Below are 57,671 nucleotides of genomic sequence, written 5' to 3' on the forward strand. Positions count from 1 at the left end.
GACGACGATCCGGTCCGCGCCCTGTTGCTGGATCACCGGTTCGGAGACGCCCAGTTCGTTTACGCGGTTATGCAGCGTCTGCATGTTCTGCTTGACGGCGTCGTCCTGCACCGTGCGGCGCGTTTCATCCGAGAAGGTACCGACGACCTGGGCGCCGTTGCCGCCGGCGTCCACGATCTTCCATTGCAGATCCGAGCCGCTCGCCACCAGTGCATCACGCGCCTGCGCCGCGACCTGCGGGTTGGCGAAATTGATGGTCAGCGTGTCGTTCACACGGTTGATGCCGCCATCGCGGATGTTCTTGCCACGCAGCAGCGTGCGTGCGTCCGAAGCGTCCGATTCCAACCGTTTTTGCAGCGCGCCGGCCATGTCCACCTGCAACAGGAAGTGCACGCCGCCGCGCAAGTCCAGCCCCAGGTACATCGGTCGCGCCATCAACGCCGTGAGCCAATGCGGCGACGCGCTTTGCAGGCTCAATGCAACGATATAGGTCGGGTTCGACGGATCGTCGTTCAACGCGTGCTGCAGCAGGTCCTTCGTACGCAGTTGCGTGTCGCCGTCGTGCAAGCGGACGTGGATGCTGGCATTGGTCGCGCTGTTCTCGAACGAGACGTCGGCGGCATTGATGTGATTGGCTTGCAGCGTCTGTTCGACGCGCGCCATCACCGATGCGTCCACCTTGACGGTCGCCTTCAAGCTTTGGATCTGGACCGCGGGGGTCTCCCCAAAGAGATTCGGCAACGTATACAAGAGGCCGATGGCGACCGCCACCAGCATCGCGATGTACTTCCAGAGGGGGTAACGATTCATGGCAGGCTGACGAAGAATGGCGCGGCGTTCCATTCGGGGATCGAACGGGCGCTCGCGGAGCCCAAGGCTCGTCGGGGCGGTCGCGCACTCAGGCGCAGACCCGCCCCCTCAAAACAGCAATGCCGCCCGAAGGCGGCGCGGACAAAACGTGCCACGAAATGTGCCTCGGCAAGTTTTGTCTCGCCCAAGCGCCGCCGCGCATGCGTCACGCGGCAGGGCGGGCACGGCGTTACAGTGACTTGATCGTGCCCTTCGGCAGCACGGTCGTGATCGCGCCCTTCTGCACGGTGATCTCGACGTCTTCAGCGATCTGAATGCCGACATAGGCTTCGCCGACCTTGCTGATCTTGCCAACCAGGCCGCCGCTGGTGACGACTTCGTCACCCTTGTCGACGGCGGCCAGCATGTTCCGATGTTCCTTTTGGCGCTTCATCTGCGGACGAATCATGATGAAGTACAGCACAACGAACATCAGGATCAGTGGCAGGAAACTCATCAGGCTGGATTCGCCGCCAGCGCCTTGTAGATTAAACACGTTACAGTCTCCGCGTGTGTCTGAAGCGATCTAAAAAAGAAAAGCAAAGAAAACAAAAGCCAAAAAGAGCGGCGTATTCTAGCACCCTCGCGACCCGCCGCCGTACGGCCAAACCCGGGGAACGTGTCCAATTCCTGGAAAGCGTGGCGTGAGGACCGAAATCACGTGGCTTGGCGACGTGGTGCCGGATCGTCGAATGCGGTGCCTGGCGCGGTTTTGCGCACGCATCGGCACCGTGTCCATGTCAGGTCACGCCACGTGCACGGTCCGTCTGGAAGCGCTTTACGAATGCGTCGAATTGCCGCGCATCAATCGCGTCCCGGATCTCCTGCATTAATGCCAAGTAGTAATGCAGGTTGTGGATCGTGTTCAATTGCGCCCCGAGAATCTCGCCTGTCCGGTGCAGGTGGTGCAGATAGCCCCGCGTGAAGTTCTTGCAGGTGTAGCAACCGCAGGTCTCGTCCAGGGGCCGCAGGTCGTTCTTGAACGAGGCGTTCTTGATCTTCAAGTCGCCAAAGCGCGTGAACAACCACCCGTTGCGGGCATTACGGGTGGGCATCACGCAGTCGAACATGTCGATGCCGTTGGCCACACCGTTGACCAGATCTTCCGGCGTGCCCACGCCCATGAGGTAATGCGGCTTGTCGGCCGGCAGCTTCGGCCCCGTGTACGCCAGGATGCGCATCATGTCCGCCTTCGGCTCGCCCACGGACAACCCGCCGATCGCCAGTCCGTCGAACGGGATGTCGCGCAGCCGCTCCAGCGATTCGTCACGCAGGTCCTCGAACATGCCGCCCTGGACGATGCCGAACAGGGCGTTCGGATTGCCCTCGCGATCGAACTCGTCGCGCGAGCGCCGAGCCCAGCGCGCCGACATGCGCATTGATTCCGCCGCCAGTTCTTGCGAGGTAGGAACACCGTTGACTTGATAAGGCGTGCATTCGTCGAATTGCATGACGATGTCCGAGTTCAGCACCCGCTGGATCTGCATCGAGATTTCCGGTGACAGGAACAGCTTGTCGCCGTTGATGGGCGAGGCAAAGCGCACGCCGTCCTCGCTGATCTTGCGCAGATCACCCAGGCTGAACACCTGAAAGCCCCCGGAATCGGTCAGGATCGGCTTGTTCCACCCCATGAAGCCATGCAGTCCGCCGTGTTGCGCAATCGTATCCAGGCCCGGGCGCAGCCAGAGGTGAAAGGTATTGCCCAGCACGATTTGCGCGTTGATTTCGTGCAGGTCGCGTGGGGTCATCGCCTTGACGGTGCCGTAGGTGCCCACCGGCATGAAAATCGGCGTCTCGATGACGCCATGGTTCACGGTGATACGGCCACGACGGGCATGACCATCGTGGCCGAGCAGTTCAAACTTGAGCATCGGAAGGAGCCTCGGGCGTGCGGGTCAGGAACATGGCATCGCCATAGCTGAAGAAACGATATTGCGCGGCAATCGCGTGGCGATAGGCGGCGCGGATCGGCGCCATGCCGGCAAAGGCCGATACGAGCATCATCAAGGTCGATTTCGGTAAATGGAAATTCGTGATCAGGCAATCAACGATCCGGAATGGGTAACCGGGCGTGATGAAGATGTCGGTTTCCGCGCGATGCGCGCGCAGTTGCGGCGCGGTTGAAGACCGGTCATCGACCGCGACATTGGCGGGCGTGCCCAGGTCCGATGCCCCTGTCGCCGTGGCCTGATCGCGCGCGGCGGATTCGAGCGCACGCATCGACGTCGTGCCTACAGCGATGACGCGGCCGCCGGCGGCGCGGGTCGTGGAAATCGCGTCGGCCAGCGCTGCTGGAATTTCGTATGATTCGCTGTGCATGACATGGTCGGCGATGTTTTCCGTCCGCACCGGCTGGAATGTGCCCGCCCCCACGTGGAGCGTCAACGTGCCGCGCTGGATGCCGGCGGCATCCAGCGCGGCAAGCAGGGCTTCGTCGAAATGCAGCCCCGCGGTGGGTGCCGCGACCGCACCCGGATGGGCCGCATAGACCGTCTGGTAGCGGGTCTCATCGCTTGCGTCCGGCGTGTGCTGGATGTACGGTGGCAGCGGCAAGCGGCCGTACTGCTCGATCAGGTCCAGGCAGGGGCCTGGAAACGTCAGCGTGTAGAAGGGCCCCACGCGCTCGCCGACGATGACATCGAATGCATCGGCCAGCCGCAACGTGGTGCCGGCGCGAGGCGATTTGCTGGCGCGAATCTGGGCAAGGGCGGTTGTGCCGCCAGCGCCGACCGGTCGCGTGCCGGGCGGGTCTTCGATCAGACGCTCGACCAGTACCTCGACGTGACCGCCGCTGGCCTTCGTTCCGAAAAAACGGGCTTTCAGGACCTTGGTGTCGTTGAACACCAGCAGGTCGCCGGGACGCAGGAAGGAGACAAGATCGGCGAAATGGTGGTCGGTCAGATGGGGGGATGTGCTGCCCGGAGCCGGTGGGCCGACGTGCAGCAGGCGGCTGGCGCTGCGTTCGGGCAGTGCATATTGCGCGATAAGCGCCTCGGGCAGATTAAAATCGAAATCGGAGAGCGTGTACATAAAGGAACGCATGCTTGACGGACATGCTGTAATCGCGCGCAAACGCGGCACCGGGAGCACGGCAGAGCGGTTCCGGGATGCCCTGCGGATCCTTACGAGCCGGGAATTCCGGCATCCGGACACGGAGGGCATGCGGGCCAGGGTGGCCCGGGCGAATGCGCAAAAGTCGTTATTGTACTGGTGAAGTGTACTTATGCCCGCGGAGAAAAAGGTTCCTGCGAAAAAAGCCGCCGGCAGCGACGCGGCCGCCAAGCTGAACAAGCTCGGTTTGGCGCGCGACATCGATCTCGTCCTGCACCTGCCGATGCGCTATGAGGATGAGACCCGGATCACGCCATTCGCGCAGTTGTTGCCTGGCATGCTTGCGCAGGTCGAGGTGCGCGTCGTGGATTCGGAAGTGTCCTATCGGCCCCGGAAGCAACTCGTCGTACGGGTGGAGGATGCCGCGGCGATGGGGGCCACGCGCGGCACGGCTCCCCTTGAGGATACGCCGGGCGCGGATGTCGAGCGTCCCGTCGGGCACGACATGTCGGGGCGCCGTTTTGGCGAACCATTGAGCTTGCGCTTCCTGCATTTCTACGGTTCGCAATTGCGCCATTTCGCGCCCGGTACGCTGCTGCGGGTTCGCGGGGAAGTGCGCGGCGGTTTTCTCGGTCTTGAAATGGTGCATCCGACCTATCGCGCGGTGGAGCCGGACACGCCGCTGCCGACTGCATTGACACCGGTCTATCCGTCGACGGCCGGGGTCAGCCAGGCCTATCTGCGCAAGGCAATCGATAATGCGATGGCACGCACGCCCTTGCACGAAGTGATTCCGGCAAACGTGATGCCGACACACGAGATTGCCAGGGCCGGGCGGTTTGGTGACGGCGCGCGCGGCTTGCCCACCTTGGCCGATGCGGTACGGGCATTGCATCATCCGGCGAAGGATGTCGATGCGCAGGCCCTGATCGATCGCACGCATCCCGCATGGGTCCGGATCAAATTCGATGAATTGCTGGCTCAGCAATTGTCGCTGGCGCGGGCGCGTGCCGAGCGGCGCGCGCAGGCGGCGCCAGCCATGCCGGTGCCGCAACCATTGCAACAGGGCGAAGTGTCCCCCGCGACGAGGACGGCGGGACCGGCGCCTGGCGCACGTGCGGGTGTTGATGCCAACGCTCATGCCGGGTCGTTGACCGAACGCCTGCTGCGGGCCTTGCCGTTTCAACTGACGGAGGCGCAGCGCAAGGTGTGTGCGGAGATCTCGGGTGACCTGGCGGTCCGTTATCCGATGCAACGATTGCTGCAGGGCGATGTGGGGAGTGGCAAGACGGTCGTGGCGGCGTTGGCGGCCACGCAGGCGATCGATGCGGGCTATCAGGTTGCCTTGATGGCGCCGACGGAAATCCTGGCTGAGCAGCACGCGCGAAAACTGCGTGGCTGGCTCGAGCCCTTGGGCGTGCATGTCGGATGGCTCGCGGGCAGTCTCGGGGCGAAGGCGAAGCGGACGGCCATCGAGGCCGCGGCTTCCGGCATGGCGCAATTGACCATCGGCACCCATGCCATCATCCAGGACACCGTCACGTTCGCGCGGTTGGGTCTGGTCATCGTCGATGAGCAGCATCGCTTCGGGGTCGGGCAGCGCCTCGCGCTACGTCAGAAGGCGCGCCATGCGGGCACCATTGCGCATCGTGATGCGCGCATCGGCATGGACGCGGGCGCGCGTGACACCGCGGCGGGCCCGGATACGCCGATCGCCCGCCCGCCGGTACTTGCGCCGCTGGCGGAGGGGGTGCAGCCGCACCAACTGATGATGAGCGCCACGCCCATCCCGAGGACGCTGGCGATGACGTATTACGCCGATCTGGACGTGTCGACGATTGACGCTCTCCCGCCCGGCCGTACGCCGATCATCACGAAAACGATCTCGGACCTGCGCCGCGCCGAGGTGGTGGAGCGGGTGCGCCAGGCGGCGTTGCGTGGTGCGCAGATCTATTGGGTCTGCCCACTGATCGAGGAAAGCGAAGCGCTGCAATTGCAGACTGCGGTGGACACGCATGGCGCACTGGCCGCCGCCATGCCGGAGCTGCGCATCGGTTTGATCCACGGCAAGCTGTCCGCGGCGGAGAAACAGACGGTGATGGACGATTTCGCCGCCGCCCGTACGCAGGTATTGGTGGCGACTACGGTGATCGAAGTCGGCGTGGATGTTCCGAATGCATCGTTGATGGTGATAGAGCACGCCGAGCGGTTTGGCCTGGCGCAGTTGCACCAGTTGCGTGGCCGCGTGGGCCGGGGCAGTACCGCGTCCGCGTGTGTCCTGATGTACGCGCAACCGCTCGGGCAGATTGCCAAATCACGGCTGCAAACCATGCGCGACACCACGGACGGCTTTGAGATCGCACGTCGGGACCTGGAAATTCGTGGTCCGGGAGAGTTCCTTGGCGCGCGTCAATCCGGTGCCGCCATGCTGCGCTTCGCCGACCTGGAAGTCGACCGCTGGCTGGTCGAGCCGGCGCATGCGCTGGCACAGCAGCTACTGGCGACGCATCCCGATGCGGCTCAGGCGCATCTGGACCGCTGGCTGGGCACAAGGGCACAATTTCTGAAGGCATAAAGACTGCCACGACAAGAATGTCGTGCCGGCGCGGGTTGGCGGATGAGGACAACGCGTGTATAAACCACAGTGAGAGAAAAAATCTATCGCGTTCCCTTTTTCGATTGTCATGACGCTTACTGAACTGAAATATATCGTCGCAGTAGCGCGCGAACGTCACTTTGGCCGTGCCGCAGAGGCCTGCTTTGTCAGCCAACCGACGCTGTCGGTGGCGATCAAGAAGCTAGAGGACGAGCTCGAAGTGCAGATTTTCGAGCGCGGCACCAACGAAGTCAGCGTAACGCCAGTGGGCAACCAGATTGTCGCACAGGCGCAACGGGTGCTGGAGCAGACACTGGCGATCAAGGAGATTGCCAAACAGGGGCAGGACCCGCTGGCCGGTCCGCTGCGCCTTGGCGTGATCTATACGATTGGCCCGTATCTGTTGCCGGCGCTCGTCAAGAACATGATCGAGCTGGTGCCGCAGATGCCGCTGATGCTGCAAGAGAACTACACGTTGAAGCTGCTCGAATTGCTGAAGCAGGGTGAACTTGACGTGGCCATCATGGCATTGCCGTTTCCTGAAACGGGGCTGATGGTGCGCCCGCTCTACGATGAGCCATTCGTGGTTGCCGTGCCGCGTGGTCATGATTGGGAACGACGTCCGGCGATCGTCGCCGACGATCTGAAGAAAGAGACGATGTTGTTGCTTGGCAATGGCCATTGCTTCCGTGACCAGGTGCTGGGCGTATGCCCTGAACTGATGCGCTTCTCGCAGAACGCCGACGGCATTCAGAAGACATTCGAGGGTTCATCGCTGGAAACGATTCGGCATATGGTGGCGAGCGGCGTCGGAATCACGGTGCTGCCGCGCACATCGGTCCCCCAGATCTCCGAGCTGGATCGCACGACAGATAGCGGGCTGTTGTCCTACGTGCCGTTCACGGCACCCGCACCGGACCGTCGCGTCGTCCTGGCGTGGCGCAAGAGCTTCACGCGCAACGAGGCGATCGAAGCCGTATGCCAGGCAGTCCTGGCCTGCGAGCTACAGGGCGTGGAAAAACTCGACCTGCCCGCGGTCGCGCAGTAAGCCGATCACGCCACCATCCTGTGTGGCCATCGCGTGGCGCTGTGCGGACGTCTGGCCTGCACGGTCGAGAAGGGCGCGCGACATCTGATTTCCACCGGCCGATTGCAGATGGCACGTCCTCGGCCACAGAACTTGCCAACCCGCGCGTATTTCCAAAGAGCGGTGCGTATTAAATAAATGTCCGACCGGTGCTGCTGTCAGACTATCTGATAGATAAAAATAATCAATTTCAACTTTTCGATAGTTTAATGTAAATTCGTTTTCATGGCGTCACCCCGGGCGCCGCGTTGATAGATATTGCATGTAAGGAGACGAAATACCATGAGCACGAATCGCACTTCCAACGCCTCGACGACCCCTGCCGTTCGCCCGCAACATCGAAATCGCACGCCGATGTCGACGTTGACCCGCCTGTTTGCCCATTTCGCCCGCGCGCACTGAGTGCGCTTCATCGCGGTCACCCACGCCGGCATTGCCCCGCGCGGCACGATGACGGATGGCCGCGTGCTTGAGCAACAGACGAAATGAAGCAATCCTTGTGATTTTTAAAAGCTATCGAAATAATATACTCGATTAATTTTATTAATTATGTAAGCCGTTGTACACTGCGTTCAAGGGTGTCGAGGACGTTCTTGATAAGGGTTCTCGTCGCAAGTGAATGCGCGGGTGTCATGACGAGTGCGCGAGCGGAAAAGGCGCTTGGTATGCTATCTGCGCGCCTGCGCAAGACGCGCAGGATGGAAAAGGTTCCGATAAACTTGAGCGGACAATAACAGGAGTGCTGCAATGGGCAAGAAAGAGAAAAGCGTGGCGGTCAATATCGGCATTGGTGATGACGACCGCAAGAAGCTGGCGGAAGGCTTGAGCCGGTTGCTGGCCGATACGTATACGCTGTACCTGAAGACGCATTACTTCCACTGGAACGTAACGGGTCCGCAGTTCAACTCGCTGCACACGATGTTCGAGACGCAGTACACGGAGTTGGCTGTCGCTTCCGACGACATCGCGGAGCGTATCCGGGCATTGGGATATTTCGCGCCGGGCAGCTACAAGGAGTTCGCGAAGCTGACGACGATCGCGGAAACGGACGGCGTGCCGGACGCGAGCACGATGATCAAGGAACTGGTCGAAGGCCAGGAAGCCGTGGTGCGCACCGCGCGCGCCATCTTCCCGATCTGCGATGCCGCCAGTGATGAGCCGACCGCCGACCTGCTGACGCAACGCATGCAGACGCACGAAAAGACCGCGTGGATGCTACGCTCCCTGCTGGCGTAAAAAGCCGCGTCACGTGATCGGACTTGCCGTGACGCCGCGGACTTGACGCGTGAACCGGTCCACGCATGCTGCTCGTGCGAAGGTGGACCGTTGATTTTGGCGGGCCATCGTTTTCCCTTGATTTACCAGGGGGGGACGATGGCCCGCGCTACGTTTACCGTGCATGCCGCATCGAGGGTGCGCCATCGACGGCCTGTTCAAGTGAAGCGTGTATCATGCATTCACCCCAGCGAGGATGCATGATGCCGCACGTTTCACCTTCCCCTTCGTCCCCTCCGCCCGCAGGTTCGCCTGACGGCCCGATCGCGCGATTGCGCGCGCGGCTGCCGCTGTATCTGCGTCTGATCAGGATGGACAAGCCGATTGGCAGCTTGTTGTTGCTGTGGCCCACGCTGAACGCATTGTGGATTGCATCCGATGGGCATCCGAAGCCGGGTATGGTGGCGATTTTCATTATCGGCACGATCCTGATGCGTTCCGCGGGCTGCGCGATCAACGACTATGCGGACCGCGATTTCGACAAGCACGTGAAACGCACCGCGAATCGCCCATTGACGTCGGGACGTATCCGCGCGTGGGAAGCGTTGGCATTGGCTGCGGGGCTTGCCGTGCTGTCGTTCCTGCTGATCCTGCCACTGAATGGGCTGACGAAGTGGCTCTCTCTCGTGGCTGTCTTCGTGGCCGGAACCTATCCCTTCTTCAAGCGCTTCTTCGCGATTCCGCAAGCCTATCTCGGGATTGCGTTCGGCTTCGGCATTCCGATGGCCTTCGCCGCCGTGCAAGATCACGTGCCACTGCTGGCGTGGGTGATGCTCGCCGCCAACGTTTTCTGGGCGGTCGCTTATGACACCGAGTATGCGATGGTCGATCGCGACGATGATGTGAAGATCGGCATGCGCACCTCTGCCATTACGTTCGGTCGCTATGATGTGGCAGCCGTGATGGCGTGCTATCTGGTGTTCCTCGCCACCTATTCGGGCATTGGCGCCGCGCTGGGCTTTTCGCTGCCGTACATGGTCGGCCTGGTGTTGGCCGCGGCGTGCGTGATCCACCACCACCGATTGATCCGGGATCGCGATCGCGACGGCTGCTTCAAGGCGTTCCTGCACAATAATTGGCTCGGCGCCGCGCTCTTCGCGGGTATCGTCGCGCAATACCTGCTGCGCGGCATCGGCTGACGAAAATTATTTTCACCTATTGCCATTCGCTTTTGGTTCGCCTAGCATCCGATCAGCGGTAATCGGGTATTTGGCTTTCTGGAGAGGATGCGATGCGTGAAAATAATTTTCAGTCACGAGCGCCGGTGTCGGCGTGGAAGGCGGACACGCATCCCATGCTCGATCGTTTCGGCAAGGGCCTCGGGGTGGAGATCGCCGCCGCCAGCGTCGCCGACGTCGCGCAAGCCGGCTGGCAGATTCTGCGCGAAGACGTCAGCCTGCCGGTTGCGGTGCTGCGCGAGGCACGCATCACGCACAACCTGCAATGGATGCAGGCGTTTATCGACCGCTACAGCGTCAAACTTGCTCCCCACGGAAAGACGACCATGAGCCCGGCGTTGTTCCAGCGTCAGTTGGCGCATGGCGCGTGGGGCATCACGCTCGCGACGGCGGCGCAGACGCGTGCTGCCTTCGGGCATGGCGTGCGTCGCGTGCTGCTGGCGAATCAGTTGATCGGTCGCGCGAACATGGCCATCATCGCCGCTCTGCAGCAAGCCGATCCCGCTTTCGAGTTCTGTTGTTGTGTCGATTCCGTTGAGAACGTCGAGGCCTTGGGTGCTTATTTCACGGCAGCCGGCCAGCGTTTGCGCGTGCTACTCGAATATGGCGTGCCGGGTGGACGCACCGGCGTGCGCGATGTGGCGCAGGAAGAAGCCGTGCGCATGGCAGTGCGTCGCTGGCCAGCGCTGGCGTTAGTCGGTGTCGAGTTGTACGAAGGCGTGCTGAATGAAGAGGGCGCGATCCGTGATTTCCTGCGACGGGTTTGCGCCCGGGTTCAGGCGATTGCCGATGCCGGTGATTTCGCGACGGGTGAAGCAACGTTTCAGCATGAAGGGACGTCGATGGCGCCGATCCTGTCCGGCGCTGGTTCCGCATGGTATGACGTGGTCGCCGAGGAGTTCACTGCCGGCGCCGCCACGATGGAACTGGTGCTGCGTCCGGGCTGCTACCTCACCCATGACGTCGGCATCTACCGACGCGCCAACGAGCGTATCCAGGCGGACAACCCGATAGCGCGCGAGATGCAGCGCAGCTTGCTGCCAGCGCTGCAATTGTGGGCGCATGTGCAGTCTGTGCCCGAATCGGGCAAGGCCATCGTTGCGCTGGGCAAACGTGATGCGGCGTTCGACGCCGGTTTTCCAGAGGTATCGCTGCATTACCGGCCGTCATCGCTGGCAAATGCGGCCGATGCGGTGGGCGAGCGACCGCCCGTGGCGGCGCCCGCCGACTGGAAGATCACCGCGATGATGGACCAGCATGCTTTCCTGACGGTGCCGCCCGGCGCCGATATCCAGCCAGGAGACATGCTGTGCTTCGATATCTCCCATCCCTGCTTGACGTTCGACAAATGGAAGCAGCTCTTGCTCGTCGATGAAGACTACAAAGTGACCGGCGCGGTAACGACGTTTTTCTAGGCGATGGCGGTCTGACGCGGAGACGCTGCGCCGCGCGCGCCGACCGCGCCGATGACCACGCCTGTCATCCAACCGATAGCGCCAGTCGCCTCACCCGCCTCTCGTGCCGCATTCTCTTCGTCCGATGGATCTCGTTTATCAGATCAGCGCATTGCGTGCGCGTTTCAGCGCGACCGAGCACCGTATCGCCGACGCCTGCTTGAAAGATCTGACCTTCGCCGCCTCGGCGACGATCGATCAGCTGGCGGCGCGGGCCGGCGTCAGCCGCTCGGCGCTATCGCGGTTCGCGAAAACCATGGGTTGCCAGGACATCCGCGATTTGCGAATGCAATTGGCGCAGGCCCAGACCGTAGGCGCGCGCTTTAACGCGCGTGCTGCCGCGCATGCCAAGGAAGACGGCACGCGTTCCGGTGTATTTGGCGCCGTGGTAGCCGACATCGAGACGATTCTGCATGGGCAGTTGCGACAATTCGATTCACCGATGTTCGAGGCGGCCGTCGCATTGCTCGACCATGCACGGACGGTGCACAGCTATGGGATGGGCGGGGCATCGACGGTGATGGCGGACGAGTGCCAGCATCGGCTCGTCCGGCTCGGCAAAGCGGTGGCGGCATACCACGACCCGGTACTGATGCGGATGGCGAGCGCGGTTGCCGGGCCTGATCATCTGATCATCGCGTTGTCGCTGACGGGCCTGACCCCCGAGTTGCTGGACGCGATTCGCATTGCACAGGGCTATGGCGCGAAAGTACTGGCCATCACGATGCCGGATTCGCCGTTGGCGCACCTTGCGGATGTGACCTTGCCGTTGCGCGTGGACGAAACGGATTTCATCTACAAGCCGACTGCCGCGCGCTACGGCATGTTGCTGGCGATCGACATCCTGATGACGCAATTTGCCTTGCTGCACGCGGAGGCGAACCAGGAACGGCTGCGTCGCGTGAAGCTGGTGTTGGATAGCTACCGGGACGACGGCCGGCATGACAGGTTGCCGCTCGGTGATTGAATGGACAGGAGGCAATGATGACGGACCGTCACGAAGCGGCCAGAACGATGGGGAACGACAATGCCATGCGGCGTGTGCGTTCGGCCGAGGAAAAGCCGGCATATGACACGATCATCCACGACGTTGAAGTGGAAGATGGCAGTGGTGGACCGTCATATCGTGCTGATATTGGTCTAAGCGACGGCCGCATCATCGATATCATGGCGCCGGGCGATATGCTGCGACTGAAAGCCGTCGCGCGACACGACGACATCGACGGTCGCGGGTTGGTACTGGCACCGGGCTTCATCGACGCCCATACGCACGACGACACGATGGCGATCCGTTCACCGGACATGCTGCCGAAGGTATCGCAGGGCATCACGACGGTGATCGTCGGCAATTGTGGCATCAGCGCGTCACCCGTGCGCTTACGCGACCCGGCGGCGCCGGTGCCTGATCCGATGAATCTGCTCGGCACGCCGGACGCGTTCCGTTATCCGACGTTCACGGCGTATCGCGTGGCAGTGGATGCCGCGCAGCCCGCGGTCAACGTGGCGGCGCTGATCGGTCATACGGCCTTGCGCAGCAACCATCTCGACCGCCTCGACCGCGCCGCCACCGATGACGAAGTGGCAGCCATGCGCGCCGAGCTCGATGCCGCACTCGCCGATGGTGCGTTGGGATTGAGTACCGGCCTTGCCTACGGTAATGCGTTTGCGGCCACGCCGGAAGAAGTGCAAGGGCTTGCCGGGGTGCTGGCCGACCATGCCGCGGTGTACACGACGCACCTGCGCAGTGAGTTCGCCCCTATCCTGGAGGCGCTCGATGAAGCCTACGCCGTAGGTCGTCAGGCGCGCGTGCCCGTGATCGTCTCGCATCTGAAATGCGCCGGCGCCGGCAATTGGGGCCGCAGCGCCGAGGTGCTGGACAGCGTTGCCGGTGCCGCGCGCTATCAGCCGGTAGGCTGCGACTGCTATCCCTACGCGGCCAGTTCGTCGACGCTGGATATAAAGCAGGTGACCAGCGACTTTCCGATCAAGATCACCTGGTCGACACCGCATCCGGAACAAGCGGGACGGCACCTGGCGGATATCGCCGCCGATTGGCGATTGTCGCTAGAAGATGCGGCACGTCGGTTGCAGCCTGCCGGGGCGGTCTACTACAACATGGACGAGAACGATGTGCAGCGGATCATGCGGCATCCGTTGACGATGTTCGGATCGGACGGCCTCCCGGAGGATCCGCGCCCGCATCCACGCCTGTGGGGCGCCTTTCCGCGGATTCTGGGTCATTACAGTCGCGATCTCGCGTTGATGCCGCGGAGCATGGCGGTACACAAGATGACGGGCTTGCCGGCCGCGCGCTTCGGCCTGACCGAGCGCGGCGAGATTCGTTCCGGGTATTGGGCTGACCTGACCTTGTTCGATCCGGAGACGATCATCGATGTGGCGACGTTCGACGATCCGGTTCAGGCGGCGGCGGGCATTGTCGCGGTCTGGGTGAACGGAACCCTCACTTATCGGGACGGACAGCTCACGGGCGAGCGCAGCGGGCGCTTCGTCGCGCGGGGTCCGATGACAATGGGATCGACATCGCCGCTCGATGAAGGGTGAGGCACGACGCATGCCGATGCCTGTTGGATAAAACAAGGGCGGTGGGACGGTTGAAAGCATTTGCTTACTTTACTGATGCAGGAGAATCAACGATGACGGATATCAAGCGCTATGGCGTGGAGGGCGGCAAGGGCACGGGAGGACAAAACCTGCCGTTTGCGCGCGCGACGCAGGCGGACGGCTGGCTGTGGGTGTCGGGCCAGACGCCGATGGTCAATGGCGAGGTTGTCGAGGGCGGTATCGTCACGCAATCGCACCAGGCCATCCGCAACTTGCTGTCTATTCTGGAAGAGGCCGGCTATGGTCCGGAGCATGTAATGCGGTGTGGTGTCTGGCTTGACGATGCCCGGGACTTCATGTCGTTCAATCGCGTGTTCGCGGAATATTTCGGCGCGAATCCACCGGCCCGCGCGTGTGTGCAATCGAGCATGGTGATCGACTGCAAGGTCGAAGTCGACTGCGTTGCCTATAAGAGATCCTGACAATACGCCGCCGTAGCCTGCAATTTCAATACAATACACGTCCGATTCTAAAGGGGAAGTCATGACACCCGTTCATGGTGGAATGCTGCTGGTCTATGCGCTGGTGGCGGTGATCGCACTGATCGTGCTGATCGCCAAGTTCAAGCTGAATCCATTCATCACGCTGATGGTGGTGTCGGTCCTTCTGGCGTTGGTCGTCGGCATGCCGATCCCGACGATCGTCAAGTCTTTTGAGACAGGTGTGGGTGGCGCTTTGGGCCACATTGCCATCGTCGTCGGGCTGGGCACGATGCTTGGCAAGATGATGGCCGAGTCCGGTGGGGCGGAACGTATCGCCCGCACGATGATTAATACGTTCGGCGAAAAGAATGTCGAATGGGCGATGATGTGCATCGGCTTTCTCGTCGGTCTGCCGGTGTTCTTCGAGGTGGGTTTCGTGCTGTTGGTGCCGATCGCGTTCAACGTCGCGCGCCGTACCGGCGTGTCGATGATCAAGGTCGGTCTGCCGATGATCGCAGGTCTGTCCGTCGTGCATGGTCTGGTCCCGCCTCACCCGGCGGCCTTGCTGGCGGTCAGCGCCTATAACGCCGATATCGGTCGAACGATCCTGTTCGCGCTGATCGTCGGTATTCCCACCGCGATCTGCGCTGGCCCGCTCTGGGCGAAATTCATCGCGCCGCATATCACGCTGCCGGAGCACAATCCGATCGCCGAGCAGTTCACGGCGAAGGAGGACGGCAGCACACGGCAACTGCCGAGCTTCGGCTTGACGCTGGTGACGGTGTTGCTGCCCGTGGTCTTGATGCTAGTCGGCAGTTGGGCCGACCTGTTCACGACGCCGAAATCAACGGCGAACGACCTGCTACGCCTGATCGGTAACCCCGACATGGCACTTCTGTTGGCGGTGTTGCTGAGCTTCTACACGTTCGGCAAGGCACGCGGCTTTACGCGTGAAATGATTCTGAAATGGTCGAACGACTGCCTGGCGCCCACCGCGAGCATCACGCTGGTGGTAGGTGCGGGTGCCGGTTTTGGCCGCATCTTGATGGATAGCGGCGTGTCGAAGGCGATCGTCGACGTGGCCACGGGCGCACATGTACCGCTGTTGGTGCTTGCATGGCTGGTGGCGGCGCTGATCCGTCTTGCGACGGGGTCCGCCACGGTGGCGATGACGACCGCTGCGGGCATCATTGCGCCGATCGCGGCAGTGGCTACCGGCACTCGTCCGGAACTGTTGGTGCTGGCGACCGGGGCAGGTTCGTTGATCCTGTCGCATGTCAACGACGGTGGGTTTTGGCTGATCAAGGAATATCTGAACATGACCGTGGCGCAGACGTTTAAGACCTGGTCCGTGCTGGAGACGATCATCTCCGTGGTGGCACTCGCGCTGACCTTGGGTCTGTCGGTTGTGATGTGATCCATCAGGCCGTGCCGGCGGGCGCGGCGCGAAGGCGGGTAGGTTTCAACCGTGCGGCATCCACGGCATCGCTATTGGGGGTGATCCCCGGTGCCGCCTTGGTCGAGCCCGTCATGGGGCCATGCCACGCGGCGCAATGACGCGTCATTGCATGGCACGGGTAACCAGCGTGCCTTGAAGAACGCTTCCGCCTCTGGAAAATCGTACGTATCGATGATCGGATGACCGTGGCGTTTCGCCAACGCCTCGAACGCGACGAAATCGCGCAACGGCACGCCGAAGACATCGTAAGGCAGCTTATGCAGCAACGTGGCGATCAGTCTGCGTTCGGCGGGATCTTCGCAATCGAGCAGATGGATATGCGCCGAGGTGACCGGTTCCGCGTCGAGATGCATCTCGTCCATTTCACGTAGCGCGTCACCTGAATAATGATCAATAGCGCGGTCGAGATAGCAAAAATTTTCCGCATTGGAGGCGCCGCGAATACCGTCCGCGCGAATTGCGTAGAGGCGGGGGATATCGTGCCCGGTGACGTTGACGATGCCGCGCGTGAACACGTACCGTGCGCCGCGTAACGATGCGCTGCCGATCAAGGGATCATAGGCGCCATCTTGTCCGGCTTCTTTCGCGCCGCGGGTAGGGTCGCCGGAATAAAGCATTGGATCGACGCCGAGGAAACATCGGGATCGTCCGAAGCCCGTGCGCAAAAGGACCTCGGCGGGTCGAATGTCGACACGGTACATGACAAAAAAATTTTCGCGTCCTAACAAGCCTGTCGCACAGCGTGTCAACGTTTCCGGTAACGCGATATCGTCATGCTCGGCCCGAAGCGCATCCAATGCTAAAGCCCTCGCGGCAACGATGTCGCCATCATGGGCATTGCTGGAAAATAAGTCGGTTTCCCACCCAAAGGTCGCTGGGCAAGGCGGTTGCGGCACGATGGATGGTGGCGCGCGCAGGCGAGACAAATCGAATGCTTCTCTCTCGGCTACGTTGAACGTGCGAAGGTCGAGATAGTCGGCCAGAGGGCCAGGTCTGGCCTTTCTTTCCGTGGTCGCCATCGGCTCCGATGAAGCGGTCGGTTTCTGGAAACGCTTCAGGAATCGACGCATCGCGCGCCTGGCATCAGCACTGGCCGGGCATCCCGTTTGTTCCACCTTGTTTGCCATCTGTCGTGACCGGCGTTCCCCCCACGCTCTGACGATCTCGAATCGGTTGCGCCTGGCGTAGTCGATGTCCTCGATATCGGTGCTCTCTTCCGCGCCATCCGCATGCGCCATGCCGACTGTGTTTTCGACCCATGAGGCGGTTCGCGCTTGCGCGTCATTCGACCGGGCTGCATCGTAAGGCTTGGCCGCCGTGAACGACGTATTGGTGGATGGTCGCCGGCGAATGGTTGATTCGCTGCAAATACGAGAATGCAACAAAGGCCCTCAGCTTGATAAGAAGCATCTTCCGCGCTTCAAGTCATGTTAATGCGGCGCGCGCGTGCCGACGACCTAACCGATGGATGTAGTGCCGTAGGCGCGATGTCCGAAGATCGCAGAGCCAATGCGCACCAAGGTGCTTCCTTCAAAAATGGCGGCTTCCAGATCAGCGGACATGCCGATGGACAGCGTGTCGAGGTCGATCCCTGCACCGCGTGCTTGATCGCGCAAAGTATGTAACGCACGATGTGGCGTCCGCTGCGCCTCCATGTCTGTCGATGAAGACGTGTCATTGCCAAGTGCGGCGGGAATGGCCATCAATCCACGCAGGCGCAGTCGAGGAAGCTTTGCAACCTCGCGCAACAGCGCCAACGTGTCCGATGGCGCCACACCATGCTTGCGCGCTTCGTGGCTGATATTGACCTGCACGCAGACATTCAGCGGCGGCAGATGCGCCGGCCGCTGCTCGGACAGCCGGTTTGCGATTTTCAGGCGGTCCACCGTATGAACCCAGTCGAACGCCTCGGCGACCGCGCGTGTTTTGTTGCTTTGCAACGGACCGATGAAATGCCATTCCAGCGATGCACGCAGATCACGCAGCGCTGCGATCTTTTCAAGCGCTTCCTGCACGTAGTTCTCGCCAAAGGCACGCTGGCCAAGATCATGCAACTGACGGACATCTTCCGCGGGAAACGTTTTCGAGACGGCGAGCAGGCCGACGCTGTTCGGTGGACGATGCGCAAGCCGCTCGGTCTCCGCGATACGGGCGCGCACCGCGTCGAGTTGCTGCCGCAGGCGTGTGCCGTCATTGGCGAGAGGCGTGGTGGACGATAGCATGGGGCGTTCTGGGAAACATGGAACAAGAGTCGTCAAGGTATCACTTTTGGCGAGCGCAGCGGTCGACGACGTTCAAATCGCCGCCCGCGATCTGCAAGGAACGCGCATGTTGCTCGAGGATGCGGCGTCCGCCACGTCGCTCCGCTTGTCAGTGGCCCAGCCAGCCGGAAAGCAGGGGCAGCAGAAAGGGGACGACAATAGCGGTGAAGAGGCCGTTGATACCCATGCCGAGGCCGGAGAATGCGCCCATCTCGGCGCTGGTTTGAAAGGCGCGTGCGGTGCCGATGCCATGCGCCGCCACGCCGATCGCGAAGCCGCCGGCCTCATGCTCTCGCACTCGCACTAGGCGCAGGATCGTCGGTCCCAGGGCGGCGCCGATGATGCCCGTGGCAATCACCAACACGGCGGTCAGCGACGGCAGGCCACCGATCTTTTCGGAAATCGCCATGGCAATCGGTGTCGTGACGGACTTCGGTGCCAGCGACGCCACGGTCTGCCAGGGCAAATCCAGGCAACGCGCCACGAACACGGCGGAGAGAATGGCGGTCAGCGAACCCGCCACGAGGCCGCCCAACAAGGGCAGTAAGGTGCGTCGCAGTTTCACCGATTGCCGAAACAAGGGCACGGCAAGCGCGACCGTTGCGGGGCCAAGTAGGAAATGGATCGTCCACGCGCCGTGGAAATACGTCGCGTACGACGTATGCGTCAGGGACAGCACGAGGACAATCAGGACAATTGACATCAGCACGGGATTGGCCAGGGGGTGCGAGCCGGTGCGCCGCGACACGGCCAGTGCGATCAGGTACACGCCAATGGTCAAGATCAATGCAAACAACGGCGATGCCGACAGCGTGATCCAGATGGCGGGCAGCGTGGTCGTCGTGGTCATTGCTCCACCTGTCCGCCTTTGGGCTTGTCACCCCTACCGTCACGCATCAGCGCACTGGTCACCAGCGCCGTTACGGCAATGGCAAGGACCGTGCTGACAAGCAGGGTGACAGCGAGGGCAGGCAGCTCGTCGCCCATACGGGCGCCAAAAGTCATCACGCCCGCGCCGGCCGGCACGAACAACAGCGATAGGTGCTTGAGCAGCGTATCCGCCGCAGGTTCCACGGACTTCGCCACGCTCGGACGCCACAACAGGAAAAGGAACAACAGGATCATGCCGATGACCGAACCCGGGATCGGCAGATGTAGCAGCAAGGCAAGCGCCTCGCCTAGCAATTGAAAGCCCAGCAGGGCCGTGAAGGCAGCAAGCATGAGAACGCGGGTAGCAATGAAAGTCAGCGGCGCCGCGCGACGCAACCCTGCGCGGCATCGTATCTGGTGGAGAACGGTGTCAGACGGATAACGCGGGCACCGTCGGTCCCTCGAAAGCGAAGATCTTGCCTGGGTTCATCAGGTTTTTCGGATCAAGCGCCTGCTTGATGGCGCGCATGACGCCGATGACATCCTCGCCATGCTCCTCCACCAGGAAGCCCATCTTGTGCAGGCCGATGCCGTGTTCGCCGGTGCAGGTGCCGTCCATCGCGATGGCGCGGCGTACCAGACGCTGGTTCAGCGCTTCGCCTTTTTCAAATTCGCCTTCGGTGTTCGGGTCCACCAGGATCAGGACGTGGAAGTTGCCGTCACCCACATGACCAACGATCGGACACAAGAGCCCGGACTCGGCCAGATCCGCCGCGGTCTCGTTGACACAGTCGGCCAGACGCGAAATCGGCACGCAGACATCAGTTGTGATGGCCTTGCAACCGGGGCGCAATTGCAGGAAGGCGAACAGTGCGTTGTGTCGCGCGGTCCACAGCTTGTTGCGCTCTTCAGGCCTTGTCGCCCACTGAAAATCGGATGCACCATGCCCGTCGGCGAGTTCGCGCACCGCCGCGATCTGTTCGTCGATCGCCGATTGCGAACCCTGGAACTCGAAGAACAGCGTGGGCGCCTCGGTCATCGACAGCTTTGAATAGTCGTTAAGCGCGCGGATCGCCAGCGGGTCGATGAATTCGACTCGCGAGATCGGAACGCCAATCTGGATCGTCTCGATTACCGTCCGCACTGCCTCGTTCATCGTCGGGAAGGTGCAGATTGCCACCGACAGATGTTCCGGTTGCGGGTATAGCCGGACCGTGACCTCGGTGATGATGCCCAGTGTTCCCTCGGAACCGACGAACAGGCGTGTCAGGTCGTAGCCCGCCGACGACTTGCGCGCGCGCGTACCGGTCTTGATGACGCGGCCGTCGGCCAGCACCACGGTCAGGTCCAGTACATTTTCACGCATCGAGCCGTAGCGGACCGCGTTCGTGCCCGACGCACGCGTGGATGCCATGCCGCCCAGGCTGGCATCGGCGCCTGGATCAATCGGGAAGAACAGCCCCGTGTCGCGCAGGTGTTCGTTCAGCCCCTTGCGCGTCACGCCGGCCTGCACTGTCGCGGTCAGGTCCTCGGCGTGCACCGACACGATGGCATTCATTTCGGACAGGTCGATCGAGATGCCGCCTTCGATGGCCAGCAGTTGCCCCTCGATCGATGATCCCGCGCCGTAGGGAATCAACGGCGTGCCATGATGCGCGCAGAGCGTGACGATGTCGCTGACTTCCTTGGTGGAATGCGCGAACACCACGGCTTCGGGCGGCACCGGGTCGTACGGTGATTCGTCGCTACCGTGGTGTTCGCGGACGGCATCCGCCGTCGTGACGCGGGTGCCAAAACGCGTTTGCAACGCGTCGAGCAGCGCGGGTGAGAGGGGCGGGCGGCGCGGTACACCGCGCGCGGCATGTGCGGACGGTGCGGCGGAAGGCGAATGAAGGCCAGACGTCATGATGGGAGGCGTGTGCCGAAGCACCACAGAAAGGTCGTGGGATGACCTGAATTCTACGCTTTATTGCTGCATTATCACGCAGAGGGATAATGCGATGTACATGATCCGGTATGTGCCTTCCATTCTACAATGCCAGGTGTTTGCCACATGTCTGGCGGCGCGATAGCGGCGCAAGGGTGGGTGGCGCTGCCGTGTAATGAGGGAACGAAATGAAAAATCGACTGACGAAAATCGTGACGCGCACGGGGGATGCCGGGACGACCGGCCTTGGCGACGGGCGTAGGGTTGCCAAGACTTCCTTGCGGATTGCCGCGCTTGGCGATGTGGACGAGCTGAATGCGACGCTAGGCGTGCTATTGACGCATGCGTTGCCGGAGTCGATCCGCACGTGCTTGCTCGCGGCGCAGCACGATTTGTTCGATCTTGGCGGGGAACTCGCGATGCCGGGCATCAGCGTATTTCCCGAAAAAGCAGTGTTGGCCGTGGAGCAATGGATCGAGGACGGCAATGCCGATTTGCCGCCGTTGCGAGAATTCATCTTGCCGGGTGGGACCGCCGCAGCCGCCGCTGCGCACGTTGCAAGAACCGTCAGCCGGCGCGCGGAGCGTAGTCTGTGGTCGTTGGCTGACGATCCGGAGGACGGTGGTTCGCGCGTGGGCTGCCTGTATTTAAATCGGCTGTCCGATTGGCTTTTTGTTGTTGCGCGGCAGCTTAATCGCACCGAGGGGCACGACGAAGTCTATTGGCGTTCTCCACGCGAGCGGGGCGGGCGTTAGAAGGAACAAGGGAACGAATAACATCGGCAGGTAAGGTCATGGGCTACGCAATCGTATGCGCTGTCACGCAACATGCCGTAAATACCCGCATTCATGAAAGTGTTCGCTCTTCTTCAATCCGCGGTGCAGCGTGACGGGCGATGTCGCCGCCGCGTGCAAGTTGAGCACCCGCTTCGGCTTGACCTCACACATCGATGCGGCTGCCTGGTACGCCGCGATGACTAACTGCGAACAGAACGCACCCTCACTCGCCCATGCCGGATGTGAAACAAACGCGTCCGCCGCGTGTTTCTCAGTTTCGGCTCTTGCCATCGATCCATAATGAGAAGACCGGACGACTGAGGTTGCCGCCCCTCGTTTGCTATAGGGAACGTTACCCTCGGCGCCCCACGCCGCCGCGACTGTTGCAGCCGTATGTGCCATGTCGTGATTATCGATCATTCGGTAAACGCGATAAAAGCCTGCATCCAACCGCGCGTTTCGGATTCTCAGGACGTCCCCGCCTGACATTTCCGTGACGTCGTGTGCACCATCGGACAGTCGCGTCCAAAGTAGTGCATGGACTATTCTCGAGTTGCCGTGGCGAGTGCGCCAACGTGCTAGTTGCTGCGGTAACTGCGCGATATGGATCAACAAGTGCGCGGCGGTCGTCGTCTCCGGTTCATCGATATATAGCAGGATGTCGCCTCGCTGTAATTGGTCGACTGTGACGGTTGCTGGCGGATAGGCGCTAGGCATGATGATGCTCCCTCGTGGATAAATCGTTTTGCCGATCGAATCAAGGGAAGCGTAGTGGAGGCATGCGCTGAGTCTCGTCTTTTTGACGGCGCATGTTATAAAAATACCTTGGATGCCTGTTAAGCTTCAAAAGATCCGATTGGCATTATCGTAGGCAGATCCTGTGATGTAAGACAGGTGTCTGCGTCCGACATTTGTGAACTGCTTTTTTCAGCGCCAGCGTTGATCGATATTCGATTCGCGTAATCTCCGTCGAGATGGGAAAGAAATAGCGGGATGCTTCCGTCCCTGCTTGCAATGCGTAAAGTCAGAAATTTGGAAGATATTGATAAATTATTTAGGAGAAGAAATAAAATGTATCAAGACAGCACGCAATCCGAGCCTCACGCCGTCAAGTCGAAGAGGTATGACCGGGCGCGAGGCACCATTGGACGATGTTCACGGCACGCCGACGCGGTCTGATGAGCAGGCGGCGCACGAGATACTCAAGCGTATAGAGCGTAGTCTGGAGACGCACCGCCCGATCGACTTTCAGAACAACAGTCTGGATCGCGCCGTGTTGCCGGCGGACGACGTGGCTGAAGTCGTCCAGCACGAGTGGCTGAGTCCAATGCACACAATGGGGCTTCCTACCGCAGCGATTTATCACGATTTCTTCGGCGCGACGTTGCTTGATGCGTTTGACGCTATTGCGGCCCTGCATCGCTGTGTCATCGCCATGGGTCTTCAGAAACCACGGCAGGACTACGCGATGTTCTGTTTGTTTTTAGCCAGGAAAATGACGAGCGAGCAGACCGCGCGATGGCATCGTGAGAATCTTGACGCGCCGGCATCATGCATGGATTGGCCGACGGTGGTAAAGGCGGAGGCGTTGAACCTTCCGTCCGCATTTTACAAGCATGCATCGTCGTTGCGCCAGATCGGCGCGATTTCAGCGGACCGGCGCGATGGAGTGGTCGTGAACAAACGCAATGAATCACGCATGATGCGCGGTGGCAAGTACATGACACCACGTTCGGACGATCCGTCACGAAACCACAAGGCGTCCATCCTCCATAAACGATGGGACTACGTGCGCCGCGCGCTTAGGACGCTGCCCGTGCAGCCGTAAAAGCGAGGTCAGTTACCGCGGCTACGCAGGAGGCGTCGTTGCCGGACCGCGGCGGCCAGTGTCTCCAGTACGCCAACGCTGTCTTCCCAACCGATACAGGCATCGGTGATGCTCTGGCCGTATTGCAATGCATCCAGCGTGCAGCCAGGCGTCAGGTCCTGGCGGCCGGCGACCAGATGCGATTCGATCATCACGCCTACGATCCGCTGCTCGCCACCGGCAATCTGTGCACCGATATTGGCGCAGACCGGGATCTGGTTCTCGTGCTTCTTCTCGCTGTTTGCATGGCTCGCATCCACCATCAGGCGGGCGGCCAGACCGGCTTGGCCGATCTGATTGCATGCGACATCGACACTTGCCGCATCGTAATTGGGTGTCTTGCCACCGCGCAGGATGACGTGGCAATCCTCGTTGCCGGAGGTCGAGACGATGGCCGAGTGACCACCCTTTGTCACGGAAAGGAAGTGGTGCGGTTGCGATGCCGATTTGATGGCATCCACGGCAATCTTCACATTGCCGTCCGTGCCGTTCTTGAAGCCGACCGGGCAGGACAGTCCCGATGCCAGTTCGCGGTGTACCTGCGACTCGGTCGTCCGTGCGCCGATCGCGCCCCATGACACCAGGTCGGCGATGTATTGCGGGCTGATCATGTCGAGGAATTCGGTGCCGGCCGGCACCCCTCGGCGATTGATCTCGACGAGTAAATCACGCGCGGTCCGCAAACCTTCGTTGATCTTGAAGCTGTTGTCGAGCCTCGGGTCGTTTATCAGGCCTTTCCAGCCAACCGTGGTGCGCGGCTTTTCGAAATACACGCGCATGATGACTTCGAGTTCACCGCTGAAGCGATCTCGTTGTGCACGCAGGCGATCCGCGTACTCCAGTGCGGCCTTCGTATCATGAATCGAGCAGGGACCGACGATGACGATCAGACGATCTTCCATGCCGTGCAGGATGCGATGCAGTGCGGCGCGGGTATGGAAGATCAGTTGCGACGAGACATCGTCGCACGGGAATTCACGCAGCAGGTGCGCGGGGGGCGTCAACTCTTTCATTTCGCGAATCCGGACGTCATCGGTATTGTGCAGGCCCATATCGGTCTCCTAATTGTCTGTTGGTCTGCGCTCGGCCAGTGTTCCCTTCACATCCCGCGGAGGCGTTCGAGGAGCACATCAACCGCTGGCCCGGCCCGGCGGTGGCGGAGATGCAGCAAAAAGCGGTACCGCAAAAATGGAATAAAAAAAAACCGCCAGACTGGGCGGCGGTTCGTTTCGGTGTGTTCAGTGCGTCAGCACCCCTCTCCGTCCGCCATGGGCTCGAGATAAAAATAAAACGCAAAATAAAGGCGGGCAGATTGAGACATTGTCGTCACTGGCGATACATGCACATTCAGAGATGCGGCGAAAGGGAAGCGCTTTACGCGTTTTCGCCGTCCCGCGGCAAGACGTCGCGGGCGCATCGATAAGGAAACTTTATACGCCCTGGTTACGCACAACGCAAGTAGAGGGGGTGATTTCGCGGATAAGAAGCATAAAGCGCCAAATTTCTGCGAATAATCCGCGTTGATTCGACGTTTTATGCGTGCCGCAGTCGTGGCGTTGTCTTATCGCATCGCCGCGATCAGGCCGTGCCGCCGACAGTCATCCGGTCGATCCGCAGCGTAGGCTGGCCCACCCCTACCGGCACGCTCTGGCCGTCCTTGCCGCAGACGCCTACGCCACGGTCCAGGGCCATGTCGTTGCCGATCATGCTGACGTACTTCAGCGATTCCGGACCGCTGCCGATCAGTGTCGCGCCTTTGACCGGATAGGTGATCTTGCCGTCTTCGATCATATAGGCCTCGGATGCGGAAAACACGAATTTACCGTTCGTGATGTCGACCTGGCCGCCGCCGAAGTTCACCGCATACAAGCCCTTCTTGACCGATGCAATGATTTCTTCGGGCGTCTTGTCGCCGTTCAGCATGTAGGTATTCGTCATGCGGGGCATCGGCAACGCCGAGTACGATTCGCGTCGCGCGTTGCCGGTCACCGGCATGCCCATCAGGCGGGCATTCAGCGAATCCTGAATATAGCCTTTCAGGATACCGTCCTCGATCAGCGTCGTACACTGCGTCGGATTGCCTTCGTCGTCAATATTCAGCGAGCCGCGGCGGTGTGGCAGCGTGCCGTCGTCGACGACCGTGACGCCTTTTGCCGCCACGCGTTCACCGATCTTGCCCGCGAATGCCGACGAGCCCTTGCGGTTGAAGTCACCCTCCAGGCCATGCCCCACGGCTTCATGCAGCAACACGCCCGGCCAGCCCGGGCCGAGCACCACACTCATATTGCCCGCGGGAGCCGGCTTGGCGTCGAGGTTGACCAGTGCCGCGCGCACCGCGTCGTCGACATAGCTTTCCAGCTTTTCGTCGTCGAAGTAGCGGTAGTCGAAGCGGCCGCCGCCGCCGCCGCTGCCTACTTCGCGGCGACCATTCTGTTCGGCGATGACCGTTACGGAAATACGAACCAGTGGGCGGATGTCGGCCGCCATCACGCCATCGCTGCGCGCGACCATGACGATGTCATACTCGCCGGCGAGTCCGGCCATCACTTGCGTGACGCGCGAGTCGCGTGCGCGGGCCATCTTCTCGATCCGTTCCAGCAATTGCACTTTGGCGGTCGCGTCAAGGGAGGCCAGTGGATCCTGCGGCAGGTAGAGATCGCGCCCGTAGACACCGTGCAGCGCGTTGGCGGGCACGATGCGCTTGCCGCCGTTGCCATTGCCAGGCACCTTGCGTTTGCCGCTGCCCTGGTTGAACGTGCCGATCGCACGCGTGGCCTCGGCCGCCTGCATCAGCGCTTGAGGGGAGAGGTCGTCTGAATAGGCGAACGCGGTACGGTCGCCTGCGATGGCGCGGACGCCGACACCTTGATCGATGCTGAACGAACCGGATTTGACGATGCCTTCCTCGAGGCTCCACGCTTCGGAGCGGGTCGTCTGGAAATACAGGTCCGCGTAATCGACCCGGGCCTTGAAAATCGAGCCGAGCGTGCGCAGTAACTGGGCTTCGTCAAGGCCATGCGGCGCCAGCAACGCTTGTTGCGCGATGCTCAGGGATCGGATAGCGGAATCGGTCGGATGCATGCAGAGTCCTCGTAAAAAGGATACGCGCGTAACGGCAAGATTTACCGTATCAATGCGCGGGGGCCGACTGCTGCGTGGCGACTGCGTCGGCCGTTGGGGCAATGTTACCGCGATTGCCGTCGGCACGCCGAACCTGTGGTTTATCCCACGTTCCCTGCACCAGATAGTGTCGCGTCAGGCTGCGGGAAATTGGCTCGGACAGCGCCAATTGCGCGACGAGCGTCCCCAGCCCGATGATCGGGTTCAGCACCGCGGCGGCAACGGATGCCGTCACGGCATTCAAGTGCGGCACGACGGTCACATGAAAATCCTGCGTCTCGTCGATGATGTTCGCGGTACCGGACATCGTGAACAGCGCCGGCGCCGTCGATAGCGTGGCGTCCTGCGTGCTGGCCACCCCTTTGCGAACGGTGGTGGTGCCGGAGAGGCGGTTGAAGGCCAGACCCTTGCCGAATACGCTCTTGAAATCGAGCTGCAGGAAGCGCACCAGGCCTTGCAGGCTCAGCAAGCCCAGTAGCCGTGCCGCGCCGGGGTTGACCTTCAGGAACTGGCCGCGATGCAAGTCGAGCTTGAGCTTCCCATCGAGTGTCCTGACATCCGGCGTGCCGGGATTGCCTTCCCAATTCAACGCGCCGTCGAGTGTGCCCTTGCCGCCCTTGACGGTGTCAGGCATGCCGAGCGCGGTCAGCAAGGCACCGCTGTCGTGCAAGTTCAGTTGGAAGTCCACGCCGGTGTGCGCAACGTCGCCTGACTTGTCAACGCGCCAGTCGCCGGTGGCGTGAAGCGTGGCGGCGGGGTGGCTGAGGGTCAGATCGTCGACCTGCCATAAGGTGTCATCGGCGGTCGCCACGTTGTGCGCCAATAGCGACAGCTTGCCGATGGGCCGGCCATCGAAACCGAATTGATCGGCTTTCAGGTCGATGGCGGGGAAGTGCGTCGCCGCCTGTGGTGCCGTGGCGAGCACCCGTGTGGTCCGCGCCGCTTGCTGTTGCGCCGCGGGCGTCGCGGTCCCGGTTTCGGTCGCGGCGTCGCCGGCGGGAATCAGCAATCTCGAAAAGCGTGCATGAACGGCGCTGCCGCCTTGCGGTTGCCAACTTGCTTCTCCTTTCACTTCACGCGCGTCGACGTTTGCGCGCCAGCCCTTATGGGATATGCGGCTGCCGTTGAGACGGACATCGTGCCAGTGGCGCGACAACAGATGCAGGTCATCGACGGCGATATCCACGTGATCAGGCAACCAGCCGTCGCCCGGGCGATTCGCATCCGATGATGAGGCATCGGCAGGGTCCGGTGTGAAGTCGCGCCTGGTCGTGGTCCTGCCGGACAGGTCGACCTCCGCGAGGACCGCCCGCCACGCGTCGGCATCGAATTGCGCGACGTGCAATTCCCCCAGCACGCCTTGTTCTGGAAGCGCCGGCAGGCCGCCGAGCCCGATCGCGCCAGCGACGATCGTACCTGATGTGCCTGCGTTGCCGCCCATACCCGTCATGGCGGACGGGGTCGTCGTGCTGGCCCGTCTCAGATAGGCCGCATAGACGGGGCCGGCCACGAGATCGATTCGCTGCAATGGTTCCGTACTGCCCCGGGCGCCAGTGCCGCCGAGCGTGCGCCAATCCATCGACACCGTCATCGGACTGTCCGGCGCCTTGTGCAGCGGTGCGGGCAAGTCGATGCCAAGCCCTGCCAGATCGGAGCGTAGCGTCATGCGGATGGGCTCGTGACCTGTGCGGCGCACCTGCACCTGATAGGGTGCCGTGCCCGAGAAATGGCGCAATAGCGAGGCATATCGTGGGTCGCTCGCCGTCGCCACGCGCTCGGGCGCGACGCGGCCTCGAATCTGGATATTCAAGCCGCCGTCGGCTGTCATCGTGCCGTCCGCACGCACGTCACCGCCGAGGAATCGCCCTTGCAGATTGCGGGAGACGGCGGTGTGATTCGTGAAATTCACCTCTCCGGTCAGGTTGTCGATCGGCGGCGCGGCGCCATAGATCACGCGATTACGCTCGAAGCGCACGGTCCCGGAGGCCTTGACCGGTTCCGGGCGAGCCAGTGTCGTGCCCGCGGCGCCATCGGTCGAGGCGGTCGCGTTCCCGGTCGTCTGCTTATCCGGTGGCGTCGCCGGCGCGGTTGCGGTCGTGCTACGTGGCGCGCCCGCGACAATGGCGGTGCTGGTGTTTGTCGCGCCTTCAATTTGCTGCCGCGAGACATCGATGCGCAGCGCCAGCGTGGCATTGCCTTGCGCTTTCGCCGGCGCGGCGAGCTGGTTGCTCCAATAGCCTAGCGGGCTATGCCCGACGAAGTCGACGAAATCGGACAACGGCCCGCGCACCCGGCCCTCGATATGCAAGTCACGCTTACGGTCGCCAAGGTCCGGGATGCGGCCCTGCATCGTATCGATGCGCACTTGCCGGTAGTGGCCGCTGTCCACATCGAATCCCAACTGACGACCATCGATGAAAAAGTGTCCGCCCAGTCCGTCGAACACCGGCCATTTTTCCGGCTCCCCGTTTGATAGTCGCACAGACGGGGGCGGCGAGATATCAGCCGAGGCATTTGCAAACGGTGCGCTGACCTTGAATGTGCTCGTGCCACCGGGCGGCGCGCCGTCGTCCGGTGAGTCGATCGCCGTGGTCGCCTGCGTTCTGCCTGCCTCCGACGGGGGCGTCGATGCGGCGCGCGACGTTGCAATGCGATAGGCGCCATGCGGATAGGGCAGGTCATTCAAACGGCCATGCGCTTCGATCGTGGCGCCGTGCGTGCTACCCGCTTTCAGCATGCGCGTCAGGTATTGCCGGACTGATGGGGTGATGGATGTCGGCAGGTAGCGCGGCACCATCGGCACGTTGGCGCGGTCCAGTTTTCCGTCGATATCGAGATAGCCGTCCTGTGCCGCATCGAGCAGCGCCCGGAAGCGTGCCTGCACCTGTCCCGCGGCATCGGTGTTCGACACGGTCAAATGATCGATATGGGCATCGATGCGCTTCGCATCCCCCTGAGGCACGATCCGCCATCTCGCCGCCCCGCTCAGGGTGTCGAACATGAGGGTTGGATCGTCGAACATGCCGCGAATCGTGACCGTGGCTTCCTTTGAATCAAGTGTGACCGTCCCGCCATCCTGATCCGCGTCGATCACGCCGCGTAGATTGGAGAAGCCGGGCTGTCCGATATGGGGATGCCCGGCCGCGTTCACACCGGGACGCGGTGGCATGGCGGCCAGCGTTACGCCGTCGAGCGTTGCATGCAGCTTGTAGCGGCGTAGCGGCACATCGCCTTGCACCCGCGCCGCCGATGCGGCGGCCGCGTCCTTCGGTGCCTCGCGCTCCCATTCCAACTGGTAGTTGGAGAGAACGCCGCTCGGATCGTAACGATCGATATTGCGTTTCAGGCGGCGTGGCAGCGGCAGCGTCCGTGAGAAATCCGCAAGCAGGCCGATGTCCAGCACGTCGCCGGACAAGGTGATCTTCTCGCCACGTCCAACGCGCGGCGTTCGATATTCGCCATCGAAGCGGGAGACATTCAACATGCGGCCCAGTGTCGTTCCGTCCGGTAGCGACGACTGATCGTCCAGCTCCAGCGCCAGGTTGCGTACGGATGCGCGATAGTCCCCGTCGTGCTGGCTCGCCGCGAATTGGCTGTCGACGGTGGGGATGCGCAAGGGCGGCAAGCCTTGTCGCAGTTGCAGCGCAAGCCCGCGGGCCGAAATCGCGCCGTGAACGCGCCCGACATCCCCGTGATCGAATTGCCACCAGCTTCGGATATCGGCATGGCCGGCACGGGCGCCGATCGTGTTATCCACATAGTCGTTCAATGCCGCCAGGTCCAACCGGGTGGCCCCCATATAGACTTCGCCGTGCCAGTTTCGTGGATTGCCGCGGCCGGCCCGGCCCGGCAACCACGCCCTGAAAGGCGCGCTCTGGAAACTGGCGCGGAGGTCTATCGGCATGGTGGCGCGTGGGGCACCGGTGCAAGGTGTCCGTGCGCAGCCCTCGGCGTCGACCACAAGGTTCCCCTGGAGTCCGCCGCGGTGATACCGCCCGCCGTTGATCAGGGCCAGGCGCGCATGCGTCAATTGGAGTGGCGGTGGCGGCGGCGCGCCATGTCCCGGACCCGCCTGGTCGACCCAGCTCAAGTCGAGGTCTTGCACCACGATCTCGCGCTGGCCGAGCAGCCAGCTCGGCAAGGCATACGGATTGCGCACGTCACCCTGACCGATCGCGATACCGGCAATCATGATTCGTCCGGTGCCGTCGCGAACCGCGTTCACCCGCGCGTGATCAATGACCAGTTGCGACAAGATGGGTTGCAGCCGCAGCAACGAGCGCCACGCGAGCGTCGCCTGTACCCGGTCGACATAGGCGTCGGCATCGGCGGTCGGGGCGGGGAGGGTGATGGTTGCCGGGACCATTGATGTCGACGCGGCCGCCGTGGCCGCGCCGGGCGTATCGCCGTTGCCGATGTGTAGATCCGTCACCGTGAACGACGGCTTGAACCCGCGCCACTGGGCCGAGATATGACCGATGCGTACGGGCGTATGCAATGCCGCGCTGGCTATCGCTTCCACCCTGGGACGAAAGCGGTCCACGTTCGGCATCACGACATAGCGTAGCGTCAATGCCACCGCGCCGAAGACAAAATAGATGATCAACGCGATGATCGTGACGACTGCCAGCACACGCTTCAGTACGCGCATCGAGTAATCGAAATATCGCGTGCGCCGGCCGCGCGCGTCGTCGCCTTGATCGTCACCGGGGCCATCGCCGCCGCCATGCCCCCCACTACCCATGCGGGGTTCGACACGCTCCAACAGGATGGGCGCATCGGTGCCGCTTGTCGTGACGGATGGATCATGCGCGGCGGCACTGACCACGTTTCCGGCACCTGCCCGATGTTCGCGGTCTTGCGATTGCGCTGACGACGGTGACGGGGCGACGGGTGCGCGGCGATCGAGCATACTGCGTGGAAGGACGGCTAGGTAAGTTTGGGGCGATGTCCCAATGTATCACAGTGATGCGACAGGCCCGAGACGGCGGGTGATGATGATACGAAGTGCCCCTCCTATTACCATGGCCCCGCGTTTTGGCATACGCTTCCGGTTCTATTCGCGTTTTGTGTGTTTGCTCCATGTCCAACGACTTTTCCGCGCTTCCCGCCACACCATCGCTTGCAGCGGTCGTGCCGCCTGGCCCGCTTTGGCACGGTCGGGCGGTACGATGCGCCGCGGCCTTTTCCGGTTTTGCCGCCAGGACCTTTGCCGCCTGGCCGGACGTGGCCGCGTATGTCGACGCAAATGTCGATCGGCCGGTGACGCGTGACGGCATCATGACGCGTTACAGTGCGCGCCGCGCCGACGCCGAGGCGGTCATACGCGCCGCGCATGGCTTGCAGGCGGACGCACCGCTCGACGATGATCAGCGCTACAACGCATTGTGTACCGCCCTGCGGCGTCTGCGGGCCGACATTTTCTGCACGGTGATGGCGCGTGATCTGGCGGGGCTGGCGGATCTCACCGAAGTCACCGATGCGATGAGTGACCTGGCCGAGGTGGCCATCGCGCAGGCACTGGATACGATCGAGCAGGCGATGGTTCGACGCTTCGGCATGCCGCTCCGCGAATCCGACGGCGCGCCATTGGCGCTTGGCGTCGTCGGCATGGGTAAGCTGGGAGGGCGGGAATTGAACGTGTCGTCGGACATCGATTTGATTTTCGTCTACGAGGAGGCCGGCCAGACAGCGGGAGGCGAGCGTGCCGGCATCGACAACCATGACTTTTTCACGCGCATGGGCCGCAAGCTGATTGGCGCATTGTCCGAGCGCACGGCGGACGGCTATGTGTTTCGTGTGGATATGCGGCTGCGGCCCAACGGCGATTCCGGGCCGTTGGTATGCAGCATGGCGATGCTGGAGGCGTATTTCTTCGTGCAAGGGCGTGAATGGGAGCGCTACGCGTGGATCAAGGGCCGCCTGTTGCCTTGCGTCGATCAGATTGCCGCGCGTGAGGCGCAGGCGCGGCTCTCCGTGCAACTCGATCAATTGGTACGGCCGTTTGTATTCAGGCGTTACCTGGACTTCGGCGTCATCGACGCCATCCGCTCCCTGCACAAGCAGATCGGTGAGGAGGCGCGGCGGCGGGCGCTGCTGCGGCCCGACCTGTCCGATGACGTCAAGCTCGGCCGAGGGGGGATTCGTGAAATCGAATTCGGCGCGCAGGTGTTTCAACTGGTTCGAGGCGGTCAGGACCCGGCGTTGCGCGTACGACCCACGTTGCAGGTGCTGGCGATTGCGGTGCAGCGCGGTTTGATTGGTGAGGCGAATGTGACGCAGCTCCGCGACGCCTATGCGTTTCTGCGGCGCCTGGAGCATCGTCTGCAATATGCCGAGGATGCACAGACGCATGCCATGCCTGTGGATGCCGCGCGGCGCGCGGCCCTGGCAACGGCAATGGGCCATGTCGACGCCCGGGGGGAGGGTGACTATGCGGCGTTGCAAGCCACGCTGGCCGCGCACCGGGATGTGGTGGAGCGCGAGTTCGAGCAACTGTTCGCACCGCAGGACGCACTGGCGGCGGTGACGGTCAATGGATCGTCGGCGACGTCCGTGCCGCGCGCGACGGGGGAGGAGGTAGCTCTGGGGACGTTGCCGCCATCTCGCACCGCCGATGACGCCGCGAAGGCGTTGTGGCATGAAACGTCGGAGGAAGGGGCGTCCGATGGGCCGCAGGCGCGTGCGGTGTTGTGGCAGCATGCGGCGTGTCTTGGCCTTGTCGAGCCGGATCTTGATGCGGTGCGGGACCATGGCGTGGATACGGCGCGGCGTCCGGGCACTGCCGATGACGCGGCGCTCGATGATCTGATTGCACGGATGCGCGCGATGCATGTGGCGTCGCGCTATCAGCAATTGCCATCGGAAAGCCGTGAGCGCGTGGATGCATTGGTGCGGCGCGCGTTGGTGGAGATATCCGCCAACGCCTCGGCGGCATCGCGCGATGCGGCAGCGGCCGGCGAATCGGGACCCGCCGCGCGGCGTCTAGTGCTGGCGCGATGGCTCGATCTGTTGGAGCGCATCTGCGGGCGGCGGGCCTATCTCGCGCTGCTGACCGAGTTTCCCGTGGCGTTGCGTCGGGTGCTTGAGGTGCTGGCCGGTGCGCAGTGGGCGGCGACCTATCTGATCAAGCACCCCCAGCTACTGGACGAATTGCTTGATGACGAAGCGGTGCATGCACCGTTCGATTGGTCGGCGTTTGCACACGATCTGCGTGAAAAATTGCATGGCACGGCGAAGACCGGTCACGTCCGGGGCACGAAAGTCCATGCCGCGCCGGATGTCGAGCAGCAGATGGACCTCTTGCGGCACGCGCAGCATGCGGAAGTGTTCCGCATTCTGTTGCGTGATCTGTATGGTCTATTGAGCGTGGAGGCGGTCAGTGACCGCTTGTCGGAGCTGGCCGATACGGTGCTCGATGTGACGCTTGAAACCGTCTGGCGCGCGATCGCCGAGCGGCCGATGCTCGAAGGCGACCTGCCCCGGTTCGCCATCATTGCGTATGGCAAGTTGGGCGGTAAGGAGTTGGGCTATGGTTCCGATCTCGATTTGATCTTCCTCTACGACGATCAGCGCGAGGGCGACGATGTCGCCGAGCATTACACGCGGCTGGCGCGGCGTTTGATCAGCTGGCTGACCACTGCGACCGGCGCCGGGCAGCTCTACGATGTCGATCTCCGATTACGGCCGAACGGATCGTCGGGATTGCTGGTGACGCCGATCGATGGCTTTCGTCGCTATCAACAACGCGAGGCCGGCCAGGCAAATACCGCGTGGGTCTGGGAACATCAGGCGATTACGCGCGCGCGATACTGCGCGGGCGATCCGGCCATTGGCGCGACGTTTGAACAAATTCGCGAGGAGGTTCTGGCGACACCGCGTGACGCTCGGGCGTTGGCGGCCGAGATCGTCGCCATGCGGTCCCGCGTGCATGACGGGCATCCGAATCACAGCGGGTTGTTCGACCTGAAGCACGATCGCGGTGGCATGGTCGATATCGAATTTCTCGTCCAATACGGCGTGCTGCGCCATGCAGCGGCGCACCCGGCGTTGATTCGCAACAGCGGGAATCTGGCGCTGCTCGATGTGCTGGCGGGATTGGACTTCGCGCCGCTGGCGGATATTCAGGCGGTGCAGGCGGCCTACCGGCGCTATCGCATACTGCAGCATCGGGTGCGTCTGGACGGTGCGCTACATGCCAGGGTTGCCATGAGCCGGGTAGAAACCGAGCGTCACGCCGTCTGTCGACTCTGGGATCATGTGCTCGGAAACATCGTCGCCGCGGAAGGGCCCTCGGCATTGGGTGATCCGATGGCGAGGGGGTAGCGTCGCTATCGAATGAAGGCGCGCGGTCACGATTGAAGACGCCGGCGCGTGATCCGCCTTTCGGTGCGCGTCACTCGCCTTCGCCCGGCGTCACGCCGCCAGCATTTCCTTGGCGTGGCGACGAGTCGTCGGCGTGATGTCGATACCGCCGAGCATCCGCGCGATCTCTTCGACGCGCTCGGCGCCGTCGATCCGTGTGACTGCGCTGACGGTCTCGCTTTCCGTCTGCGCGCCGCCGTCCACCGGTTGCCCGGCCACGACATCGGCGCTGACATCCCGGACCTGTTTGGTCACGCGCAGATGACGATCGCCGCGCGCCGCCACCTGGGGCAGGTGGGTCACGCAAAGCACTTGCCGCATGCCGCCCAATTGATGCAGCAACCGGCCGACCACTTCGGCCACCGCGCCGCCAATGCCGGTATCCACTTCATCGAAAATCAGCGTGGGGGTCGGACTGGCCGCGCTGGCGATGACTGACAATGCCAGGCTGATCCGCGCCAGTTCGCCACCGGAGGCGACCCGCGCCAAGGGGCGTCGCGGCACACCCGGATGACCCGCCACCAGGAACTCGATCTGTTCGAGACCGTTCGGACCACCGACCACGTTGGGATGCTCCCCATCTCGCGTCGACTGGACGGGCGTCAACGCGACTTCAAAGCTGCCACCCACCATCGACAGTTCCTGCATGCCAGTGGTGACGCCTTCGGACAGGACGCCGGCCGCAGCCTTGCGGATCGTGGACAGCACGTGCGCCGCATCGCGGTACGCCACGGCGGCGTCTTGCTCCGCTTTTTCCAGCGCGGTGAAATCGGCTTCCGCGTCCAATGCCGCAAGCCGACCGCGGCGTTCGCCGAGCGCATCACCCAAGGCTTCGGGAGCGATGCGGAATTTTCGCGAGGCCGCATGCAGCGCGTTCATACGCTCATCCACTTGCTCCAGGCGCTGCGGATCGAGGTCAAGCCGCTGCGCATAATGCGTCAGCGAGTACGCCGCTTCCTGGAGTTGAATTTGCGCAGGTTCGAGCGCAAGTAAGACGTCGCGTAGATTTTCATCGATCTCGGCCAGTGCCTGAAGGCGGCTGGTGATGGCGGAGACCCGCCCAATCAACGCATCATCGGATTCCGATAGCGCGTCGATCGCCCCCTGCACGCCATCGATCAAACTGGCCGCGTGCGACAAGCGCTTATGTTCAACGCCGATCTCTTCCCATTCGCCCGCCTGCGGCGCCAGCGTTTCCAGTTCATTGACTTGCCAGGCCAATTGCTCTCGTTCGAGTTGGATCTGTTCGGCACGCTTGCGGGCATCATCGATACGCGCCCGCGCGGCGCGCCATGCCGCCCAGGCCGCGGCGGTGCGCGCGGCCGCCTGCGTCGCACCCGCATGCGTGTCGAACAGCAGACGTTGCGCATCTGGGCGCATCAATGCCTGGTGCGCGTGCTGACCATGGATGTCGACCAGCATTTCACCCAATTCGCGGAGCTGCCCAAGCGTCGCGGGCGTGCCGTTGATAAAGGCGCGCGATCGAGCGCCGGTCGCATCGATGACACGTCGAAGCATCACGGGCGGTGCATGCATCGCACTTGCCTGGTTCCCGGTCGCGCGGCTCGTTTTAGCCCCGCGCGATGACTTTGTCATGTCCTTGTCCCGTGCCGAGGATGCCGCTGTCGCGGCGAGAACCTCGGCCGCGTGGCCAGTGTCGTCGAGCGCGTGCTCATGCAGCCATTCGGCCACGTCCGGCGGCGCATCGAATACCGCGCTCAGGTCGGCTCGAACCGCGCCGTTCCGGACGATACTGCCGTCACCGCGCGCGCCGAGGATCAACGCCAGCGCATCGATCAGGATCGACTTGCCAGCGCCGGTCTCGCCGGAGAATACCGTGAAGCCGGCGTCGAACTCGATGTCAAGGCGGTCGACGATGACGAAATCGCGAATCGAAAGTTGTCGAAGCATGGTGGACGGCGTTTAGCTCTGCCGCGTATCGTTGGCCGGGTGGTCGTTCCAGTACAGCTTCTTGCGCAGCGTCGCAAAATAACTGTAACCCACCGGGTGAAGGAATGGCACCGTGTGTGATGAACGCCGGATCTCGATGATGTCGTCGAGTGCCAGCGCCGTGAAGGATTGCATGTCGAAGTTGACGTTGACTTCCCGCCCACCAATGACCTGCACGCTGATCTCGGATTTGTCCGGCAGCACGATCGGTCGGTTCGACAGCGCCTGAGGGGCGATCGGCACCAACACGATGCCGCCGACCTGTGGATGCAGGATTGGCCCCTGGGACGCCAAGGCATAGGCGGTCGAACCCGTTGGCGTGGCCACGATCAATCCGTCTGATCGTTGCGAATACATGAATCTTCCGTCCACCACCACGCGCAGCTCTGCCATGCCTGAGAACCCGCTGCGGTTGACGACGACGTCATTGAACGCCAGTGCGTCGTAGATCTGCTTGCCGTCGCGCATGATCCGCGCTTCCAGCAGCGTGCGTTCCTCGCGCTCGTAGTGGCCCGCCAACAGGTCCGGCACGACCCGGTTCATGTCGACGATGGGGATATCCGTGATGAAGCCGAGCCGCCCGTGGTTGATGCCGATCAGCGGCGTGCCGAACGGTGCCAGTTCGCGGCCAACGCCGAGCATCGTGCCGTCGCCACCGACGACGACGGCCACATCGGCGCGCGAGCCTATCTCGGCGGTGGTCGCGACGGCCGGCCTATGGCGCAGGGAACCGAGCTGGGACGTCAGGTCTATCTCGCTGGCCGTGGCGGCCTCGAAGATCAACGTGAAGCCGCGGGCTTCGATGGCGCGAGCCAGTGTCAGCAGCGGCTCGCCGATATTGGGCGTATTAGGCCTGCCGATCAGCGCGACGGTCTTGAAAGAGGTACGGGTTTCCATTTGCGCATTACACCACAGGCGACGGGGGAAACTCTACCGCTTCAGCCCGATTGCGTCCTAATGGCGGATGCGTGTGACCAGCCGCTGCGTCGGAACCCTGCGTCTATGGATGGGCCGACGCGAGGTGCATCGTGCCCCGGCAATGCAGACGAGGCAGCGGGTTCTCGCAGCGCAGTGGCGGAATTGCCGCCATGCGATTGTAAACAATGCCTTGAACGGCCTGCCCGGGGCGGATTGCGCTAGAATTCCTGAATGCTAGACCCGCGCGCCCAAACTCTGCTGACGACCCTGATCGAACGGTATATCGCCGAAGGTCAGCCTGTCGGCTCGCGCACGCTTTCGAAGTTTTCCGGACTTGCCCTGAGTCCGGCGACCATCCGCAACGTGATGTCCGACCTCGAGGAGCTGGGCCTGGTGACGAGCCCTCATACGTCTGCGGGGCGTATTCCCACCCCGCGTGGCTATCGGCTCTTCGTCGACACGATGCTGACATCCAAGCCTCTTACCGCTGATGGCGAGGTGGCTGATTTTGCGAAACGGGTTGCCGCGCAGCTTCAGCACGGCCAGCCGCAGAAGGTGGTTGCGGCGGCGGCGGGCGTGTTGTCGAACCTGTCTCAGTTTGCCGGTGTTGTCCTCACGCCACGCCGGAGTCAGACCTTCCGCCAGATTGAGTTCATGCGCTTGTCCGACAAGCGCATCCTGCTTGTCATCGTGACCCCGGAAGGGGATATCCAGAATCGGATCATGGCGACGCAGCGTGAATACAGTCCGTCGCAACTGATCGAAGCGTCGAATTACATCAACGCACACTTCGCGGGCCAGTCATTTGACGAGGTCCGGCGACGTTTGCGCGGGGAGATCGACGCCGTCCGGGCCGATATGACGCACCTGATGCAGGAGGCGGTGGAAGCGGGCAGTGAGGAAGCGTCGGACGATGGCGACAATCTGCTGATTTCCGGCGAACGCAATCTGCTGGAAGTCACTGATCTGTCGTCCAGCATGGAGCGGATGCGTCGCTTGTTCGACCTGTTCGACCAGAAGACCAGTCTGCTCCAATTGCTGGATGTGTCGAGCCACGCGCAAGGGGTGCAAATCTATATCGGTGGCGAGTCGAATCTGGTCCCCATCGAGGAGATGAGCGTCGTGACGGCACCATACGAAGTGGATGGCAAGATCGTCGGCACCCTTGGCGTCATCGGCCCGACACGGATGGCTTATGACCGTGTCATTCCCATTGTGGACATCACCGCGCGGTTGTTATCGAACGCGCTCAGTCAGCACTGACGGCGCGACAGTGGTCTGCACGCTGCCGCCCACCGTCGCGCTCGGGGTACACTGGTAGTACATCTGCCTTTGTGTCTCTCCATGAATTCACCGATCAGTCCATCCGACGCAACGATGCCATCCGGGCCAATCCTGTCGACGGCATCCGCCGTGCCGATGTCGCCAAATGCACCCGATCTCTTGGTCGATCCTGCGTCGCCCCTTGAAATGACGCCAGGACGATCTCTGGCGAGCGCGCCTCCCGTCGAGGCGGTCGGTTCCTCGGGCACGGCGGTATTACTGATCAATCTCGGCACGCCGGATGCGCCGGAAGCGGGTGCGGTCGGCCGTTACCTGAAGCAGTTCCTGTCCGATCCCCGCGTTGTCGAGATTCCAGCGTTATTATGGCAGCCGTTATTGCGAGGGGTCATCGTCCCGTTGCGATCACGCGCTTCCGCGAAGAAATACGCTTCGGTCTGGATGGACGAGGGCTCGCCGCTACGGGTCTATACGGAACGCCAGACCGCGGCGCTGCGAAGCCGTTTCGCGGAACTCGGGATGAACGTGCGGGTCGAATACGCGATGCGATACGGCACACCTGATATCGCGGCACGCATCGACGCATTGCAGGCCGCGGGTACGCAGCGCATTCTATTGATGCCGATGTACCCACAGTACTCCGCATCCACGACGGCCACCGCTTTCGATGCCGCCTATGATCATTTACGCGGATTGCGCGACCAACCGGCATTGCGTGCGGTCAAGTCTTACCCGACCGATCCCAACTATATCGCGGCGCTTGCCGAGCAGGTCGCGCGCTTCTGGCGGGAACACGATGCGCCGGATTTTTCCGCGGGCGACAAGTTGTTGCTCAGTTTTCACGGCGTCCCCAAACGGACGATTACATTGGGCGATCCCTACCAGGCCGAATGCCTCGCCACTGGCGCGCGGTTGGCCGACGTATTGGGGTTGGACGCCGATAGATGCCGCGTGACCTTTCAATCACGGTTCGGCAAGGCGGAGTGGTTGCAACCTTACACGGAGCCCACCGCGATTGCATTGGCCCAGTCCGGCACGCGCCGGATCGATGTTTTCACCCCCGGTTTTACCGCCGATTGCCTGGAGACGATCGAGGAAATCGGTCTTGAAGTGCGCGACGCGTTCCTGCACGCTGGCGGAGAGAGATTTCGCAGGATTCCTTGCCTGAACGATGCGCCGGCCTGGATCGCCGGACTCGCGACATTGTGCGCCGACAACCTCGGCGGTTGGCCGGGAGGGGCGCCGCAGTGAGTCGCGGACAATCGGGCCGCCGTGCAACCACGGTGGAGACGCTCGATAGGGACCGCCATTCGTCAAACGGGGATGCACTTGGTCAAAAAGCGCGCGTTGACAAATGGCTATGGGCGGCGCGGTTCTTCAAGACGCGATCGTTGGCGCAGCAGGCCGTTCAAAAGGGGCGAATTCTGATTGGCGACGATGCCGTCAAGGCGTCGCGCGACGTGCGCATCGGAGACGTGATCACGATCGATCTGGAAGCGGGACGGTGGACTGTCGTAGTGCGGACTATCAGCGAAGTGAGGGGGCCGGCGCCCGTTGCACGGCTACTTTATGAAGAAACCGTGGCCAGCGCGCAAGCGCGTGAGGCCGAACGTACCCGACGTCACCTGTTCCGGGAGCCCGCCGCCGGGTGGCATGGCCGGCCCACGAAGCGCGACCGGCGCGTCATTGCGCAAGCAGGGAGCCCAGGTCACGATCCTTCGTATGGCTCGCCTGATGGCTGGCCGGATAAGGATTGAGCCAATCGCGGGTCAGCGCCTTCGCGGTGCCGTACTCCGATGTCCGTGCACTGACTGCGCCTGACAAGCAAATGGTGGTGGTTCCAGCGATCAGCACGGACAGGATAAAGACGATTGCGAACGTCAATTTCATTTATTCACCTCTTTTTTTACGCGCTGATTCCGGAAGGTCAAGCCCCTTAGCACGGCTTGATTTTAATGCGGCCGCCGTCGCCGTGTCATGGCCCTAAGTCCCTGTTCTGGGTAAAGAATGTAACGAGCTGTTGCCGTTGGCATGGCAAGCGTGCGCGGTGAGTGCGCGATGTGCTCCACCCTGTTGTGACAAACCCTGGTCCTGGCGCTCCCTCCCTGTGTCTAGCAGCGCGTGGCGGCGAGCGGTGTTGTGTCGCGCGGGACAAGTGCCTTCACGGGCACAAATTTCTGAGATCTGGGCTTGAAAACAACGAAATCGTCTCCAAGTCGGGAACAGAGGGCCGTGCGCCGGATCAATCACACAGACTCAGACGGGAAACGAGCATGCAAGACAATCCAGCGAACCGCGATCAGCAGACGACGGACAATGCCGCGGCGGACGTGGTGAATCAGCAGGCAGCGCAGGCGGACGCAGCAGCGTCGGTGTCGAGCGACCAATTGGAAAGTAGCGGTCACGAAGCCGAAGCGGCATTGGCCGAAGCGCAGGCGCAGATCGCCGCGTTGAAGGAGGAATTCCTTCGGGCGAAGGCGGAAACGGAGAATGTCCGCCGCCGCGGCCAGGAAGAAAAGGAAAAGGCGCATAAGTTCGCGATCGAAAGTTTCGCGGAGCACTTGCTACCGGTGGTGGACAGCCTGGAGGCCGGTCTCGGGGCGGACGCATCCAACGCCGAGAAGCTGCGCGAAGGAATGGACCTGACGCTGAAGCAATTGCTGGCGGCACTGGAAAAGGGTCGGATCAAGGTGGTGGCGCCGGAAGCGAATGACAAGTTCGATCCGCATTTCCATCAGGCCATCTCGATGGTACCGGCCGACCAAGAGCCGAATACAGTCGTCACGGTCCTGCAAAAGGGCTATGTGATTGCGGAGCGTGTCCTGCGCCCGGCCTTGGTGATGGTGGCGGCACCGAAGTGACGCCGGGTTCTCATGGGCCTGCCGCTGGCGCGAAACCCTATTGTGGCGGCATATTGCGCGGCCCCGGATGGTCTGTGGATCGGCGTGGCATGGGATGTGCGAAGGAATGCAGCATTTTCGCGGTCAGGCTCTTGAAATCGGCGTGACCGGACCTATTTTTCGAACATATTTGATTTGTTGCGCGGAGCCGGGCTCCGCCTGACGGCTGACACAGCCAGGAGAAAGAACAAGATGGGCAAGATCATCGGCATTGACCTCGGAACGACAAATTCCTGCGTTGCGGTAATGGAAAGCAAACAGGCCAAGGTCATCGAGAACGCGGAAGGCGCGCGGACCACACCTTCGATCATCGGTTACCTGAAGGACGGCGAAATCGTCGTCGGCGCACCGGCAAAGCGCCAGGCCGTGACGAACCCGCGCGATACCCTGTACGCGGTCAAGCGTCTGATTGGTCGCAAGTACAGTGAAAAGGAAGTGCAGAAGGACATTGACCTGATGCCCTACAAGATCGTGTCGGCCGACAATGGCGACGCGTGGGTCGAGGCGCACGGCGAAAAGCTGGCGCCGCAGCAGGTGTCCGCTGAAATCCTGCGCAAGATGAAGAAGACTGCCGAGGACTACCTGGGCGAGCCGGTGACGGAGGCCGTGATCACCGTGCCGGCGTACTTTAACGACAGCCAGCGTCAGGCCACGAAGGACGCGGGACGCATCGCCGGCCTGGACGTCAAGCGCATCATCAACGAGCCGACCGCGGCGGCGCTGGCGTTCGGCCTGGACAAGAGCGAAAAGGGTGATCGCAAGGTCGCCGTGTACGACTTGGGTGGCGGGACGTTCGACGTATCGATCATCGAGATTGCCGACGTCGACGGTGAAAAGCAGTTCGAGGTGCTGTCGACGAACGGTGATACGTTCCTTGGCGGTGAAGACTTCGACCAGCGCATCATCGACTACATCATCAGCGAGTTCAAGAAGGAGCAAGGCGTTGACCTGAGCAAGGACGTTCTGGCCCTGCAACGGCTGAAGGAAGCGGCGGAGAAGGCCAAGGTCGAGTTGTCGAGCGCGCAGCAAACGGACGTGAACCTGCCGTACATCACGGCGGACGCCAGCGGCCCGAAGCACTTGAATCTGCGAATCACCCGCTCGAAGTTGGAAGCACTGGTCGAGGACCTGATCGAGCGCAGCATGGAACCGTGCCGTATCGCGATCAAGGATGCGGGCATCAAGGTCAGCGACATCGATGACGTGATCCTGGTCGGCGGTCAGACACGCATGCCGAAGGTGCAGGAAAAGGTGAAGGAAATCTTCGGCAAGGAACCGCGCCGTGACGTGAACCCGGATGAGGCGGTGGCCGTGGGTGCGGCGATCCAGGGCGAGGTGCTGGGCGGTGGCCGTAGTGACGTGTTGCTGCTGGACGTGACGCCGCTGTCGTTGGGGATCGAAACGCTGGGCGGCGTGATGACGAAGATGATCACGAAGAACACGACCATCCCGACGAAGTTCTCCCAGGTGTACTCGACCGCCGACGACAACCAGCCGGCCGTGACCATCAAGGTCTACCAGGGCGAGCGTGAATTGGCGTCCGGCAACAAGCTGCTGGGTGAATTCAACCTGGAAGGAATCGCGCCGGCCGCGCGTGGTACGCCGCAGATCGAGGTGACGTTCGATATCGATGCGAACGGTATCCTGCACGTCTCCGCGAAGGACAAGGCGACGGGCAAGGAAAACAAGATCACGATCAAGGCGAATTCGGGTCTTTCAGACGAAGAAATCGAGCGTATGGTCAAGGACGCCGAAGCAAACGCCGAGGAAGACAAGAAGCTGCGTGAATTGATCGATACCCGTAACCAGGGTGAAGCGCTGGTTCACAGCACGCAGAAGGCCTTGACCGAACACGGCGACAAGGTGGATGCCGAAACGAAGGGCAAGATCGAAGCAGCCATCAAGCATCTCGATGAAGCACTGAAGGGCAACGACAAGGCCGCGATCGACGAGAAGGTAACGGCATTGGCAACCGCTTCGCAGCAACTCGGTGAGAAGATGTACGCCGATGCGGCGGCGGCGGGCGCAGCAGGTGGGCCGGCAGGTGCCGGTCCGGCAGGCGCGGCGGCGGGTGCGGCGTCTGGCGGCAAGGCTGAAGACGACGTCGTCGACGCCGACTTCAAGGAAGTCAAGAAGGACTAGGCGTCACCTGCAACAGGTAGTCTGCCGTATCGTGGCGGACGGCGTCGGAGCCTGGCTCCGGCGGCCGCCCGCCATCGGTTTTTTCCGCTGCTGCCTGACTGGATAACGCGTCGCGCGGCGCGCAGGGATAGGCTGACCGTCAAGAGGCGACACAAGGTACGACGATGTCAAAACGTGATTTTTACGAAATTCTGGGTGTGGCGAAGAATGCCAGCGACGAAGAGCTGAAAAAAGCTTATCGGAAGCTGGCCATGAAGTATCACCCAGACCGGAACCCGGATAACAAGGATGCGGAAGAGCGTTTCAAGGAGGCGAAACAAGCCTATGAAATGCTGTCCGACCCTCAGAAACGCGCAGCGTATGACCAGTACGGTCATGCCGGCGTGGACCCGAACATGGGTGGTGGCGCCGGTGCGCAGGGCTTTGGCGGCTTTGCCGACGCGTTCGGCGATATCTTCGGCGATATCTTCGGCCAGCAGGCCGGAGGGCGGGGGGGCCGTACGGGACCGCAGGTGTACCGCGGTGCCGATCTGCGTTACAGCATGGAAATCACGCTGGAGCAGGCGGCGCACGGCTATGACACACAGATCCGCGTGCCGGGCTGGACCGAATGCGATGTCTGTCACGGCCATGGCGCCAAGCCGGGCACAAAGGCGCAAACTTGTCCCACGTGCGGTGGCCAAGGCCAGGTTCGGATGTCACAGGGCTTTTTCAGTGTTCAGCAGACCTGTCCGAAGTGTCATGGGACGGGCAGCTATATTCCGGACCCCTGCACGAAGTGCCATGGCGTAGGCAAGGTCAAGGAAACGAAGACCCTCGAGGTCAAGATTCCGGCTGGTATCGACGAAGGCATGCGCATACGGTCGGCGGGCAACGGCGAACCTGGCGTCAATGGCGGGCCGGCCGGTGACCTGTATATCGAGATCCATATCAAGGCGCACACGGTTTTCGAGCGCGATGGCGACGATCTGCATTGCCAGATGCCGATTTCGTTTACCACGGCGGCCCTGGGTGGCGATATCGAAGTGCCCACGCTGAATGGTCGGGTGACGTTCCCGGTCCCCGAAGGCACGCAGTCTGGCAAGACGTTCCGCTTGCGGGCCAAGGGTATCAAGGGTCTGCGGTCCAGCATTGCCGGTGATCTCTACGTGCACGTGGGTGTGGAGACGCCGATCAAGTTGACTGACGAGCAGCGTGCCTTGCTGCAGCAATTCGAAGCGGCCCTGGCCGAAGGCGGCTCGCGGCATAACCCGCAAAGCAAGAGCTGGTTCGACAAGGTCAAGAGCTTCTTCGAGTAAGTCGCGGTGGATGCGGTGCGGACGCCACTTCGGGGGGAACCGTTTGCCTTGCTGGACGACGCCCGGCCCATGCCCACCGGACAACATGCCGCTCGGCCTTCGGTCGCGGCTGGACAGCGCGGTGGCGGCGCGCCGGCGACAGCGACCAGCCGGCTTTATACCGACTATCGACACACGCGTCATTGCACCCATCCCGCGACATTCGAGCAGACATGGCAGCAGGTTGAAGTCGATCTCGCCGCTGGATTGCATGCGGTCATCCTTGCCGACTACGAGTGGGGCGCCGCGCTGGCGTCGTCCGGCAGTATTCCCTTGGCGGGCGGCGCGTTTCGTGTCCTCTGCTTCGCGCACTGTTCGCGTCTGACGCAGGCGCAGACCGATGCATGGCTAAGCCAAGTCAACGCTGAACTCGCAGATGGCGACCTTGATGCGCCTGTACTACCGGATGCGATGCCTCGTTCCACCGCGGCATGCGTACCGTGCGCTGTATCTCCCGCCGCTGTTACGTTGCGTTCTCCCGATTCCCCTCGCGCTTCGCCGCGCCCCAGCGGCATTGCGGACCTGTCCGCAAGCGTCACCCGTGCGGCCTTCGATGCCGCAATCGACACCATTCATCAGGCGCTGCGTGCCGGAGACAGTTATCAGGTCAACTACACGTTCCGGTTGGCATTCGGTGTCTATGGCGATCCCGTTGCGCTGTATTGCCAATTGCGTCAACGGCAGCCAGTGGCATTCGGCGCATTGATCCGCACCCCTGCAAGCTGGGTGCTGTCTGTTTCTCCCGAGCTGTTCGTCCGCCATGACGATGGCGTGCTGTCGGCCAAGCCGATGAAAGGTACGGCCGCGCGCATACCGCACGATCCGGAGGCGGATCAAGCGGTGGCGCGTGCGCTGCAGGCTGACGAGAAAAATCGCGCCGAGAACGTCATGATCGTCGACTTGCTGCGCAACGATCTCGGACGTATCGCGTCCGTAGGCAGCGTGCGGGTGGATCGCTTGTTTGACGTCGACGCCTGGCCATCCGTATGGCAAATGACGTCAACGGTGCGTGCCGAACTGGCGCCTGGCAAGCGCTTCCCCGATGTGTTGCGGGCGTTGTTCCCGTGCGGCTCGATTACGGGTGCGCCCAAACATGCCGCGATGGCCCTGATTCAGCAGATTGAGACAACGCCGCGCGGACTTTACACCGGTGCCATCGGCTGGATCGATCCACCGTCCGGGCCGCCAGTGAATCTCGCGGATGCAGCGAAGCACCGATGTGGTGATTTCTGTCTTTCGGTGGCGATTCGCACCATCACCATCGATGACCCACAAACGGGTGACCGAGGCGCGAATGACGGCCTGTTGCCGGCCCGCGCCGGAATTGGCGCGGGAATCGTGCTGGACAGCCTTGCTGCCGACGAATATGCCGAATGCTGGCTGAAGGCGCGTTTTCTTACCGGTGCGGATCCGGGATTTGCGTTATTCGAAACCATGGCGTTGACCGTGGCGACTGACCTTGCCAAGACCGTCTCGCTTTTGCCTGGAAGGGACACCAACGCACGACCGGTAGCGGCACGCGTTGCGGCGCTGACTTGCGCCATGCCGTTTCTGCCGCGCCATCTCGCCCGACTGGAAAAGGCCGCGGAACGACTGGGGTTCGATTGGTCGATCGATCGGGTATTGGCGTCGATTGAGACGCAACTCAAAGCGGTCTTGGCGGTTGCGTCATCCGCACCGTCGCATACGGTATCCGCATCCGCGCCAACACCCACGAGCACGTCCATGTCATTGGACCGCTTCGTGCCAGAGGCGACATTCGCGCCGACGCATCGTGTCCGACTCGCCTTGTCTAAGGACGGTACGCCGGTTTGCACGATCGCGCCGCTGGCGCCGTTGGGCGCGGAACCCGTCGGCTTGCTTCTGGCAGTCGACCATGGTCATGCACCGGTTCGCGCCGATGATTTTCTGTTGCGTTTCAAAACCACCGCACGCGGGCATTACGACACGGCATGGCAGGCCGCGGTGACGCAAGGCGCGTTCGATATGTTGTTCGAGAATACCTCGGGTGAGTTGACCGAGGGCGGCCGCAGCACCGTGTATGTGAAATTGGACGGCCACTGGTACACACCGCCCGTGCATTGCGGGCTACTGCCGGGCGTCTTTCGTGGCGCTATCCTTGACGGCGTTGTGCCGGGGGTGCCGCTCGTCCGCGAGCGGGTCCTCCGACGCGACGACCTGGCCCGCGCGGAAGGCTATGCATTATCGAACGGTCTGCGCGGCTGGATAACCGCATCCATCCAGCGTTGATGGCCGATGTGCGACGGCGCATGCCGTGGCGCGACGCGATCCAAGGCGGAACGATATTGCCCGGAAGGTCGGCCAATGGGTGCGGTGATCGGATTGATCTCCTCCGATCACCGCACCGGCGTATCAGAATGTATGTTCCTCAGCCGGAAACTGTATGTCCTTGACGGCTTGCACATACGCCGCAACGCCCGCTGCGATCGACGGTTCACCGGAGACGAAATCACGAACGAAACGCGGACGCTTGCCGGGAAACACGCCGAGCAAGTCATGCAGCACCAGCACCTGGCCGGAGCAATCGGGACCGGCGCCAATACCGATCGTCGGCACGGCGAGCGCATCGGTCAGTTCCGCTGCCAATACCGCCGGCACGCCTTCGATGACGATCAATTGCGCGCCGGCATCTTGCAAGGCCTGGGCGTCGTCCTTCATCGTCTGCGCCCCTTCGATCGTGCGGCCCTGGATCTTGAATCCCCCCATGGTATGTACCGATTGCGGCATCAGGCCGATATGCGCGCAGACCGGCACTGACCGCTCCACCAGAAAGCGCACCGTGTCGGCGAGCCACGCGCCGCCTTCCAACTTGACCATCTGCGCCCCTGCTCGCAACAGCGTTACCGACGATGCAAAGGCATCGGCGGGTGTGCCGTAGGTGCCGAAGGGCAGGTCGGCGATGATCAACGGCCGCGAGGCGCCACGGGCGACGCAGCGGGTGTGATAGGCGATGTCGTCGAGCGTCACAGGCAACGTGGTGGCATGTCCCTGCAGGACGTTGCCTAGCGAGTCACCAATGAGCAACACATCCACGCCCGCCTGTTCTAGCAGCGCCGCGAAGCTGGCGTCGTAACACGTCAGCATGGCGATCTTTTCGCCGGCGTCCCGCATGGCCTGCAGCGCGGGCACCGTGATGGCGCGGCGTTCGGTGGACTGTAGGTAACTCATAAGGACCCTTTGACAAAAAATTCGCGTGGCCCGCGCATCCGGTGGATATGGTCGAGCAGCAAGGCGAGATCGGCTTCATCCTCGGCGGGAGCCATGTTCTCGGCGTTGACCGTCAACAACGGTGCGGCCTCGTAGTGATAGAAAAACTGGTTATAAGCGTCACACAGAGCGCGCAAATAGGCATCCGACATCTGCAGTTCAACGCCGCTGCCGCGTTTCTGGATTCGCGCGAATAAGGCTTCGGGGCTCGCCTGCAGGTAGATCACCAGATCCGGCACCGGCGATGGGTTCGGCAATTGCGCGGCCAGTCGCTGGTAAAGGGCAAATTCTTCCGGATCGAGATTGAGTTCCGCATACAACGCGTCTTTTTCCGGCAGGAAATCGCTGATTACCGGCCCCAGTCCCGCCAGGGTGCCACTGGCCGTACCTATGATCGATCCTGACGTTCCCAACGCGGCGGCGCTGGACGTCATACCCTGCCCACCGCCGGGTCCCACACCCACCGCCGCGTGCTTCAAACCGGCAGCCAAACGGCGTCGCTCCAACAAGAAGTGCTGTTGTACAGCCAACGCATGCCGTGCCGGGTCACGATAGAAGCGTTCCAGGAACGGATTGGCATGCGGCTGTTCGAACACCGGTGTCATCGCCCATTTTTCGGCAAGCACCTTTGCGAGTGCGCTTTTGCCTACTCCCACCGGACCCTCGATCACCACATAGCCATAGCGGGGCCGCCCTTCGGCGTCTACCGGCCATTCTGGTGCCGTGACCGGCCGCGACGGCGCGGTGATCGGCAGGTCGGCAATACTGTTGACGCCGATGATCGTGTCCGGTGGCAGGGCGTCCGGCTCGAGGCTTGAATGCGCGCCTATGGGCTCACCGGCCGCGCGATCGGCACCGCTGGCGGAATAGGATGACAATGGCGCTGGTGCAAATCGAGATCGGTTCATCGGCGACGAAAAGAGGGTGGAAGGGTGACCGTCAGGCAATGGGGTCGGGCACCGGGTAAATGGGTTGCGGACAGGCGATCATGTGATCGAGCGGCGCACCTTAGACAGGGTCGGGCGGCGAACACAGCGAGGCGGACGGTATCCTGCACTGGCACGTCGCGACGATGTCGATGCGTTGGTCGCTCACCGCCGCGAGGAAGTCCGCCGCGCGCCCCTTGCCAGGCACGACGACATCGCCGTCGAGTTCCAATAAAGGCTGCAGCGCGAACGCCCGCTCCGTCAATCGTGGGTGCGGAATTGCCAGGTCCGGCTCGTCCAGGCATACGTCGCCGTACAGCAGGATATCGACGTCCAGCGTCCGTGGGGCGTTGTGATAGGGCCGTTCACGACCGAATTCGTGCTCGATGCCCTGGCACAATTCGAGCAAGAAGCGGGGCGGCAACAAGGTGCCTATCGCCACGACAAGATTCAGGTAATCGCCCCCGCTTGCATCGATCGGGGCGGAGCGATAGAGGCTCGACTTGCCGAGCACGATGATGCCCGGCCGTTGCGCCAGCGCAATGACCGCGTCTTTCAGCGACTGTCTCGCGTCGCCGAGATTGGCACCCAGTCCCAGATAGGCAACTGTCATAGCGTAAGACCGTTACAAAGTGCGTGTTACACCGTTGGGGTCGGGACATCGGCACTACCATCACCTTCCTGGCCGCCGTCCTGCCTGCCCTGCCCACCGCGTCGCCGCCGACGTCGCGGTCGAGCACGGGAACCGGCTTCACGCGGGCCGTTGTTCAGCAACGCCTCGCGTGCCTCGAAGTCGCCTGTAATGAAATCGGTCCACCATTGACCCAATGCAGCCTCGATCTCTTCCGATTCACACCGCAACAAGAAGAAATCATACGCCGCTCTGAATTTCGGGTGTTCGAGCAGTTTCAAGGCACTACGGCCGGCGCGCTTTTCCAGGCGCGGCTGCATCCCCCAGATTTCCTTCATATCGGTGACGAACCGCCGCTGGATCGCCAGCTTGCCGGTCTGCGCATTCATCACGTCGTCCATGGCGCGATGCAAGGCCGGGATGGGCAGTTCGCCCGCGGTTGTGTACTGTTTCCAACTGCGCAGCGTTTCATGCCATAGCAACGCCGCGAACAGGAAGCCCGGTGACACTGGTTTGCCCGCGCGGATGCGCTGGTCCGTGTTGGTCAAGGACAACGTGATGAATTTCTCGCTGACCGGCTCGGACAGTGCCGACTCCAGCATCGGCAACAGATGCTGGTTCAAACCTTCGGCGCGCAACTTCGTCAGGCATGCCAGAGCGTGACCGGACAGCAGCAGCTTCAGCATTTCATCGAAAATGCGCGCGGCCGGCACGTTGTTCAACAAATCCGCCATGGCCGCGATCGGCGCCCGCGTGGCGGGCTCGATATCGAAACCGAGCTTTGCCGCGAACCGCACCACGCGCAACATCCGCACCGGGTCCTCGCGATAGCGCGTCTCCGGGTCGCCGATCATTCGCAGCGTGCGCGCGCGCATATCGTCGATGCCGGCGTGGTAGTCGAGCACCGTCCGGCTCGACGGGTCGTAGTACATCGCGTTGATCGTGAAGTCCCGACGGCGTGCGTCTTCATGCTGCTCGCCCCAGACGTTGTCGCGCACCACGCGACCACTGGCATCCACGGCATGCAGGCGGCGATCCGGGTCCTCGCGGCGTCGACGGCCGCGCCGGTCGCCGCCGCGTCCACCTTGTGCCACCGGGCCACGCGCGCTGTCCTGCCCACGGTAACCGATCGTGTTCCCGTTCACATCGTCTGCATGCACGTCCGGATCGGCGTCGTCCCCATCATCCTCGGCCTGTCCGTGCGCGTCACCGTCGTCGTGTTCATGGTCGCTATCTACACGGCGCTTCGGCGCAACTTCGGCCCGGGCCATGTCGCGTCGTCCCGTCTCGGCGGCAGCGGCAACGATCGAGGCATCTGCTGCCGCCGCCGCGGCGCTGTCGGCGGCAGCGGTCTCGGGTGTTGTCGCCGGATCCACCATGGCGCGGAACGTGGATACCTCGATGATCTCCATGCCGAACTGCACGTGCACGATTTGGAAGCGTCGGCCGATGATACGGGCGCGACGGAACAAGCGCTGAACCTGCTCCGGTGTGGCGTCCGTGGCGACGTCGAAGTCTTTAGGCGCGACGCCGAACAACAGATCGCGCACGGCACCACCGACGATAAAGGCGCGGAAACCGGCTTGTTGCAGCGCATCGGTGACGCGTACCGCATTGCGGGAAATCAGCGACGGGTCGATACCATGGACGTCGGCAGGAATGACGACCGGCACATCCGGCGTGACGAGAGACGCGGGCGTATCGGATTTTTTTCGATCCCCGGCCGGTTGGACATCGCGGGCCGGTCTGCGGCTTCCCGCGCCGCCACGCGATATGGCCGCGGCGTCGGAGCGAGCGGCAGGCGCCAACACGGCGTCCGGGCGCGCGCTCATGAGGTGGCCACTGTTCGCGCGAATCGACCGGGCACGGCGAGCGACACCGGCACCGTCGCTACGCGTCGTGGCCGCCTGCGCTGCGTCGCCAGCAGCGCTGTCGGCGGTCTCGGTGTGCGCCACCACCTTGCGCGCGGCACGTTCGCGGCCGCGTGCGGCAGAGCCCGGGGCACCTTGCGCCGGAGCCGTGCCGCGCGAGCGCGACCGTGCCGGGGTGTCCGTCGATGCGGGATCGTGTGCCGGATCGGTCGGCGCCGCGGAATCCGCTTCCGCGGTGGTGGGCAGTGCGTCTTCCGGACGGCCCAGCAGTTTTTTAATAAATTTTGTAATCACGTCAATTAAAGAGTTCGAGGATGCGCCAGCCGTGAGCGGTCGCATGCGCGCGCAACGTCTCGTCCGGGTTCGTCGCAACGGGGTCGCTGACCTCCAGCAACAGCGGCAGGTCGTTACGCGAATCGCTGTAGAAAAAGGTCCGCGAAAAATCGCCAAGTGTCTTGCCTTGATCGGCCAGCCAGCTATGCAGTCGTGTGATCTTGCCCTCTCGGAAACTCGGCACGCCGACGATCTCGCCGGTGTAACGACCGCGCGGCGCATTGTTTTCGGTCGCCAGATCGATGGCGATGAGGTTATCCACGCCCAGGGCCTGCGCGATCGGCCGGGTGACGAATGCGTTGGTGGCCGTGATCACGCAGCACAGGTCTCCCTGCGCCTGGTGCGAATGCACGAGTTCCCGCGCACTGGGTAGTAGCTGTGGACCGATCACCTCGGTCATGAAGCGTGCGTGCCAGGCATCCAGTTCATCACGCGAATGCCGCGTCAACGGGGCGAGCGCAACTCGCAGGTACGCGTGAATATCGAGGCAACCGTTCTTGTAGTCTTCATAGAATCGCTCGTTGTCCCGTTGGAATTGCACCGGGTCGACCAGCCCGAGCTGAATCATGAAGCGTCCCCACGCATGATCGCTGTCTGTGGGGATCAAGGTGTGGTCGAGGTCGAATAAGGCGAGTCGGGTCATGGAATGTGATTCTACTTGATGCGGCCCGTGCGAGTTCGCGCGGAATGGGGGGAGGGGGGCGGTTTTGGCGTCGGGACCGGCGTGTCGACGGTCGGCGCCAAGATGCCATCGGGTGCATCGGCCAGCATCGCGCGCAGCAGGGGCAGTGTGATGGCGCGCTTACGTTCCAGTGCGAATTGCCCTAGCGCGTCGAGCAGTCGTTTCAGGCTCGGCATGTCGCGCTGGTAGTGGTGCAGCAGGTGGGGCGGGACGTCGGGCGCCAATGCAAAGCCGCGGTCGCGGGCGGCAATCTGCAGGGCGGAGATCTTCTCGTCGTCGTTCAGCGGCGCCAGACGGTAGACCAGTCCCCACCCAAGCCGCGTGCGCAAGTCGTCGCGAATGGTCAGGCCGCGCGGCGGGGCCGCGCCAGTGGCGACAAAGGCGACCTTCGGGTCCGCCTGGATTTCGTTGAACAGATTGAAGACCGCGATCTGGCGTGCCGGCGGCAGCCGATCGCAGTCGTCGATCGCGTAAAGCAGCACGTGGGAATCAAAGCCGAAGCTCGACAAGGGGCTTTGCGGGGTCAGCAGTCGTACCCGTTGCCGGGCCGCGCCTGCTGGCGCGTCGGCGGTGTCGATCGCATCGCACAAGGCATGCAGCAGATGACTGCGGCCGCTGCCGGATTCACCCCAGACGTAAAACACGCGGTCATCGGTGGCGCGGGCAAACCCCGGCCGTTGGAGATCGGGTGTGGCAAACACGCTACGGCGCAATTGTTGCAAGCGACTGATCAGTTCCGCGTTCGGTCCGGCAATGAAATTGTCGAACGTCGCCGGTGGTGGTGTTCCCAGATCGAGCAGCAACTGGCGGCTGATGGGAGGCGATGTCCCCGAGGGGGCGATCGCGACGTCGGTCTCGCGAACGCCCGGCGTCGGCTGACGCGTGCCGGCCTGACCGGACGGCAAAGGGCGCGTCAAGACCCTTCTCCGGTCCGCGTGCGCGGACCTGCATCGGCCGCGCACAGGGCGCGGCCGCGGAGGCGGCGGCGAAACGACAGCAAATTCATCGGGGAATCCATCGGGCGGCAGCCTGCATGGGGTAAAATCCGCATTTTACCGAACCTGCCGCGAGCAGACGGTGTCCTTTCACGATGCCATGCGATTTTGCATGTGCTTTTCTCCCGCTTTTTCGTCATGAATGAACCGAAAGACCTTCCCGTGAACGCTTCCGCCTCTGGTCTGTCCTACCGCGACGCGGGGGTCGACATCGACGCGGGCGACGCGTTGGTCGATCGTATCAAGCCGTTGGCCAAGCGCACGATGCGCGAAGGCGTCCTGAACGGTATCGGTGGTTTTGGCGCGCTGTTCGAAATTCCGAAGCGCTACAAGGAGCCGGTACTCGTCTCCGGCACCGATGGCGTGGGCACCAAGCTGCGCCTGGCATTCGAGCTGAACCGTCACGATACCGTGGGCCAGGATCTCGTCGCGATGAGCGTCAACGATATCCTCGTGCAGGGCGCCGAGCCGCTTTTCTTCCTCGACTATTTTGCCTGCGGCAAGCTGGATGTCGATACGGCCGCACGCGTGGTCGGTGGCATCGCCACCGGTTGTGAGTTGGCCGGTTGCGCGCTGATCGGCGGGGAAACGGCGGAAATGCCGGGCATGTATCCCGACGGTGAATACGATCTGGCCGGTTTCGCGGTAGGTGCGGTGGAAAAGAGCAAGATCATCGACGGCCGTGGCATCCAGGCAGGTGACATCGTGCTGGGTCTTGCATCGAGTGGCATCCACTCGAATGGCTATTCGCTGGTCCGCAAGATCATCGAGCGCGCGCAACCGGATCTGGATGCGGATTTCGATGGCCGCTCATTGGCCGACGCGCTGATGGCGCCCACGCGCATCTACGTGAAGCCGGTGCTGAGCCTGCTGCAACAGGTCGATGTCAAGGGGATCGCCCATATCACTGGCGGCGGCCTGGTCGAGAACATTCCGCGAATTCTGGCGGAAGGCCTGACCGCTGAACTCGATCATCGCGGCTGGCCGCTGCCGCCGCTATTCGGCTGGCTGCAAAAGCACGGGGGCGTGGCCGATGCGGAAATGCATCGCGTGTTCAACTGTGGGATCGGCCTGGTGATAGTCGTCTCCGCCCAAGACGCGGCGAAAGCCAGCGCGGCGCTGTCGGCCGCCGGTGAAGTGGTCTGGCAAATCGGCGCGGTGCGTGCGCGTGCCGCGGGCGAGGCTCAGACCGTCGTTATTTAAGTCGGTCCGGGAAAAAAGGGGCGCGATGAGGTCTGAACTGACCCCATCGCGCCCCTTTTTTATTGGTTCGCTTCTCGTACCGTCGTCACCCTTGATGAGGGAAAGGCGGGTGGCATCAATGTTCCGCCGCGGCGACGCGTAGTCGACCCAATGCGTCGATCACGGCATGGCTTGCAACGTCCACGATATCATCGCGGACGCAGTCGATCACCGTGCGTTGACCTATCTTTCTGAGCCAGGTCAACTGACGTTTGCACAATTGGCGCGTGGCGAAGATGCCTTTGTCGCGCATAGCCGGCCAGTCGTCTCGACCCTCCAGGTAGTCCCACGCCTGTCTATATCCGACGCACCGCATCGAGGCCAGGTCCGGATGCAGATCACCCCGCGCGTGAAGCCGCCGTACTTCGTCAATGAAACCGTGTTCCAGCATCGCATCGAAACGCTTTGCGATGCGATCGTGCAGGACGGCGCGATCGGATGGCTCCAGCGAGATCACGGTATAAGCGTTGGCGGGCGCCGGGGGCGTGGCGCCGCTGCGGCTCGCATCGGCGTTTGCATCCGCTTTTTGCCGGGCGAGCCAGTAGGACATCGTGTGGCCGCTGACCATCAGGATTTCAAGTGCGCGCTGGATGCGCTGGGCATCGTTGGGAGCAAGGCGTGCCGCGGTGTCTGGATCGTGTTGCGCAAGGCGGCGGTGCATGGCTGGCCAGCCATCGCGGGCCGCATCGGCGTCGAGTTGCGCGCGAATCGCGGCATCGGCCTGAGGCAACGCGGCAAGTCCTTGCGTCAGCGCATGGAAATACATCATCGTGCCGCCAACGATCACCGGCTGCGCGCCACGCGCGCGGATTTCGGTGATCAGGCGCAGGGCGTCGTCACGAAATTCGGCGGCCGAATAGGCTTGCCGCGGATCGCGGATATCGATCAGCCAATGCGGGATGTCGGCGCGCTCGGCGATACTCGGTTTCGCCGTGCCGATGTCCATGTCCCGAAACACCAGCGCGGAGTCCAGGCTGATCAATTCGACCGCGCGACCAGATGCGCGCTCATGACGCGCGACGGCCAACGCGGTCGCGGTTTTGCCGGAGGCGGTAGGTCCCAATACGCAGACGACCGGGAGGGAGGCCGAGGCTGCCGTCATTGACCACGCATGAAAAGACGGTCCAGGTCACCGATGGTCAACTGATACCAGGTCGGGCGTCCATGATTGCACTGGTCGGCGCGTTCGGTTGCTTCCATCGCGCGCAGCAACGCGTTCATCTCGTCGAGCGTCAGGCGACGATTGGCCCGTACCGCGTGATGGCAGGCCAACGTGCCGAGCAACGTGTGTTGATGCTCGGTCAGCACGCGCGACCCGCCCCAGGCGTGCAGATCGGCGATCAGCGCCCGGGCGAGTGACGCCAGATCGGCTTCCTTCAGGAGCGCCGGGACCGATCGGATCGCCAGAGTGGTTGGCGAGATGGGGGCGATATCGAAACCAAGCGCTTCCAGCGTCTCCCGGTTTTCCTCGACCGTGCCCACCTCGACCGGATCGGCAGGCATCGATACTGGAATCAGCAAGGGCTGTACGGCAATGCTCCGGTTCGCCAGCGCGGTCTTGAATTGCTCGTACAGGATGCGTTCATGCGCCGCGTGCATGTCGACGATCACGAGTCCACGCCCGTTTTGCGCGAGCACATAGATGCCATGCACCTGTCCGAGCGCGAAACCGAGCGGATGGGCATCGTCATCGTCCCAGTCGCTGGCGTCACCGCCCACTCCGGCCAGTCCCGGACCCGTGTAAAGGGGCGACCCGGCTTGCGCCTCTGTGTCGGTTCGCGCGGTCGCCGAGCCTGCCTGGTAGGATGCCCCCGCCTCTCCTGCGAACAGCGGCGACGCCGGACGCCATCGAGGATCGTCGCCGTGTCCGCTGATGCCTTCCGCGCTGGCGCCGGTACGCGCGTCACCCGTGCCGTCGGCACCCTCGGTATCGTCGCGTCGGCCGAACAAGGCGCCGTAGTACGAAGCGGTCGCACCGGCGTCCGGCGTGCCGAAACCGCCTCGGACACCACCGGCGCCGCCGCCGTAATACTGGCCCGTGCCACCGCCTTCGGCGC

Annotated in this window: 43 protein-coding genes (2 of these 43 cut by a window edge); 20 read left to right on the forward strand and 23 right to left on the reverse strand. The window is 62.5% G+C overall.

Annotated features, from left to right (window positions below; genetic code table 11):
- The 4 genes from secD to queA all read right to left on the reverse strand — a co-directional run.
- Positions 1 to 810 carry the start of a protein translocase subunit SecD gene (gene secD, locus WM40_RS13620; protein WP_082102704.1) on the reverse strand. 1,320 nt of this gene lie to the left of the window's left edge, so only the first 810 of its 2,130 coding nucleotides appear in the window; its start codon is at positions 808 to 810; the stop codon falls past the left edge of the window.
- 229 nt (positions 811 to 1,039) lie between these two features.
- Positions 1,040 to 1,306 carry a preprotein translocase subunit YajC gene (yajC, locus tag WM40_RS13625; RefSeq protein ID WP_024901797.1) on the reverse strand — a complete coding sequence of 89 codons (267 nt, stop codon included), beginning with the start codon at positions 1,304 to 1,306 and terminating at the stop codon, positions 1,040 to 1,042.
- Positions 1,307 to 1,589: 283 nt separating this feature from the next.
- Positions 1,590 to 2,720, reverse strand: a complete 1,131-nt coding sequence (gene tgt, locus WM40_RS13630; RefSeq protein ID WP_024901796.1) for a tRNA guanosine(34) transglycosylase Tgt — start codon at positions 2,718 to 2,720, stop codon at positions 1,590 to 1,592.
- Positions 2,707 to 3,879, reverse strand: coding sequence for a tRNA preQ1(34) S-adenosylmethionine ribosyltransferase-isomerase QueA (gene queA, locus WM40_RS13635; RefSeq protein ID WP_024901795.1), 1,173 nt, complete (start codon positions 3,877 to 3,879; stop codon positions 2,707 to 2,709). The genes tgt and queA overlap by 14 nt, the downstream gene beginning before the upstream one ends.
- 193 nt (positions 3,880 to 4,072) lie before the next feature.
- Between queA and recG the strand changes: the two genes are divergently transcribed.
- The 9 genes from recG (at position 4,073) to WM40_RS13685 (ending at position 15,951) form a co-directional block, all read left to right on the forward strand.
- A complete protein-coding gene (gene recG / locus WM40_RS13640) occupies positions 4,073 to 6,475 on the forward strand; it encodes an ATP-dependent DNA helicase RecG (RefSeq protein WP_024901794.1) in 2,403 nt (800 codons plus the stop codon).
- A 109-nt stretch (positions 6,476 to 6,584) separates the two neighbouring features.
- A complete protein-coding gene (locus WM40_RS13645; protein WP_024901793.1) occupies positions 6,585 to 7,544 on the forward strand; it encodes a LysR substrate-binding domain-containing protein in 960 nt (319 codons plus the stop codon).
- A gap of 786 nt (positions 7,545 to 8,330) precedes the next feature.
- Positions 8,331 to 8,819 carry a Dps family protein gene (locus tag WM40_RS13655; protein ID WP_024901792.1) on the forward strand — a complete coding sequence of 163 codons (489 nt, stop codon included), beginning with the start codon at positions 8,331 to 8,333 and terminating at the stop codon, positions 8,817 to 8,819.
- Positions 8,820 to 9,130: 311 nt separating this feature from the next.
- Positions 9,131 to 9,997 (forward strand): 4-hydroxybenzoate octaprenyltransferase, encoded by an 867-nt coding sequence (gene ubiA / locus WM40_RS13660; RefSeq protein WP_046153136.1) that lies wholly within the window; start codon positions 9,131 to 9,133, stop codon positions 9,995 to 9,997.
- A gap of 155 nt (positions 9,998 to 10,152) precedes the next feature.
- Entirely contained in the window at positions 10,153 to 11,451 is a 1,299-nt protein-coding gene (locus WM40_RS13665; RefSeq protein WP_046153137.1) for an amino acid deaminase, read from the forward strand.
- Between the two features lie 124 nt (positions 11,452 to 11,575).
- Positions 11,576 to 12,457, forward strand: coding sequence for a MurR/RpiR family transcriptional regulator (locus WM40_RS13670; RefSeq protein ID WP_046153107.1), 882 nt, complete (start codon positions 11,576 to 11,578; stop codon positions 12,455 to 12,457).
- A gap of 65 nt (positions 12,458 to 12,522) precedes the next feature.
- On the forward strand, positions 12,523 to 14,052 hold the full coding sequence (locus WM40_RS13675) for an N-acyl-D-amino-acid deacylase family protein (RefSeq protein WP_046153138.1): 1,530 nt from the start codon (positions 12,523 to 12,525) through the stop codon (positions 14,050 to 14,052).
- Positions 14,053 to 14,144: 92 nt separating this feature from the next.
- Positions 14,145 to 14,534: a RidA family protein gene (locus WM40_RS13680; protein WP_024901787.1), complete on the forward strand. Its 390-nt coding sequence runs from the start codon at positions 14,145 to 14,147 to the stop codon at positions 14,532 to 14,534.
- Positions 14,535 to 14,595: 61 nt separating this feature from the next.
- Complete coding sequence (locus tag WM40_RS13685; RefSeq protein WP_024901786.1) at positions 14,596 to 15,951, forward strand: GntT/GntP/DsdX family permease; 1,356 nt, start codon at positions 14,596 to 14,598, stop codon at positions 15,949 to 15,951.
- A gap of 71 nt (positions 15,952 to 16,022) precedes the next feature.
- Here WM40_RS13685 and WM40_RS13690 read toward each other — a convergent pair whose 3' ends face one another.
- The 5 genes from WM40_RS13690 to WM40_RS13710 form a co-directional block, all read right to left on the reverse strand.
- Positions 16,023 to 17,375 carry a hypothetical protein gene (locus WM40_RS13690; RefSeq protein ID WP_157685792.1) on the reverse strand — a complete coding sequence of 451 codons (1,353 nt, stop codon included), beginning with the start codon at positions 17,373 to 17,375 and terminating at the stop codon, positions 16,023 to 16,025.
- Positions 17,376 to 17,450: 75 nt separating this feature from the next.
- Positions 17,451 to 18,215, reverse strand: coding sequence for a YggS family pyridoxal phosphate-dependent enzyme (locus WM40_RS13695; RefSeq protein ID WP_024901784.1), 765 nt, complete (start codon positions 18,213 to 18,215; stop codon positions 17,451 to 17,453).
- A gap of 148 nt (positions 18,216 to 18,363) precedes the next feature.
- Positions 18,364 to 19,104, reverse strand: coding sequence for an LrgB family protein (locus tag WM40_RS13700; protein ID WP_046153109.1), 741 nt, complete (start codon positions 19,102 to 19,104; stop codon positions 18,364 to 18,366).
- On the reverse strand, positions 19,101 to 19,475 hold the full coding sequence (locus tag WM40_RS13705) for a CidA/LrgA family protein (RefSeq protein ID WP_024901781.1): 375 nt from the start codon (positions 19,473 to 19,475) through the stop codon (positions 19,101 to 19,103). The genes WM40_RS13700 and WM40_RS13705 overlap by 4 nt, the downstream gene beginning before the upstream one ends.
- A gap of 79 nt (positions 19,476 to 19,554) precedes the next feature.
- The gene (locus tag WM40_RS13710; RefSeq protein ID WP_024901780.1) at positions 19,555 to 21,030 is read right to left on the reverse strand and encodes an FAD-binding oxidoreductase; all 1,476 of its coding nucleotides are present in this window, start codon (positions 21,028 to 21,030) and stop codon (positions 19,555 to 19,557) included.
- 209 nt (positions 21,031 to 21,239) lie between these two features.
- Between WM40_RS13710 and WM40_RS13715 the strand changes: the two genes are divergently transcribed.
- Complete coding sequence (locus WM40_RS13715) at positions 21,240 to 21,806, forward strand: cob(I)yrinic acid a,c-diamide adenosyltransferase (protein WP_024901779.1); 567 nt, start codon at positions 21,240 to 21,242, stop codon at positions 21,804 to 21,806.
- Positions 21,807 to 21,869: 63 nt separating this feature from the next.
- Here WM40_RS13715 and WM40_RS27915 read toward each other — a convergent pair whose 3' ends face one another.
- Positions 21,870 to 22,544: a hypothetical protein gene (locus WM40_RS27915; protein ID WP_024901778.1), complete on the reverse strand. Its 675-nt coding sequence runs from the start codon at positions 22,542 to 22,544 to the stop codon at positions 21,870 to 21,872.
- A gap of 406 nt (positions 22,545 to 22,950) precedes the next feature.
- Here WM40_RS27915 and WM40_RS13725 point away from each other — a divergent pair, with 406 nt between their 5' ends.
- Positions 22,951 to 23,655, forward strand: coding sequence for a YopJ family acetyltransferase (locus WM40_RS13725; RefSeq protein WP_046153110.1), 705 nt, complete (start codon positions 22,951 to 22,953; stop codon positions 23,653 to 23,655).
- 8 nt (positions 23,656 to 23,663) lie between these two features.
- Here the strand turns inward: WM40_RS13725 and aroG are convergent, their stop codons facing one another.
- The 3 genes from aroG to WM40_RS13740 form a co-directional block, all read right to left on the reverse strand.
- The gene (aroG, locus tag WM40_RS13730; protein WP_046153111.1) at positions 23,664 to 24,746 is read right to left on the reverse strand and encodes a 3-deoxy-7-phosphoheptulonate synthase AroG; all 1,083 of its coding nucleotides are present in this window, start codon (positions 24,744 to 24,746) and stop codon (positions 23,664 to 23,666) included.
- Positions 24,747 to 25,272: 526 nt separating this feature from the next.
- Complete coding sequence (gene tldD, locus WM40_RS13735) at positions 25,273 to 26,775, reverse strand: metalloprotease TldD (RefSeq protein WP_046153112.1); 1,503 nt, start codon at positions 26,773 to 26,775, stop codon at positions 25,273 to 25,275.
- A 49-nt stretch (positions 26,776 to 26,824) separates the two neighbouring features.
- Positions 26,825 to 31,726 (reverse strand): YhdP family phospholipid transporter, encoded by a 4,902-nt coding sequence (locus tag WM40_RS13740; RefSeq protein ID WP_046153113.1) that lies wholly within the window; start codon positions 31,724 to 31,726, stop codon positions 26,825 to 26,827.
- A 170-nt stretch (positions 31,727 to 31,896) separates the two neighbouring features.
- Between WM40_RS13740 and glnE the strand changes: the two genes are divergently transcribed.
- On the forward strand, positions 31,897 to 35,139 hold the full coding sequence (gene glnE / locus WM40_RS13745; protein ID WP_082102709.1) for a bifunctional [glutamate--ammonia ligase]-adenylyl-L-tyrosine phosphorylase/[glutamate--ammonia-ligase] adenylyltransferase: 3,243 nt from the start codon (positions 31,897 to 31,899) through the stop codon (positions 35,137 to 35,139).
- 90 nt (positions 35,140 to 35,229) lie between these two features.
- On the opposite strand, the gene WM40_RS31435 is transcribed toward glnE, so the two are convergent.
- Together WM40_RS31435 and WM40_RS13755 are read right to left on the reverse strand one after the other, a co-directional pair.
- The gene (locus WM40_RS31435; RefSeq protein ID WP_046153114.1) at positions 35,230 to 37,089 is read right to left on the reverse strand and encodes a DNA repair protein RecN; all 1,860 of its coding nucleotides are present in this window, start codon (positions 37,087 to 37,089) and stop codon (positions 35,230 to 35,232) included.
- A gap of 12 nt (positions 37,090 to 37,101) precedes the next feature.
- Positions 37,102 to 38,025 carry an NAD kinase gene (locus tag WM40_RS13755; protein ID WP_046153115.1) on the reverse strand — a complete coding sequence of 308 codons (924 nt, stop codon included), beginning with the start codon at positions 38,023 to 38,025 and terminating at the stop codon, positions 37,102 to 37,104.
- A gap of 252 nt (positions 38,026 to 38,277) precedes the next feature.
- Here WM40_RS13755 and hrcA point away from each other — a divergent pair, with 252 nt between their 5' ends.
- From hrcA to WM40_RS13790, 7 genes are all read left to right on the forward strand, one after another.
- On the forward strand, positions 38,278 to 39,309 hold the full coding sequence (gene hrcA, locus WM40_RS13760; RefSeq protein ID WP_024901768.1) for a heat-inducible transcriptional repressor HrcA: 1,032 nt from the start codon (positions 38,278 to 38,280) through the stop codon (positions 39,307 to 39,309).
- A gap of 207 nt (positions 39,310 to 39,516) precedes the next feature.
- Entirely contained in the window at positions 39,517 to 40,578 is a 1,062-nt protein-coding gene (hemH, locus tag WM40_RS13765) for a ferrochelatase (RefSeq protein ID WP_082102727.1), read from the forward strand.
- A gap of 32 nt (positions 40,579 to 40,610) precedes the next feature.
- Positions 40,611 to 41,084, forward strand: a complete 474-nt coding sequence (locus tag WM40_RS13770; RefSeq protein WP_046153141.1) for an RNA-binding S4 domain-containing protein — start codon at positions 40,611 to 40,613, stop codon at positions 41,082 to 41,084.
- A 516-nt stretch (positions 41,085 to 41,600) separates the two neighbouring features.
- Positions 41,601 to 42,188 carry a nucleotide exchange factor GrpE gene (gene grpE, locus WM40_RS13775; protein ID WP_046153116.1) on the forward strand — a complete coding sequence of 196 codons (588 nt, stop codon included), beginning with the start codon at positions 41,601 to 41,603 and terminating at the stop codon, positions 42,186 to 42,188.
- Between the two features lie 231 nt (positions 42,189 to 42,419).
- Positions 42,420 to 44,369 carry a molecular chaperone DnaK gene (gene dnaK / locus WM40_RS13780; RefSeq protein ID WP_046153117.1) on the forward strand — a complete coding sequence of 650 codons (1,950 nt, stop codon included), beginning with the start codon at positions 42,420 to 42,422 and terminating at the stop codon, positions 44,367 to 44,369.
- 164 nt (positions 44,370 to 44,533) lie between these two features.
- Complete coding sequence (gene dnaJ / locus WM40_RS13785) at positions 44,534 to 45,667, forward strand: molecular chaperone DnaJ (RefSeq protein ID WP_024901764.1); 1,134 nt, start codon at positions 44,534 to 44,536, stop codon at positions 45,665 to 45,667.
- Between the two features lie 6 nt (positions 45,668 to 45,673).
- A complete protein-coding gene (locus WM40_RS13790) occupies positions 45,674 to 47,956 on the forward strand; it encodes a chorismate-binding protein (RefSeq protein ID WP_157685793.1) in 2,283 nt (760 codons plus the stop codon).
- A 123-nt stretch (positions 47,957 to 48,079) separates the two neighbouring features.
- On the opposite strand, the gene panB is transcribed toward WM40_RS13790, so the two are convergent.
- The 6 genes from panB to hda all read right to left on the reverse strand — a co-directional run bounded on the left by panB (position 48,080) and on the right by hda (position 54,192).
- Positions 48,080 to 48,895, reverse strand: a complete 816-nt coding sequence (gene panB, locus WM40_RS13795) for a 3-methyl-2-oxobutanoate hydroxymethyltransferase (protein ID WP_046153119.1) — start codon at positions 48,893 to 48,895, stop codon at positions 48,080 to 48,082.
- Positions 48,892 to 49,683, reverse strand: coding sequence for a deoxynucleoside kinase (locus WM40_RS13800; protein WP_046153142.1), 792 nt, complete (start codon positions 49,681 to 49,683; stop codon positions 48,892 to 48,894). The genes panB and WM40_RS13800 overlap by 4 nt, the downstream gene beginning before the upstream one ends.
- Before the next feature lie 259 nt (positions 49,684 to 49,942).
- Entirely contained in the window at positions 49,943 to 50,473 is a 531-nt protein-coding gene (folK, locus tag WM40_RS13805; protein WP_024901760.1) for a 2-amino-4-hydroxy-6-hydroxymethyldihydropteridine diphosphokinase, read from the reverse strand.
- A 26-nt stretch (positions 50,474 to 50,499) separates the two neighbouring features.
- On the reverse strand, positions 50,500 to 52,323 hold the full coding sequence (gene pcnB, locus WM40_RS27920) for a polynucleotide adenylyltransferase PcnB (RefSeq protein ID WP_236693512.1): 1,824 nt from the start codon (positions 52,321 to 52,323) through the stop codon (positions 50,500 to 50,502).
- 334 nt (positions 52,324 to 52,657) lie between these two features.
- Positions 52,658 to 53,338 (reverse strand): histidinol-phosphatase, encoded by a 681-nt coding sequence (locus WM40_RS13815; protein ID WP_046153120.1) that lies wholly within the window; start codon positions 53,336 to 53,338, stop codon positions 52,658 to 52,660.
- A gap of 11 nt (positions 53,339 to 53,349) precedes the next feature.
- The gene (hda, locus tag WM40_RS13820) at positions 53,350 to 54,192 is read right to left on the reverse strand and encodes a DnaA regulatory inactivator Hda (RefSeq protein WP_046153144.1); all 843 of its coding nucleotides are present in this window, start codon (positions 54,190 to 54,192) and stop codon (positions 53,350 to 53,352) included.
- A gap of 318 nt (positions 54,193 to 54,510) precedes the next feature.
- Between hda and purM the strand changes: the two genes are divergently transcribed.
- Positions 54,511 to 55,575, forward strand: a complete 1,065-nt coding sequence (gene purM / locus WM40_RS13825; protein ID WP_024901755.1) for a phosphoribosylformylglycinamidine cyclo-ligase — start codon at positions 54,511 to 54,513, stop codon at positions 55,573 to 55,575.
- 115 nt (positions 55,576 to 55,690) lie between these two features.
- Here purM and miaA read toward each other — a convergent pair whose 3' ends face one another.
- Together miaA and mutL are read right to left on the reverse strand one after the other, a co-directional pair.
- Positions 55,691 to 56,716 (reverse strand): tRNA (adenosine(37)-N6)-dimethylallyltransferase MiaA, encoded by a 1,026-nt coding sequence (miaA, locus tag WM40_RS13830; protein WP_024901754.1) that lies wholly within the window; start codon positions 56,714 to 56,716, stop codon positions 55,691 to 55,693.
- A protein-coding gene (gene mutL / locus WM40_RS13835) for a DNA mismatch repair endonuclease MutL (RefSeq protein ID WP_413783804.1) crosses the window boundary here: on the reverse strand, positions 56,713 to 57,671 show its end. Its footprint extends 1,270 nt past the window's final position; the window shows 959 of its 2,229 coding nt (coding positions 1,271-2,229); its start codon lies off the right edge, out of view; its stop codon occupies positions 56,713 to 56,715. Before mutL ends, miaA begins: the two co-directional genes overlap by 4 nt.

This window comes from Robbsia andropogonis (assembly GCF_000970345.1).
GTDB classification, from domain to species: domain Bacteria; phylum Pseudomonadota; class Gammaproteobacteria; order Burkholderiales; family Burkholderiaceae; genus Robbsia; species Robbsia andropogonis.

Coding starts and splice junctions, on each gene's coding strand:
- tldD (WP_046153112.1), bottom strand. CDS start 26,775: ATGCATCCGACCGATTCCGCTATCCGATCCCTGAGCATCGCGCAACAA.
- WM40_RS13710 (WP_024901780.1), bottom strand. CDS start 21,030: ATGACGTCTGGCCTTCATTCGCCTTCCGCCGCACCGTCCGCACATGCC.
- aroG (WP_046153111.1), bottom strand. CDS start 24,746: ATGGGCCTGCACAATACCGATGACGTCCGGATTCGCGAAATGAAAGAG.
- hrcA (WP_024901768.1), top strand. CDS start 38,278: ATGCTAGACCCGCGCGCCCAAACTCTGCTGACGACCCTGATCGAACGG.
- WM40_RS13645 (WP_024901793.1), top strand. CDS start 6,585: ATGACGCTTACTGAACTGAAATATATCGTCGCAGTAGCGCGCGAACGT.
- WM40_RS13815 (WP_046153120.1), bottom strand. CDS start 53,338: ATGACCCGACTCGCCTTATTCGACCTCGACCACACCTTGATCCCCACA.
- dnaJ (WP_024901764.1), top strand. CDS start 44,534: ATGTCAAAACGTGATTTTTACGAAATTCTGGGTGTGGCGAAGAATGCC.
- dnaK (WP_046153117.1), top strand. CDS start 42,420: ATGGGCAAGATCATCGGCATTGACCTCGGAACGACAAATTCCTGCGTT.
- WM40_RS13740 (WP_046153113.1), bottom strand. CDS start 31,726: ATGCTCGATCGCCGCGCACCCGTCGCCCCGTCACCGTCGTCAGCGCAA.
- WM40_RS13700 (WP_046153109.1), bottom strand. CDS start 19,104: ATGACCACGACGACCACGCTGCCCGCCATCTGGATCACGCTGTCGGCA.
- pcnB (WP_236693512.1), bottom strand. CDS start 52,323: ATGAGCGCGCGCCCGGACGCCGTGTTGGCGCCTGCCGCTCGCTCCGAC.
- panB (WP_046153119.1), bottom strand. CDS start 48,895: ATGAGTTACCTACAGTCCACCGAACGCCGCGCCATCACGGTGCCCGCG.
- WM40_RS27915 (WP_024901778.1), bottom strand. CDS start 22,544: ATGCCTAGCGCCTATCCGCCAGCAACCGTCACAGTCGACCAATTACAG.
- miaA (WP_024901754.1), bottom strand. CDS start 56,716: ATGACGGCAGCCTCGGCCTCCCTCCCGGTCGTCTGCGTATTGGGACCT.
- WM40_RS13670 (WP_046153107.1), top strand. CDS start 11,576: ATGGATCTCGTTTATCAGATCAGCGCATTGCGTGCGCGTTTCAGCGCG.
- WM40_RS13685 (WP_024901786.1), top strand. CDS start 14,596: ATGACACCCGTTCATGGTGGAATGCTGCTGGTCTATGCGCTGGTGGCG.
- WM40_RS13755 (WP_046153115.1), bottom strand. CDS start 38,025: ATGGAAACCCGTACCTCTTTCAAGACCGTCGCGCTGATCGGCAGGCCT.
- WM40_RS13695 (WP_024901784.1), bottom strand. CDS start 18,215: ATGCTATCGTCCACCACGCCTCTCGCCAATGACGGCACACGCCTGCGG.
- tgt (WP_024901796.1), bottom strand. CDS start 2,720: ATGCTCAAGTTTGAACTGCTCGGCCACGATGGTCATGCCCGTCGTGGC.
- WM40_RS13715 (WP_024901779.1), top strand. CDS start 21,240: ATGAAAAATCGACTGACGAAAATCGTGACGCGCACGGGGGATGCCGGG.
- WM40_RS13675 (WP_046153138.1), top strand. CDS start 12,523: ATGCGGCGTGTGCGTTCGGCCGAGGAAAAGCCGGCATATGACACGATC.
- WM40_RS31435 (WP_046153114.1), bottom strand. CDS start 37,089: ATGCTTCGACAACTTTCGATTCGCGATTTCGTCATCGTCGACCGCCTT.
- purM (WP_024901755.1), top strand. CDS start 54,511: ATGAATGAACCGAAAGACCTTCCCGTGAACGCTTCCGCCTCTGGTCTG.
- folK (WP_024901760.1), bottom strand. CDS start 50,473: ATGACAGTTGCCTATCTGGGACTGGGTGCCAATCTCGGCGACGCGAGA.
- WM40_RS13680 (WP_024901787.1), top strand. CDS start 14,145: ATGACGGATATCAAGCGCTATGGCGTGGAGGGCGGCAAGGGCACGGGA.
- WM40_RS13665 (WP_046153137.1), top strand. CDS start 10,153: ATGCTCGATCGTTTCGGCAAGGGCCTCGGGGTGGAGATCGCCGCCGCC.
- hemH (WP_082102727.1), top strand. CDS start 39,517: ATGACGCCAGGACGATCTCTGGCGAGCGCGCCTCCCGTCGAGGCGGTC.
- grpE (WP_046153116.1), top strand. CDS start 41,601: ATGCAAGACAATCCAGCGAACCGCGATCAGCAGACGACGGACAATGCC.
- yajC (WP_024901797.1), bottom strand. CDS start 1,306: ATGAGTTTCCTGCCACTGATCCTGATGTTCGTTGTGCTGTACTTCATC.
- WM40_RS13705 (WP_024901781.1), bottom strand. CDS start 19,475: ATGCTTGCTGCCTTCACGGCCCTGCTGGGCTTTCAATTGCTAGGCGAG.
- queA (WP_024901795.1), bottom strand. CDS start 3,879: ATGTACACGCTCTCCGATTTCGATTTTAATCTGCCCGAGGCGCTTATC.
- recG (WP_024901794.1), top strand. CDS start 4,073: ATGCCCGCGGAGAAAAAGGTTCCTGCGAAAAAAGCCGCCGGCAGCGAC.
- glnE (WP_082102709.1), top strand. CDS start 31,897: ATGTCCAACGACTTTTCCGCGCTTCCCGCCACACCATCGCTTGCAGCG.
- WM40_RS13655 (WP_024901792.1), top strand. CDS start 8,331: ATGGGCAAGAAAGAGAAAAGCGTGGCGGTCAATATCGGCATTGGTGAT.
- WM40_RS13725 (WP_046153110.1), top strand. CDS start 22,951: ATGACCGGGCGCGAGGCACCATTGGACGATGTTCACGGCACGCCGACG.